This window comes from Serratia sarumanii (genome assembly GCF_029962605.1).
Taxonomy (GTDB): domain Bacteria; phylum Pseudomonadota; class Gammaproteobacteria; order Enterobacterales; family Enterobacteriaceae; genus Serratia; species Serratia sarumanii.
Map to the genome: position 1 here is coordinate 2,845,992 of NZ_CP124750.1, position 53,915 is coordinate 2,899,906.

General features: G+C 59.1%; 59 protein-coding genes and 1 riboswitch. Of the genes, 27 read left to right on the plus strand and 32 right to left on the minus strand.

Features of this window, described 5'->3' with window-relative positions:
• Nucleotides 1-65 precede the first annotated feature (65 nt).
• A complete protein-coding gene (gene znuC / locus SSARUM_RS13505) occupies nt 66-824 on the plus strand; it encodes a zinc ABC transporter ATP-binding protein ZnuC (RefSeq protein WP_060430185.1) in 759 nt (252 codons plus the stop codon).
• The gene (znuB, locus tag SSARUM_RS13510; RefSeq protein ID WP_033634849.1) at nt 821-1,606 is read left to right on the plus strand and encodes a zinc ABC transporter permease subunit ZnuB; all 786 of its coding nucleotides are present in this window, start codon (nt 821-823) and stop codon (nt 1,604-1,606) included. The genes znuC and znuB overlap by 4 nt, the downstream gene beginning before the upstream one ends.
• A 66-nt stretch (nt 1,607-1,672) precedes the next feature.
• On the opposite strand, the gene ruvB is transcribed toward znuB, so the two are convergent.
• The 7 genes from ruvB to SSARUM_RS13545 all read right to left on the minus strand — a co-directional run bounded on the left by ruvB (nt 1,673) and on the right by SSARUM_RS13545 (nt 7,301).
• Nucleotides 1,673-2,677 carry a Holliday junction branch migration DNA helicase RuvB gene (ruvB, locus tag SSARUM_RS13515; protein ID WP_060430188.1) on the minus strand — a complete coding sequence of 335 codons (1,005 nt, stop codon included), beginning with the start codon at nt 2,675-2,677 and terminating at the stop codon, nt 1,673-1,675.
• Nucleotides 2,678-2,696: 19 nt separating this feature from the next.
• Complete coding sequence (gene ruvA / locus SSARUM_RS13520) at nt 2,697-3,311, minus strand: Holliday junction branch migration protein RuvA (RefSeq protein WP_033634852.1); 615 nt, start codon at nt 3,309-3,311, stop codon at nt 2,697-2,699.
• Between the two features lie 112 nt (nt 3,312-3,423).
• Nucleotides 3,424-3,945, minus strand: coding sequence for a crossover junction endodeoxyribonuclease RuvC (gene ruvC, locus SSARUM_RS13525; RefSeq protein ID WP_004932367.1), 522 nt, complete (start codon nt 3,943-3,945; stop codon nt 3,424-3,426).
• Between the two features lie 57 nt (nt 3,946-4,002).
• Nucleotides 4,003-4,746 (minus strand): YebC/PmpR family DNA-binding transcriptional regulator, encoded by a 744-nt coding sequence (locus SSARUM_RS13530; RefSeq protein ID WP_004932370.1) that lies wholly within the window; start codon nt 4,744-4,746, stop codon nt 4,003-4,005.
• A 19-nt stretch (nt 4,747-4,765) separates the two neighbouring features.
• Nucleotides 4,766-5,212 carry a dihydroneopterin triphosphate diphosphatase gene (gene nudB / locus SSARUM_RS13535; protein ID WP_004932373.1) on the minus strand — a complete coding sequence of 149 codons (447 nt, stop codon included), beginning with the start codon at nt 5,210-5,212 and terminating at the stop codon, nt 4,766-4,768.
• A complete protein-coding gene (gene aspS / locus SSARUM_RS13540) occupies nt 5,212-6,996 on the minus strand; it encodes an aspartate--tRNA ligase (protein WP_033647641.1) in 1,785 nt (594 codons plus the stop codon). The genes nudB and aspS overlap by 1 nt, the downstream gene beginning before the upstream one ends.
• A gap of 74 nt (nt 6,997-7,070) precedes the next feature.
• A complete protein-coding gene (locus SSARUM_RS13545) occupies nt 7,071-7,301 on the minus strand; it encodes an FmdB family zinc ribbon protein (RefSeq protein WP_320204121.1) in 231 nt (76 codons plus the stop codon).
• A 215-nt stretch (nt 7,302-7,516) separates the two neighbouring features.
• Here SSARUM_RS13545 and SSARUM_RS13550 point away from each other — a divergent pair, with 215 nt between their 5' ends.
• The 5 genes from SSARUM_RS13550 to cmoB all read left to right on the plus strand — a co-directional run bounded on the left by SSARUM_RS13550 (nt 7,517) and on the right by cmoB (nt 11,276).
• The gene (locus SSARUM_RS13550) at nt 7,517-8,095 is read left to right on the plus strand and encodes a hydrolase (protein ID WP_033648128.1); all 579 of its coding nucleotides are present in this window, start codon (nt 7,517-7,519) and stop codon (nt 8,093-8,095) included.
• 53 nt (nt 8,096-8,148) lie between these two features.
• Nucleotides 8,149-8,964, plus strand: coding sequence for a DUF72 domain-containing protein (locus SSARUM_RS13555; RefSeq protein ID WP_089185445.1), 816 nt, complete (start codon nt 8,149-8,151; stop codon nt 8,962-8,964).
• 102 nt (nt 8,965-9,066) lie between these two features.
• Nucleotides 9,067-9,462, plus strand: coding sequence for an MAPEG family protein (locus tag SSARUM_RS13560; protein ID WP_004932387.1), 396 nt, complete (start codon nt 9,067-9,069; stop codon nt 9,460-9,462).
• A gap of 102 nt (nt 9,463-9,564) precedes the next feature.
• Entirely contained in the window at nt 9,565-10,308 is a 744-nt protein-coding gene (cmoA, locus tag SSARUM_RS13565) for a carboxy-S-adenosyl-L-methionine synthase CmoA (RefSeq protein WP_033634856.1), read from the plus strand.
• Nucleotides 10,305-11,276: a tRNA 5-methoxyuridine(34)/uridine 5-oxyacetic acid(34) synthase CmoB gene (cmoB, locus tag SSARUM_RS13570; RefSeq protein ID WP_033647645.1), complete on the plus strand. Its 972-nt coding sequence runs from the start codon at nt 10,305-10,307 to the stop codon at nt 11,274-11,276. Before cmoA ends, cmoB begins: the two co-directional genes overlap by 4 nt.
• Nucleotides 11,277-11,312: 36 nt before the next feature.
• Here cmoB and SSARUM_RS13575 read toward each other — a convergent pair whose 3' ends face one another.
• From SSARUM_RS13575 to cutC, 3 genes are all read right to left on the minus strand, one after another.
• Entirely contained in the window at nt 11,313-13,016 is a 1,704-nt protein-coding gene (locus SSARUM_RS13575) for an FKBP-type peptidyl-prolyl cis-trans isomerase N-terminal domain-containing protein (protein WP_060387870.1), read from the minus strand.
• On the minus strand, nt 13,013-13,417 hold the full coding sequence (locus tag SSARUM_RS13580) for a hypothetical protein (RefSeq protein WP_033634859.1): 405 nt from the start codon (nt 13,415-13,417) through the stop codon (nt 13,013-13,015). The genes SSARUM_RS13575 and SSARUM_RS13580 overlap by 4 nt, the downstream gene beginning before the upstream one ends.
• Nucleotides 13,418-13,845: 428 nt before the next feature.
• On the minus strand, nt 13,846-14,604 hold the full coding sequence (gene cutC / locus SSARUM_RS13585) for a copper homeostasis protein CutC (RefSeq protein ID WP_033634860.1): 759 nt from the start codon (nt 14,602-14,604) through the stop codon (nt 13,846-13,848).
• A 101-nt stretch (nt 14,605-14,705) separates the two neighbouring features.
• Here cutC and SSARUM_RS13590 point away from each other — a divergent pair, with 101 nt between their 5' ends.
• A complete protein-coding gene (locus SSARUM_RS13590) occupies nt 14,706-15,854 on the plus strand; it encodes a MalY/PatB family protein (RefSeq protein ID WP_033647650.1) in 1,149 nt (382 codons plus the stop codon).
• Here the strand turns inward: SSARUM_RS13590 and SSARUM_RS13595 are convergent.
• Complete coding sequence (locus SSARUM_RS13595) at nt 15,851-16,417, minus strand: VOC family protein (RefSeq protein ID WP_033647652.1); 567 nt, start codon at nt 16,415-16,417, stop codon at nt 15,851-15,853. The genes SSARUM_RS13590 and SSARUM_RS13595 overlap by 4 nt on opposite strands.
• A gap of 828 nt (nt 16,418-17,245) precedes the next feature.
• On the opposite strand from SSARUM_RS13595, the gene argS reads away from it, so the two are divergent.
• On the plus strand, nt 17,246-18,976 hold the full coding sequence (argS, locus tag SSARUM_RS13600; protein WP_060426079.1) for an arginine--tRNA ligase: 1,731 nt from the start codon (nt 17,246-17,248) through the stop codon (nt 18,974-18,976).
• A 62-nt stretch (nt 18,977-19,038) separates the two neighbouring features.
• Here the strand turns inward: argS and murJ are convergent, their stop codons facing one another.
• From murJ to rimJ, 4 genes are all read right to left on the minus strand, one after another.
• On the minus strand, nt 19,039-20,574 hold the full coding sequence (gene murJ / locus SSARUM_RS13605; RefSeq protein ID WP_033654412.1) for a murein biosynthesis integral membrane protein MurJ: 1,536 nt from the start codon (nt 20,572-20,574) through the stop codon (nt 19,039-19,041).
• Nucleotides 20,575-20,680: 106 nt separating this feature from the next.
• Nucleotides 20,681-21,601: a Gfo/Idh/MocA family protein gene (locus SSARUM_RS13610; protein ID WP_033647658.1), complete on the minus strand. Its 921-nt coding sequence runs from the start codon at nt 21,599-21,601 to the stop codon at nt 20,681-20,683.
• Nucleotides 21,594-22,241: a YceH family protein gene (locus SSARUM_RS13615; RefSeq protein WP_033647660.1), complete on the minus strand. Its 648-nt coding sequence runs from the start codon at nt 22,239-22,241 to the stop codon at nt 21,594-21,596. The genes SSARUM_RS13610 and SSARUM_RS13615 overlap by 8 nt, the downstream gene beginning before the upstream one ends.
• Nucleotides 22,242-22,250: 9 nt before the next feature.
• Entirely contained in the window at nt 22,251-22,835 is a 585-nt protein-coding gene (gene rimJ / locus SSARUM_RS13620) for a ribosomal protein S5-alanine N-acetyltransferase (RefSeq protein WP_033648129.1), read from the minus strand.
• A gap of 345 nt (nt 22,836-23,180) precedes the next feature.
• On the opposite strand from rimJ, the gene mdtH reads away from it, so the two are divergent.
• From mdtH to SSARUM_RS13645, 5 genes are all read left to right on the plus strand, one after another.
• Nucleotides 23,181-24,386, plus strand: coding sequence for a multidrug efflux MFS transporter MdtH (gene mdtH, locus SSARUM_RS13625; RefSeq protein ID WP_033647663.1), 1,206 nt, complete (start codon nt 23,181-23,183; stop codon nt 24,384-24,386).
• A 73-nt stretch (nt 24,387-24,459) separates the two neighbouring features.
• A complete protein-coding gene (locus tag SSARUM_RS13630) occupies nt 24,460-24,708 on the plus strand; it encodes a hypothetical protein (RefSeq protein ID WP_033647664.1) in 249 nt (82 codons plus the stop codon).
• A gap of 127 nt (nt 24,709-24,835) precedes the next feature.
• Nucleotides 24,836-25,483: a glutaredoxin 2 gene (gene grxB / locus SSARUM_RS13635; RefSeq protein ID WP_033647667.1), complete on the plus strand. Its 648-nt coding sequence runs from the start codon at nt 24,836-24,838 to the stop codon at nt 25,481-25,483.
• A gap of 35 nt (nt 25,484-25,518) precedes the next feature.
• Entirely contained in the window at nt 25,519-27,159 is a 1,641-nt protein-coding gene (locus tag SSARUM_RS13640) for an ABC1 kinase family protein (protein WP_033647669.1), read from the plus strand.
• A 152-nt stretch (nt 27,160-27,311) separates the two neighbouring features.
• The gene (locus tag SSARUM_RS13645) at nt 27,312-27,875 is read left to right on the plus strand and encodes a lipoprotein (protein ID WP_060418906.1); all 564 of its coding nucleotides are present in this window, start codon (nt 27,312-27,314) and stop codon (nt 27,873-27,875) included.
• Between the two features lie 56 nt (nt 27,876-27,931).
• Here SSARUM_RS13645 and yebF read toward each other — a convergent pair whose 3' ends face one another.
• The 5 genes from yebF to cspE (SSARUM_RS13670) all read right to left on the minus strand — a co-directional run bounded on the left by yebF (nt 27,932) and on the right by cspE (SSARUM_RS13670) (nt 30,861).
• The gene (gene yebF, locus SSARUM_RS13650; RefSeq protein ID WP_033634875.1) at nt 27,932-28,291 is read right to left on the minus strand and encodes a protein YebF; all 360 of its coding nucleotides are present in this window, start codon (nt 28,289-28,291) and stop codon (nt 27,932-27,934) included.
• A 70-nt stretch (nt 28,292-28,361) separates the two neighbouring features.
• Nucleotides 28,362-28,670: a N(4)-acetylcytidine aminohydrolase gene (gene yqfB, locus SSARUM_RS13655; protein ID WP_060430192.1), complete on the minus strand. Its 309-nt coding sequence runs from the start codon at nt 28,668-28,670 to the stop codon at nt 28,362-28,364.
• A gap of 39 nt (nt 28,671-28,709) precedes the next feature.
• Complete coding sequence (locus tag SSARUM_RS13660; protein ID WP_033654419.1) at nt 28,710-29,033, minus strand: YebG family protein; 324 nt, start codon at nt 29,031-29,033, stop codon at nt 28,710-28,712.
• An 88-nt stretch (nt 29,034-29,121) separates the two neighbouring features.
• Nucleotides 29,122-30,504 carry an ATP-dependent RNA helicase DbpA gene (dbpA, locus tag SSARUM_RS13665; RefSeq protein ID WP_049211964.1) on the minus strand — a complete coding sequence of 461 codons (1,383 nt, stop codon included), beginning with the start codon at nt 30,502-30,504 and terminating at the stop codon, nt 29,122-29,124.
• Between the two features lie 147 nt (nt 30,505-30,651).
• The gene (gene cspE / locus SSARUM_RS13670; protein ID WP_004927572.1) at nt 30,652-30,861 is read right to left on the minus strand and encodes a transcription antiterminator/RNA stability regulator CspE; all 210 of its coding nucleotides are present in this window, start codon (nt 30,859-30,861) and stop codon (nt 30,652-30,654) included.
• Nucleotides 30,862-31,107: 246 nt separating this feature from the next.
• Between cspE (SSARUM_RS13670) and purT the strand changes: the two genes are divergently transcribed.
• On the plus strand, nt 31,108-32,286 hold the full coding sequence (purT, locus tag SSARUM_RS13675) for a formate-dependent phosphoribosylglycinamide formyltransferase (protein ID WP_041035497.1): 1,179 nt from the start codon (nt 31,108-31,110) through the stop codon (nt 32,284-32,286).
• A gap of 34 nt (nt 32,287-32,320) precedes the next feature.
• Here purT and SSARUM_RS13680 read toward each other — a convergent pair whose 3' ends face one another.
• On the minus strand, nt 32,321-32,566 hold the full coding sequence (locus SSARUM_RS13680) for a YoaH family protein (RefSeq protein ID WP_049211962.1): 246 nt from the start codon (nt 32,564-32,566) through the stop codon (nt 32,321-32,323).
• A gap of 70 nt (nt 32,567-32,636) precedes the next feature.
• Nucleotides 32,637-33,638: a glycosyltransferase gene (locus SSARUM_RS13685; RefSeq protein WP_049211961.1), complete on the minus strand. Its 1,002-nt coding sequence runs from the start codon at nt 33,636-33,638 to the stop codon at nt 32,637-32,639.
• 524 nt (nt 33,639-34,162) lie between these two features.
• On the opposite strand from SSARUM_RS13685, the gene pabB reads away from it, so the two are divergent.
• The 4 genes from pabB (at nt 34,163) to SSARUM_RS13705 (ending at nt 39,777) form a co-directional block, all read left to right on the plus strand.
• Nucleotides 34,163-35,536 carry an aminodeoxychorismate synthase component 1 gene (gene pabB / locus SSARUM_RS13690; RefSeq protein WP_060428225.1) on the plus strand — a complete coding sequence of 458 codons (1,374 nt, stop codon included), beginning with the start codon at nt 34,163-34,165 and terminating at the stop codon, nt 35,534-35,536.
• Nucleotides 35,533-36,111: a CoA pyrophosphatase gene (locus SSARUM_RS13695; protein WP_033654422.1), complete on the plus strand. Its 579-nt coding sequence runs from the start codon at nt 35,533-35,535 to the stop codon at nt 36,109-36,111. Before pabB ends, SSARUM_RS13695 begins: the two co-directional genes overlap by 4 nt.
• A gap of 446 nt (nt 36,112-36,557) precedes the next feature.
• Entirely contained in the window at nt 36,558-37,922 is a 1,365-nt protein-coding gene (sdaA, locus tag SSARUM_RS13700) for an L-serine ammonia-lyase (protein WP_060430193.1), read from the plus strand.
• 268 nt (nt 37,923-38,190) lie between these two features.
• Nucleotides 38,191-39,777 (plus strand): EAL domain-containing protein, encoded by a 1,587-nt coding sequence (locus SSARUM_RS13705; RefSeq protein WP_039565702.1) that lies wholly within the window; start codon nt 38,191-38,193, stop codon nt 39,775-39,777.
• 16 nt (nt 39,778-39,793) lie between these two features.
• Here SSARUM_RS13705 and SSARUM_RS13710 read toward each other — a convergent pair whose 3' ends face one another.
• The gene (locus tag SSARUM_RS13710; RefSeq protein ID WP_033634886.1) at nt 39,794-41,338 is read right to left on the minus strand and encodes a TerC family protein; all 1,545 of its coding nucleotides are present in this window, start codon (nt 41,336-41,338) and stop codon (nt 39,794-39,796) included.
• 563 nt (nt 41,339-41,901) lie between these two features.
• Between SSARUM_RS13710 and manX the strand changes: the two genes are divergently transcribed.
• The 5 genes from manX to mntP all read left to right on the plus strand — a co-directional run bounded on the left by manX (nt 41,902) and on the right by mntP (nt 46,072).
• Complete coding sequence (gene manX, locus SSARUM_RS13715; RefSeq protein ID WP_033654424.1) at nt 41,902-42,861, plus strand: PTS mannose transporter subunit IIAB; 960 nt, start codon at nt 41,902-41,904, stop codon at nt 42,859-42,861.
• A gap of 56 nt (nt 42,862-42,917) precedes the next feature.
• The gene (locus tag SSARUM_RS13720) at nt 42,918-43,718 is read left to right on the plus strand and encodes a PTS mannose/fructose/sorbose transporter subunit IIC (protein ID WP_033634888.1); all 801 of its coding nucleotides are present in this window, start codon (nt 42,918-42,920) and stop codon (nt 43,716-43,718) included.
• 15 nt (nt 43,719-43,733) lie between these two features.
• Nucleotides 43,734-44,576, plus strand: coding sequence for a PTS mannose transporter subunit IID (locus tag SSARUM_RS13725; protein WP_033634889.1), 843 nt, complete (start codon nt 43,734-43,736; stop codon nt 44,574-44,576).
• Nucleotides 44,577-44,630: 54 nt separating this feature from the next.
• Nucleotides 44,631-45,089, plus strand: coding sequence for a DUF986 family protein (locus tag SSARUM_RS13730; RefSeq protein ID WP_033647681.1), 459 nt, complete (start codon nt 44,631-44,633; stop codon nt 45,087-45,089).
• Between the two features lie 218 nt (nt 45,090-45,307).
• Nucleotides 45,308-45,491: riboswitch (yybP-ykoY riboswitch) on the plus strand.
• Between the two features lie 11 nt (nt 45,492-45,502).
• Entirely contained in the window at nt 45,503-46,072 is a 570-nt protein-coding gene (mntP, locus tag SSARUM_RS13735; RefSeq protein WP_033647683.1) for a manganese efflux pump MntP, read from the plus strand.
• A 64-nt stretch (nt 46,073-46,136) separates the two neighbouring features.
• Here mntP and rlmA read toward each other — a convergent pair whose 3' ends face one another.
• Nucleotides 46,137-46,955, minus strand: a complete 819-nt coding sequence (rlmA, locus tag SSARUM_RS13740) for a 23S rRNA (guanine(745)-N(1))-methyltransferase (RefSeq protein ID WP_060430194.1) — start codon at nt 46,953-46,955, stop codon at nt 46,137-46,139.
• A gap of 161 nt (nt 46,956-47,116) precedes the next feature.
• Here rlmA and pgeF point away from each other — a divergent pair, with 161 nt between their 5' ends.
• Nucleotides 47,117-47,833 (plus strand): peptidoglycan editing factor PgeF, encoded by a 717-nt coding sequence (pgeF, locus tag SSARUM_RS13745; RefSeq protein ID WP_033634893.1) that lies wholly within the window; start codon nt 47,117-47,119, stop codon nt 47,831-47,833.
• 52 nt (nt 47,834-47,885) lie between these two features.
• Here pgeF and cspE (SSARUM_RS13750) read toward each other — a convergent pair whose 3' ends face one another.
• From cspE (SSARUM_RS13750) to SSARUM_RS13760, 3 genes are all read right to left on the minus strand, one after another.
• Complete coding sequence (cspE, locus tag SSARUM_RS13750; RefSeq protein ID WP_002221949.1) at nt 47,886-48,095, minus strand: transcription antiterminator/RNA stability regulator CspE; 210 nt, start codon at nt 48,093-48,095, stop codon at nt 47,886-47,888.
• Between the two features lie 41 nt (nt 48,096-48,136).
• A complete protein-coding gene (locus tag SSARUM_RS13755) occupies nt 48,137-48,253 on the minus strand; it encodes a DUF2627 domain-containing protein (protein ID WP_002211058.1) in 117 nt (38 codons plus the stop codon).
• A gap of 682 nt (nt 48,254-48,935) precedes the next feature.
• Entirely contained in the window at nt 48,936-49,970 is a 1,035-nt protein-coding gene (locus tag SSARUM_RS13760; RefSeq protein WP_033634894.1) for an MBL fold metallo-hydrolase, read from the minus strand.
• Between the two features lie 220 nt (nt 49,971-50,190).
• Between SSARUM_RS13760 and SSARUM_RS13765 the strand changes: the two genes are divergently transcribed.
• Complete coding sequence (locus SSARUM_RS13765) at nt 50,191-50,481, plus strand: hypothetical protein (RefSeq protein WP_033647690.1); 291 nt, start codon at nt 50,191-50,193, stop codon at nt 50,479-50,481.
• Between the two features lie 46 nt (nt 50,482-50,527).
• On the opposite strand, the gene SSARUM_RS13770 is transcribed toward SSARUM_RS13765, so the two are convergent.
• From SSARUM_RS13770 to SSARUM_RS13780, 3 genes are all read right to left on the minus strand, one after another.
• The gene (locus SSARUM_RS13770; protein ID WP_033634896.1) at nt 50,528-51,889 is read right to left on the minus strand and encodes an amino acid permease; all 1,362 of its coding nucleotides are present in this window, start codon (nt 51,887-51,889) and stop codon (nt 50,528-50,530) included.
• Between the two features lie 175 nt (nt 51,890-52,064).
• Nucleotides 52,065-52,301, minus strand: coding sequence for a DUF4060 family protein (locus SSARUM_RS13775; protein WP_004927680.1), 237 nt, complete (start codon nt 52,299-52,301; stop codon nt 52,065-52,067).
• A gap of 74 nt (nt 52,302-52,375) precedes the next feature.
• Nucleotides 52,376-52,678: a phage protein NinX family protein gene (locus SSARUM_RS13780; protein ID WP_004927682.1), complete on the minus strand. Its 303-nt coding sequence runs from the start codon at nt 52,676-52,678 to the stop codon at nt 52,376-52,378.
• A 170-nt stretch (nt 52,679-52,848) separates the two neighbouring features.
• On the opposite strand from SSARUM_RS13780, the gene fos reads away from it, so the two are divergent.
• On the plus strand, nt 52,849-53,256 hold the full coding sequence (gene fos / locus SSARUM_RS13785; RefSeq protein ID WP_060425860.1) for a fosfomycin resistance glutathione transferase: 408 nt from the start codon (nt 52,849-52,851) through the stop codon (nt 53,254-53,256).
• A gap of 36 nt (nt 53,257-53,292) precedes the next feature.
• On the opposite strand, the gene SSARUM_RS13790 is transcribed toward fos, so the two are convergent.
• Both SSARUM_RS13790 and mgrB read right to left on the minus strand, forming a co-directional pair.
• A complete protein-coding gene (locus SSARUM_RS13790; RefSeq protein ID WP_043147586.1) occupies nt 53,293-53,568 on the minus strand; it encodes a YebO family protein in 276 nt (91 codons plus the stop codon).
• 81 nt (nt 53,569-53,649) lie between these two features.
• Complete coding sequence (gene mgrB, locus SSARUM_RS13795; protein WP_019452853.1) at nt 53,650-53,766, minus strand: PhoP/PhoQ regulatory lipoprotein MgrB; 117 nt, start codon at nt 53,764-53,766, stop codon at nt 53,650-53,652.
• Nucleotides 53,767-53,915 lie beyond the last annotated feature (149 nt).

A 53,915-nucleotide genomic window follows, 5' to 3' on the forward strand; every position in this document is an offset into this window, starting at 1 on the left:
ATCGTTTTCATCAACAAGGCGTGATATTATAACATTCGCTTCGTTCTGCAACCTGTAATCTCGAGATGTCTACACTGATAACGCTAAAAAATATCTCCGTCGCCTTCGGCAGCCGCAAGGTGCTGTCGAACATTTCCCTTAGCCTGCAGCCCGGCCGTATTCTCACGCTGCTGGGCCCGAACGGCGCGGGCAAGTCTACGCTGGTGCGCGTGGTGCTGGGATTGGTCAAACCGACCGCCGGCACGCTGGAGCGTGAGCCCGATCTGCGCATCGGCTACGTGCCGCAAAAGTTGCACCTCGACGCCACCCTGCCGCTGACTGTCAGCCGCTTTATGCGCCTCAAGCCCGGCGTCAAGAAAACCGACATTCTGCCTGCGCTCAAGCGCGTGCACGCCGCCCACCTGCTCGACCAGCCGATGCAAAAGCTCTCCGGCGGTGAAAACCAACGCGTGCTGCTGGCGCGAGCGCTGTTGAACAAACCGCAGCTGCTGGTGCTGGACGAACCCACGCAGGGAGTTGACGTCAACGGCCAGCTGGCGCTGTACGATCTGATCGATCAACTGCGTAAAGAGCTGGGCTGCGCCGTGCTGATGGTGTCGCACGATCTGCATCTGGTGATGGCGAAAACCGACGAGGTCTTGTGCCTCAATCAGCATATCTGCTGCTCCGGGGCGCCGGAGGTGGTGTCGATGCATCCCGAATTCATCGCCATGTTCGGCAACCGCGGCGCAGAGCAGCTGGCGGTATATCGCCACCATCACAATCACCGCCACGACCTGCAGGGAAGAATTGTCTTGAAGAAAACCGGGAGCCGCGAAGCATGATTGAACTGTTACTTCCCGGCTGGCTGGCCGGCGTGTTGTTGGCCGGCGCCGCCGGGCCGCTGGGTTCTTTCGTGGTCTGGCGCCGCATGTCCTACTTTGGCGACACCCTGGCGCACGCCTCGTTGCTCGGCGTCGCCTTTGGCCTGCTGCTGGACATCAATCCCTTCTATGCGGTGATCGCCATTACGCTGCTGCTGGCTCTGGCCCTGGTGTGGCTGGAACGCCGCCCGCAGCTTTCGGTGGATACCCTGCTCGGCATTCTGGCCCACAGCGCCCTGTCGCTGGGCCTGGTAGTGGTGGCGCTGATGTCCAACGTGCGGGTCGATCTGATGGCCTATCTGTTCGGCGATCTGCTGTCGGTTACGCTGAGCGATATCCTGATGATCGCCGGCGGCGTCGCCGTGGTGCTGTTGGTGCTGTGGTGGCAGTGGCGCGATCTGCTGTCGATGACCATCAGCCCGGAGCTGGCGCACGTCGACGGCGTCAATCTGGCGCGGGCGCGCACCGTGCTGATGCTGGTGACCGCGTTGACCATCGGCCTGGCGATGAAATTCGTCGGCGCGCTGATCATCACTTCGCTGCTGATCATTCCCGCAGCTACCGCTCGCCGCTTCGCGCGCACGCCGGAACAGATGGCCGGCGTCGCGGTGCTGCTCGGCATGGTGGCCGTCACCGGCGGCCTGACTTTCTCGGCGTGTTACGATACGCCGGCCGGCCCTTCGGTAGTGCTCTGCGCCGCCGTGCTGTTCACGCTGAGCCTGTTCAAAAAACAGCAGGCTTGATTGAAGCCAGAACCAGCATATGACGAGGGCCGCAGATGCGGCCCTTTTGTATGGAGGATGGCAAACTTATGCTTCGCGTTCCAGCCCGAAATGCCGGTAGGCATGCTGCGTCGCCAGACGGCCGCGCGGCGTGCGCTGGATAAAGCCCTGCTGGATCAGGAACGGTTCGATCACGTCCTCGATAGTTTCGCGCTCTTCGCCGATCGCCGCCGCCAGGTTGTCCAGCCCGACCGGGCCGCCGGTAAACTTGTCGATAATCGCCAACAGCAGCTTGCGATCCATATAGTCGAAACCTTCGGCATCGACGTTGAGCATATCGAGCGCCTGCGCCGCCACCCCGCCGCTGATCACGCCGTTGGCGCGCACCTCGGCAAAGTCGCGCACCCGGCGCAACAGGCGGTTGGCGATACGCGGCGTACCGCGCGCACGGCGGGCCACTTCATGGGCGCCCTCGTCGGACAGCTCAAGCCCCAGGCAGCCGGCGCTGCGCGAGACGATGTGCTGCAGATCCGCTACCTGATAAAACTCCAACCGCTGGACAATGCCGAAGCGATCGCGCAGCGGCGAGGTCAGCGAGCCGGCGCGGGTGGTGGCGCCCACCAAGGTAAACGGCGGCAGATCGAGCTTAATCGAACGCGCCGCCGGCCCTTCGCCGATCATGATATCCAGCTGGTAGTCTTCCATCGCCGGATACAGCACTTCTTCCACCACCGGAGACAAACGGTGGATTTCGTCGATGAACAACACGTCGTGCGGTTCGAGGTTAGTCAGCATCGCCGCCAAATCGCCCGCCTTCTCCAGCACCGGGCCGGAGGTGGTGCGCAGATTCACGCCCATTTCGTTGGCCACGATGTTGGCCAGGGTGGTCTTCCCTAAGCCCGGCGGGCCGAAGATCAGCAGATGGTCGAGCGCGTCGCCGCGCTGCTTGGCCGCCTGGATGAAGATCTCCATCTGCTCGCGCACGTGCGGCTGGCCAACGTATTCGGTCAACAGCTTGGGACGAATGGCGCGATCGAGGACTTCTTCCTCGTTGATCGGTTCGGCGGAGATCAGGCGATCGGCTTCAATCATTATCTACCTCTTAGCGGCCTTACAAAGCCGCGCGCAGCGCGTCGCGGATCAGGGTCTCGCAGTCGGCGCCCGGTTTGGCAATTTTGCTGATCATGCGGCTGGCTTCCTGCGGCTTATAGCCTAGTGCCACCAACGCCGAGACAGCTTCGGCTTCCGCGTCCGCTTCCGGCGCGTTGGCGGCGGCGGACGGCAGGCTGATCTCGCTGCTGCTGTTGAACAGATCGCCGTTCAGCCCTTTGAAGCGGTCTTTCATCTCTACCACCAGGCGCTCGGCGGTTTTCTTGCCTACGCCCGGCAGCTTGACCAGCGCGGTGATCTCTTCGCGCTCCACCGCGCTGACGAACTGCTGCGCGGACATGCCTGACAGGATCGCCAACGCCAGTTTCGGCCCGACGCCGTTGACCTTGATCAGCTCGCGGAACAGCGCACGCTCCTGCTTGTCGTTGAAACCGTACAGCAGCTGCGCGTCTTCACGCACCACGAAGTGGGTAAACACGATGGCCTCTTGCCCCAGTTCCGGCAGCTCGTAAAAGCAGGTCATCGGCATGTGTACCTCATAGCCCACGCCGTTCGCCTCCAGTAACACCAGCGGCGGCTGCTTTTCCAGAATATTTCCTCTGAGACGACCTATCATTTACCCTCCTGCAGAATGACCGGGCATGGCGCCCTGCCATGCCGTTGCTGGTAAAGCTTATAACATAAAAAAGGCTGGATGAATATCCAGCCTGAGCAATCATCGCTTTGCGTCAGCGCAAACGCCCGCGCGCCAGGTTCAACCGCCCTTCGCTCATCCGCAGCACATTCTGGCTGAGGTGGCAGTGGGTAATGGCGATGGCAAGGGCATCGGCGGCGTCCGCCTGCGGGTTGGCCGAGAGTTTGAGCAGCGAGCGCACCATGTGCTGTACCTGCGCCTTTTCGGCCGCGCCGGTGCCGACCACGGTCTGTTTGACCTGCCGCGCCGCATACTCGAACACTTCCAGATTCTGATTCACCGCCGCCACGATCGCGACGCCGCGCGCCTGGCCGAGCTTGAGCGCCGAGTCCGGGTTCTTGGCCATAAACACCTGTTCGATGGCGAAGAAGTCGGGCTGAAACTGGGTGATGATCTCGCTGACGCCGGCGTAAATCAGCTTCAGCCGCGTCGGCATGTCGTCCACCACCGTGCGGATGCAGCCGCTGGCGATATAGCTCAACTGACGCCCCTGCTGGCGGATAAGGCCATAGCCGGTGACGCGTGAGCCGGGATCGATACCGAGTATGATCGCCATATCTACATCCACCTTGCATGCACGGCGCCGCCGAACGGCGGCGCCCGTTTTACCGGATTACAGCGTCGCCGCCACTTCGTCGGAGATTTCACCGTTATGGTAAACTTCCTGCACGTCGTCGCAGTCTTCCAGCATATCGATCAGGCGCAACAGCTTAGGCGCGGTTTCCGCGTCCATGTCGGCCTTGGTCGATGGGATCATCGACACTTCCGCCGCTTCGGCTTCGAATCCCGCCGCGGTCAGCGCGTCTTTCACTGCGCCCAGGCTTTCCCAGGCGGTGAACACGTCGATGGCACCGTCGTCATAGGTCACGATGTCTTCCGCACCGGCTTCCAGCGCCGCTTCCATCACGCTGTCTTCATCCAGGCCCGGTGCGTAGGTGATCACGCCCTTCTTGGTGAACAGGTAAGCCACGGAACCGTCGGTGCCGAGGTTGCCGCCGCATTTGGTGAAGGCGTGGCGCACTTCCGCCACGGTGCGGTTGCGGTTGTCGCTCAGGCATTCGATCATCACGGCGGTGCCGCCAGGGCCGTAACCTTCATAGATGATGGTTTCCATATTGGTATCATCATCGCCGCCCACGCCGCGCGCGATCGCACGGTTCATGGTGTCGCGCGTCATGTTATTCGACAGCGCCTTGTCCATCGCCGCGCGCAGACGCGGGTTGGAATCCGGATCGCCGCCGCCCAGCTTGGCGGCCGTGACCAGCTCACGAATAATCTTGGTGAAAATTTTACCGCGCTTGGCGTCCTGCGCCGCTTTACGGTGCTTTGTGTTGGCCCACTTACTATGACCTGCCATAAAAAATCTCCGAAAAAAACTACTGGACTGAATTGATCACGAACTCTTCAATCGCCTGCTGATTGCTCCACGACTTGGTCAACTTCACGGCCTCGGCCGCCTCAAGCCATTGGTAAGCGTGATGCTCGGTAATCACCGGATCGCGCTCCTCGGGCAACGCCAGACAGAACCAGTGCTCTTTATTGCGCGTGGTTCCCGGCGCATAGCGATGCCGCAAATGGACAAAGAGTTCAAACTCCACGCAGCGCTGGCAATCGAACAACGGCAGATGCTCTGCTTCGATATCGATGCCGACCTCTTCCATGACTTCACGCCGCGCGGCATGCGGCGGCGACTCATCCTGTTCCAGGCTGCCGGTGACCGACTGCCAGAACTCGGTATCGTCGCGCCGCTGTAACATCAGCACCCGACCACTGGATTTCGCGTAAATCACTACCAGGATAGATTCAGGGCGCTTGTAACTCATCACTCGCTCTCTTGTTCCGCACCGGCTTTCTTTACCACGCTGATCGCCAGCTCCTGCAGCGCAGCCGGGTTGGCGAAGCTCGGCGCGTCGGTCATCAGACAGGCCGCCGCGGTGGTTTTCGGGAAGGCGATGACGTCGCGGATGTTGTCGGTGCCGGTCAACAGCATCACCAGACGATCCAGGCCGAAGGCCAGGCCGGCGTGCGGCGGCGTACCGTACTTCAGCGCGTCCAGCAGGAAGCCGAACTTCTCGCGCTGTTCGTGTTCGTTAATGCCCAGAATGCTGAACACCGTCTGCTGCATTTCGCTACGGTGGATACGCACCGAACCGCCGCCCACTTCGTAACCGTTGATCACCATGTCATAGGCGTTGGCGATGGCGTTGACCGGCGCTGCCGCCAGCTCTTCCGGGCTCATGTCGCGTGGCGAGGTGAACGGGTGGTGCATGGCCGCCAGGCCGCCCTCGTCGTCTTCTTCGAACATCGGGAAGTCAACCACCCACAGCGGTGCCCAGCTGTCGAGTTGGGTCAGCGCCAGATCGCGCCCCAGCTTCAGGCGCAGCGCGCCCATCGCATCGGTGACAATCTTGACGCTGTCGGCGCCGAAGAACAGGATATCGCCGGTCTGCGCATCGGTGCGCGCCAGGATGCCTTCCAGCACGTCTGCACTGAGGAATTTGGCGATCGGGCTCTGCACGCCTTCCATGCCGGCGGCGCGGTCGTTGACCTTCAGCCACGCCAGGCCTTTGGCGCCGTAGATGTTGACGAAAGCGCCGTACTCGTCGATCTGCTTGCGGGTCAGCTGCGCGCCGCCCGGTACGCGGATCGCCGCCACGCGGCCTTTGGCGTCGTTGGCCGGGCCGGAGAAAACTTTAAACTCGACGTCTTTGACCAGGTCGGCCACGTCCACCAGCTCCAGCGGGTTACGCAGGTCCGGCTTGTCGGAGCCAAAGCGACGCATCGCTTCGGCGAAGGTCATGACCGGGAAATCGCCCAGATCCACGCCCTTCACGTCCAGCCACAGTTCGCGCGCCAACTTCTCCATCACTTCACGCACCTGATCGGCGGTCATGAAAGAGGTTTCGACGTCGATCTGGGTGAATTCAGGCTGACGGTCCGCACGCAGGTCTTCGTCACGGAAGCATTTGACGATCTGGTAGTAACGATCGAAGCCGGACATCATCAGCAGCTGTTTGAACAGCTGCGGGGACTGCGGCAGCGCGTAGAATTTGCCCTTGTGTACGCGGCTCGGCACCAGGTAATCGCGGGCGCCTTCCGGCGTCGCCTTGGTCAGCATCGGCGTTTCGATATCGAGGAAGCCGTGGCTGTCCATGAAGCGGCGCACGAAGCTGGTGATTTTGGCGCGGGTCTTCAGACGCTCGGCCATTTCCGGGCGGCGCAGATCCAGGTAGCGGTATTTCAGGCGCGCTTCTTCGCTGTTGACCTGATTGGAGTCCAGCGGCAGCGGCTCGGAGCGGTTGATGATCTCCAGCGCGTGGGCGAACACTTCCACTTCGCCGGTAGCCATATCTTTATTGATCTGGCTGTCCGGACGCGCACGCACGGTGCCGACGATCTGGATGCAGAACTCATTGCGCAGGTCGTAGGCCTTGTCGAACGCCACTTTCTGGTCCGGATCGAAGAACACCTGCACGATGCCTTCGCGGTCGCGCATATCAATAAAGATCAGGCCGCCGAGATCGCGACGACGATTGACCCAACCACACAGAGTGACTTCCTGGCCCACGTGGGACAGATTCAACTGCCCGCAATATTCAGTACGCATACGCTATCCTTTTACACAGCCGATGCCGCGCCGGGCTACTGCGCCCCTGTCGCGCGGCTGTTATCTGATAAATTCTACTTGTTACCCGGTTTAAAATCCGTCGCATACCAGCCGGTGCCCTTAAGCTGGAAACCGGAGGATGAAATCAACTTGGTCAACGCGGGCTGCCCACACGCCGGGCAGTCTGCCAGTGGCGCATCGGAAAATTTTTGCAATTTCTCTAACCGATGGTTGCAAGCACCACATGCATATTCATAAATCGGCATAGGTCGTTGGATTAAAGAGTGTTGAAAAAAGGGAGTCATTATAAAGGAAATTCATCCGCCCGATAAGTGCGAACACAGCATTGTTACTGCACTAAATGGCGCGTTTTTGCTCGAATCAACACATCGGTTAACAAATTTCCCATTAACCTGCGACAGTTTTTTCACGTAGCCTGAATCTCCCCCGGTTTTGCGCCGAACGCAGCTCGCCCGGCGCACCGAACAGTTTTTATCCACTTCGCAACGAGATGAAATCCATGCTGAAACTTGACGCCCAAACCACCGCTCTGGTGCTGATCGATTTGCAAAACGGCATTCTGCCCTACGCCGGCGGCCCGCACAGCGCCGACCAGGTGGTGGCGAACGCCGCCCTGCTGGCCGCCCGTTTTCGTCTGCTGGGCGCGCCGGTGCTGCTGGTGCGCGTCGGCTGGTCAGACTCCTTCGCCGAAGCGCTGAAACAGCCGGTGGACAAACCGGCTCCCGCGCCCGCCGGCGGCTTGCCGGCCAGTTGGTGGGAATTCCCCGCGCCGCTGGCGGTCTGCGACAGCGATATTCTGGTCACCAAGCGCCAATGGGGCGCCTTCTACGGCACCGATCTGGATTTGCAGCTGCGCCGCCGCGGCATCAAATCCGTGGTATTGGGTGGCATATCCACCAATATCGGCGTGGAATCCACCGCCCGCGCCGCCTGGGAGCATGGCTATGAGCTGGTGATCGCCGAAGATGTCTGCAGCGCGCAGAACGCGGAAATGCACCGTTTCGCGTTCGAACATATCTTCCCGCGTTTGGCGCGGGTGCGCGACACCGGCGAAATTCTTGCCGCGCTCGAGCGGTAACGTTAAGTTGTAGCCTGATAAGCCAAGGACAAGTAAAGGAAGACGACGCCGTGATCTACATCGGACTGCCGCAATGGCAACATGCAGCCTGGAATCGCATCGGGCTGCGTGATTTGGCGGATTACAGCCGCTATTTCAACTGCGTGGAAGGCAATACCACCTTCTACGCGCTGCCGAAGCTGGAAATCGTGCAGCGCTGGCGCGACATGACCGGTGACGATTTTCGCTTCTGCTTCAAATTCCCGTCGGACATCAGCCACAAGGCCGCCCTGCGCAACTGCGCCGCCGAGCTGCAGGCGTTTTACCACTGCCTGAGCCCGGTGCATCAACGCATCGGCCAACTGTGGCTGCAGTTGCCCGCCGCCTTCGGCCCCGATGAGCTGCCGTGCATGTGGCAGTTCTTCGCAAGCCTGTCGAAGGAATTCACCTACGGCGTAGAAGTGCGTCATCCGGCGTTTTTCGCCAAGGGCGAGGAAGAGCGTGCGCTGAATCAGGGATTGCACCAGCGCGGCATCAATCGGGTGATCCTCGACAGCCGCCCGGTGCATCACGCCGCCCCCAACACCGCCGCCGTGCGCGATGCCCAGCAGAAAAAGCCGAAGCTGCCGGTGCACGCTCTGGTCACCGCCGACCAACCGCTGGTGCGCTTTATCGGCGGTGACCAATTGGCCGACAACCTGCGCTGGTTCGAGGCCTGGCAGCAAAAACTGCCGCTGTGGCAGCAACAGCATCAGCCCTATCTGTTTATTCATACGCCGGACAACGGCGATTCGCCCCAGCAGGCGCAAAAAATTTGGCAGCAGCTACGGCTGGCGATCCCCGATTTGCCTGCGCCGCCGGACTGGCCAGAACAAGATGCACTGTTTTGACCTATTAATCTGACCAATAACATCAAATATTTCCCCGCGACAGTGAATACAATGACGGCTATGATGCTGGCTGCCAGTTTTGGTTAGGGAACGGAGTTAAAAATGGTAAGCGCGCTTTATGTGGTGCTCGGCGCATTGTTGTTGATCAAACTCTCTTATGACGTAGTCAGATTAAGGATGCAGTACCGCGTAGCCTATGGCGACGGCGGTTTCTACGAATTGCAGACCGCCATCCGCGTGCATGGCAACGCCGTTGAATACATTCCGATTGCTGCCGTCTTGCTGGTGATTATGGAAATGAACGGCGCGGAAATCTGGATGATTCACCTTTGCGGCCTGATGCTGATGGCCGGGCGACTGGTGCATTACTACGGTTTACGCAACCGCGAGGTTCGCTGGCGCCGTTCGGGCATGGCCGCGACCTATATCTCTTTGTTGTTGATGGTTCTGGCAAATATCTTCTATCTGCCCTGGGATCTGATTTTCAGCCTGCACTGATCTCGTTTTATCATCAGGCGGCCGCGCCGCCTGCTTCCGCTCCGCTTTTTTGCGCTTTTCTGTTAGACTACGCAGCTTCGAATTCTGAACTGATTTGCCGCTATGCCAAACCGCGATACCCTTTTTTCCGCCCCCATCGCCAAACTGGGCGACTGGACCTTTGACGAACGCGTCGCCGAAGTGTTCCCCGACATGATCCAACGCTCCGTTCCCGGCTATTCCAACATCATCTCGATGATCGGCATGCTGGCCGAGCGCTTTGTGCAACCCGACAGCCGGGTGTATGACCTGGGCTGCTCGCTGGGTGCGGCGACGCTGTCGATGCGGCGGAATATCAAGGTGCCCGGCTGCAATATCGTCGCCGTCGACAATTCGCCGGCGATGGTGGAACGTTGCCGCCGCCATATCGACGCCTTCCGCGCCGACACGCCGGTCGATGTCATCGAAGCCGACATTCGCGACATCGAGATCGAGAACGCCTCGATGGTGGTACTGAACTTTACGCTGCAGTTCCTCGAACCGGCCGATCGCCTGCGTCTGCTGGAGAAAATCTATCGTGGCCTGCGCCCGGGCGGCGCACTGGTGCTGTCGGAGAAGTTCAGCTTTGAGGACGCTGAAGTCGGCGAGCTGCTGTTCAACATGCACCACGATTTCAAACGCGCCAACGGGTACAGCGAGCTGGAGATCAGCCAAAAACGCAGCATGCTGGAAAACGTGATGCTCACCGACTCGGTGGAAGCGCACAAGGCGCGCCTGCAACAGGCCGGGTTCGAGCATGCCGAAGTGTGGTTCCAATGCTTCAACTTCGGTTCGCTGATCGCCCTGAAAGCGGGGGATGCGCAATGATCGAGTTCGGTGATTTCTATCAACGCATCGCCAAAAGCCCCCTCAGCCATTGGCTGGACACGCTGCCTGCGCAGCTGAGCGCCTGGCAACGCGAATCGCTGCACGGCAAATTCAAACAGTGGTTCAACTCGGTCGAGCATTTGCCGACGCTGACCCCAACCCGCCTCGATCTGCTGCACGGCGTGCGCGCCGAGATGGAGCCGGGCCTGTCGCCGGGCCAGCTTGAAGGCATCGAGAAAATGCTGCGCACCCTGATGCCATGGCGTAAAGGGCCCTTCTCGCTGTATGGCATCGATATCGATACCGAATGGCATTCCGACTGGAAGTGGGATCGCGTGCTGCCGCACATTTCTCCGCTGGCCGGCCGCACCATTCTCGACGTCGGCTGCGGCAGCGGTTATCACCTGTGGCGCATGATTGGCGCCGGCGCACACCTCGCCGTCGGCATCGATCCGATGCAGCTGTTCCTGTGTCAGTTCGAAGCGGTGCGCAAGCTATTAGGCGGCGATCAGCGCGCCCACCTGCTGCCGCTCGGCATCGAGCAGTTGCCGGAATTGGCGGCATTCGACACCGTGTTCTCGATGGGGGTGCTGTATCACCGCCGCTCGCCGCTCGATCATCTGTATCAGCTGAAAAACCAGCTGGTGGCTGAAGGTGAACTGGTGCTGGAAACGCTGGTGGTGGAAGGCGATCGCCACCAGGTGCTGGTGCCGGGCGATCGTTATGCGCAGATGCGCAATGTGTATTTCATCCCTTCCGCCGAGGCGCTGAAATGTTGGTTGGAGAAGTGCGGCTTCGTCGACGTGAAGATCGCCGATATGTGCGTCACCAGCCTCGAAGAGCAGCGCCGCACCGGCTGGATGACCAGCGAATCACTGGCCGAATTCCTCGATCCGAGCGATCGCAGCAAAACGATCGAAGGCTATCCGGCGCCCCTGCGCGCCGTGCTGACCGCCAAAAAGCCCTAGCGCTCGCTAATCGGGCCGGCCTGGGCCGGCCCGACGTTACCCGTTGTTGACATCGACAATCCGCAGCTCATACACCATGGTCGCGTTCGGCGGGATCTGCGGCGCATAGCCCGTTTCACCGTACGCCAACGCCGGCGGCACCACCATCGTCAGCGAACCATGATTTTTCAGATGGCCGATCGCCTCGCGGAACAACGGCGGATAGGCAGAGAGCGGCTGTGACATCACCTTCCCACTGCGATCCATATCCTGAATCACGCTGCCGTCGGTTAAACTTTCCTTCACCACGATGTCCACCCGCGCGTTTTCCTTAATGGCTTCATCACCCGCATAATCGATGCGATACCAGAAACCGGAAGGCGACTTCTGCGTGCCCTTTTTCTTTTTAAACTCGGTGACGAACGCCTCGCCCTTGCTGGTTTGCACCTTCGCTGCCTGGTTCCGGGCGTCGTTCACCGCTTTTTCCGACTCCGCCAGCGCACGGGTCAACTGCGCATCGCTTAGCTGGTAATGGCCGTTGAAGGTATCGATCACGCCCGCCAGCAGCACGGTTTTATCGGGATTGATGCCCCAATTTTTACGCTCCGCCAGCATCGTTTGAATATCGCGCCCCAAAGCGACACCGGCAGCATAGCTCTGTTGCGCCGGCTTTTTCTCGAGCGCCTGTGCATCCGGCAACCATTTGGCGCGAGAGCGCAGCCCATCCAGCTCCTCACGCAATGCCTGCTGCGTTTGGTTGGCGTCCGCTAGCGCCAATGCGTTTTTTTTCGCCTGCTCCGTCGTTTTCGCCAGTTGCAGCGTTGATTTTTCGCTTTCCGCCACCGCCGTTGCCAGCCGCTGCGCCAATGCCTTCGCCTGCTCGGTTTGCGTCTTGTTTTTTTCCTGTAGCTGCGCCAGCTGTTGCTGAAGTTCGCCCGTCGCCTTGGCGGCTTCGGCCTTTTGCTGTTCCAGCGCCGTTTTCAGGCTTTTCTCTTGCCGCTCGGCCTGTTGGCGTTGTTCATCCAGCTCTTTCTGCCGCAGTGCCAGCTGCTGCTGAAGTTCTCCCGTCGCCTTGGCGGCTTCCGCCTTCTGTTGCGCCAGCTCAGCGGCGGCCGCTTGTTTGTCCTGCTCATAACGCTGGCGCGCTTTATCGTTGGCGGTCTGCGCCGCCGTCAGTTTCTCCTGCCAGGCGTTATCCGCCTGTTCAGGCAACGCCGCCAGCCGTTGTTCCAGCAAGGCGATACGCCGATCGCGCTCCTCGGTTTGTTGTTTTTCCTGCGCTAACGCTGCCTGCGCCTCGGCGATCTGCGCCTGAGCCTTGCGCTCCTGCGGCGTCAGGTTCAGCGCCCGTCGCACGCCGCTGGCGAAGTCGCTCAACGCGCTCAGATCGGGAGCAGCTGTCGGTTTATCGGCAGCCGTCAGGGACGACGCAACCCGCAACGCGGTCAGCTCCTGCTGCAGTGATTGAATAGCGGTTTGCTGTTGCTCCAATCGAGCCTCTTTCTCGCGCAGCGTCTTTTGCAACTGCGCCAGTTGCTTTCGCTGCGAGCTCGTTTCACGCGGTTGAACCGGCCGGGGCGCCGGCTTTTGGGTTTCCCGGGAGGGAGTAACCGCGGCGTCAGCTGCCGGGGCGTCCTGCCGCTGGTAGCGCTCGGCGAACTGCAGTAATGCCGGCACATCGTCATCCGCTGCGGCCATCGCTGGCGCAAACGCCAGCGGTATCATCAGGCTCAGCAACGCCTTTCTCGCACGAGGGGTCATTGGGCGCGCTCTCCGCGCTCAGCCAGGCCGGTCATCATGGCAGAACTGATGTCCGCGCACAGACGGCTGGTGCGATAACGATACAGGGCGTCGACGGTTTCCTGCGTGCCCGTGTTGACCCGCTGGCGCACCCCGGCATACTGCGCGGCGCCGCCCATCAAGGTATCGAATTCGCGTTTGAATTTTTGGTATTTTTCGTTATCCATGCCGCGCATGGCATCCAACTCGCGCTGGCACTGCTGTATACGCTCGGCTTCACGCTGCCGCTTGTCTTGTTCCGCAATGTCTTCTGCACTGGGCGGCTTACTTAATGCAGAAACAGGCCGCTTGGCGGTCTGACAGCCGCTCAGGGTCAAGGTCAGCAAAAGCGCAGCGGTCAAACAGTGTGCCGTTCGGGTCATTATCGTTATCTCCTTGTTAAGTCCGCCGCCAACGCGCTCCGCGGCTGCATCGACGGCTCTCCTCATTAATGCTGTGATGTTCCGACCATAGGCCGGAGATGAACGGGTATGAAAATGCAGACGTGGCGATGAGCGGCAGAGCGCAAATCATTCACCACGAAAATGCATACCAAAAAATCATTTAATATTATGATATTTAAAGGATTTTAACTCACAAACTTATCAGCAGGGCATGATGAGCGCAAGAAGAGATGGGGGGCAGTGCGACAGAGAAACAGCGTGAAACGGGCACTGCGTCTTCGCAAGACATAAAAAAAGCCCCGGCAAAACGCCGGGGCCTGGTACTTGCGTGATCGCCGAGGGCTCAGTGACACGCAAAGGGGTCTTACGGCCCGGAAACCGGTTGTCAAACGCGGTTAGCTGCGTGTTTATGCGCTTTGCGCCAGGGGATCAACCAAGGCCAGCGCGTTTTTCATCGCCTCCACCATTTCGCCATCCACGCAATAATGGCTAAATTCGTCAAACTCGTTATCGGAGCACATGGTGACGCCCGCCTTGCGGTAACGCATGGTCGACGGCACCAGATGACCGGAAGAACTGTGCAGTTCATGCAGACCAATATCGACAAACTTGTGCAGATTGCTGAGGCGCACGCCGGCACCCGCCATGATTACCGGGCCCTGACTGGCCTGGCGCAAATCGCGCAGCAACGGCAGGCCCAGTTCGGCGCTCTGCTGCTGGCCGGAGGTCAGAATGCGCGCCACGCCCAGCTCGCTCAGTTGCTCCAACGCCACCATCGGGTTCTGGCACATATCGAACGCGCGATGGAACGTCACCGCCATGCCCTCGCACAGCCTCATCACTTCGCGCATGCGCGGCAGATCGATGTGCCCTTCTTCGTCCAGCATGCCAACCACTACGCCGGGGAACCCCATCTCGCGGATCTGGCGGAGATCCTGTTTGATCACCTCGAAATCCACCGCGCCGTAGCAGAAATCGCCACCGCGAGGGCGAACGATCGGATGCACCGGGATCGAAACCCGCTCGCGCGCCAGACGCAGCGTGCCATAGCTCGGCGTCAATCCCCCCTCGCTCTGGCTGGCGCACAACTCAATGCGATCGGCGCCCGCCCGTTCGGCCGTCAGCGCGCAGTCGACGCTAAAGCAACAAACTTCCAGTTTTATCATTGTCACCCCCAGATAACGGCCAACATACGGCGGCAATTGTTCATTTCTTCATTTCTCACGTAGGCTCATGCATAGGCATAAACCGGCTCAGGGTTGTAACTATGGCATTCAATTTTGATCAATGGGTAGACCGCAGTCACAGTGACAGCGTTAAGTGGGATAAATATCGCGGCAGCGACATCATCCCGCTTTGGGTCGCCGACAGCGATTTCACCTCACCGCCGGCGGTGATCGAAGCCTTGCAGCGGCGCGTGGCGCACGGCGTATTCGGCTACACTCACCCATCCCCTGATCTTATTGAGGTTTTTACCCGCCGCATGGTAGAGCGCTACGGCTGGCACATCAAGCCTGAATGGATCATTTTCCTGCCTGGGCTGGTGTGCGGCCTGAATTTGTGCGTGCGCGCCTGCACCGAAGAACACCAGAGCACGCTGGCCCCCTCTCCCATTTATCCGCCGTTTCGCAAAGCGGCCAAATTCGCCGGGCGCGAGCACCTCGCGGTGCCGCTGAAGGCGACCGGTCAACGCTGGGTGCTGGATTTTTCCTCGCTGCATGATCGGCTGAGTGGCAACGAGAAACTCCTGTTGCTGTGCAACCCGCAGAACCCCGGTGGCACCGTTTATCGCCGGGATGAGCTGTTGCAGCACCATCAGTTCGCTCGCGAACACGATTTAATCGTCTGTTCCGATGAGATCCACTGCGAACTGCTGCTTGAGCCCGGCGTGCGGCATATCCCTTTCGCCACCCTGAATGACGACGCGGCCCAACGCAGCGTGACGCTGATGTCGCCGTCAAAAACGTTTAATCTCGCCGGACTGGGCGCTTCACTGGCGATCGTTCCCAACGAAGCGTTGCGACAAAAGCTGAAACGCGCGCGCAGCGGTATTGTCCCGGAGGTCAATCTGTTGGCGCTGGTGGCGGCGCAGGCGGCTTATCAATACGGGCAACCCTGGCTGGATGAGCAGTTGATTTATCTGCGCGCCAATCGCGATCGGCTGATAAAGCGTATCAACGCCATGCCGGGTTTGACGTTGCTGCCTGTCGAGGCCACTTACCTGGCCTGGATAGACTGCAGCGCGTTGCCGGTGGATAACCCGCATCAGTTCTTCGAACGTGCGGGCGTTGGGCTAAGCGCCGGTTTGGATTTCGGCGATCGGCGCTTTGTGCGGCTTAACTTTGGTTGCCGATGGGCCCTGCTCGATGAAGCGCTCGATCGCATGGCGCGAGCCTGTGCGGCACTGCCTGGCTAACCTTGTTCGCTGGCGACGATGTCTCGAATGGAATAAGGATGAAACTTGATCGTGACCGTTCCATCGGTGATGGCCAGCGTCGGGTTCGGCAGCCGTTCGCCCTCGCCTTTTGGCGAGCTTTGCTTCAGCTTGATCCCCGGCGCCAGCAACGCTTCATCGGCCAGGTGGCTCAACGCCCGGGCGTACAGCGTCTGCGGATCGCCACTGAGCACTAATTCGACGTGTTCCCAGCCTTCGTGCGGATAGCGTTTCTCCCCCGGATACGGCAGTTCGATGCAGTCTATCCGCCATGGCCCAACGGCCAGCGGCTGAGACAAGTCGAACAGACAGATAGGCCGCCCGTTGATCATCGATTCGGACAGCAGTGTCCCGCACTGCATCAGCCCCTGGCGCCAGCGCTCGGCGGTGGCGTTCTGGTGACAGCGAAGGGAGATGTGATCGGCGGTAAACGCGGACAGATCAAGCCGCAATTTGGCGGCAAATTGGTGCAACGCCTGTTCGAAACGCGGCAGGTCGAGCTTCAGATCGTCAAGCTCGGCAATGGCCTGCAAGGGAGTGGTCATAGGAACCTCAAAACAACGGGGCGCAAAGTTAAACGCCGTAATTTACACGCTGGCGACAGCGCTCGCCAGCGTTGCGAGGTTTTTCGGCGGCAGTTCAACATGATTTTTGGTTGCGGGCGCGGAGAATAAAAGCCGGATTTTTATTAAGGTGACAGCTTATTAAATCAACGGAAAAATAAAAAATAAGATTTTTCGCAAGACATTATACCTTTTCTTTATGACGCTATGATTTAAGTTATTTTGCACAAAAACCTCTGCAGGCCATTGGTCAAGCCGATTGAATCGCTGGGTTTAATCAAAACGACTCACTTATCAATGTCGCACAAATCCGCAATCACAACCCATTGTAAAAAAAGAAAATAAAACGCATTAATTGATTAAAAACTAAGGATTATCTTAATTTAACCCCAGACAATTGATTCACCAAGACAACTCGGCTACTTTGGAGGAAATTTAAATTCGAGATGATCATTATGTTATTGCTGACGATATCCTTGGTGTTGATAATTATCGCCGTATACGCCATCTACCGTCATTTCAAATCACGCAGCGTCAACACGCTGGATGCCGGTCGCCGCAATAAAAAGCGCTAGCTTCGCAACTCTCCCCTCCGTACATTCTGTTCAGCTCATTCCGCTTTTCACCTTCCGGCAATCAACGCGCCGCACCCGACAACTGTTTCATCGCAGCGGCCGCGCCAACTGCTGACGGACTCCGTCAGATCGGTTACAATTGCAGGCTGTTTTGTGGCGGTCGCCCATCGCGCCCGCCACCGTTGAATCCCACAGGGGCTGGCTTCAGCCCCTCGTTCGTCATTAAGGTAACCCGTTGAATATTCAGGTTCTTCTTTCAGATAAAGTCAGCCAGGCGCTGATCGCCGCTGGCGCGCCAGCCGATTGCGAAGCGCAGGTCCGCCCTTCCGCCAAGGCGCAGTTTGGTGATTACCAGGCCAACGGCGTGATGTCCGTCGCCAAAAAGCTGGGCATGCCGCCCCGGCAGCTGGCGGAAAAAGTGGTGCAACTGCTGGATCTCGGCGACGTCGCCGGTAAAGTGGAAATCGCCGGTCCCGGCTTTATCAACATTTTCCTGAACAGCGACTGGGTCGCCCGCCAGGCCGACCAGATGCTGAACGCACCGAAACTGGGCATTGCGCCGGTTGAGCCGCAAACCATCGTTATCGACTACTCCGCGCCGAACGTGGCGAAAGAGATGCACGTCGGCCATCTGCGCTCCACCATCATCGGCGACGCCGCGGCGCGTACCCAGGAGTTTCTGGGCCATAAAGTGATCCGTGCCAACCACGTCGGCGACTGGGGCACCCAGTTCGGCATGCTGATTGCCTACCTGGAAAAAATGCAGAACGAAAACGCCAGCGACATGGGCCTGTCCGATTTGGAACAGTTCTATCGCGAAGCCAAGAAGCATTACGACGAAGACGCCGAGTTCGCCGAGCGCGCGCGCGCTTACGTCGTCAAGCTGCAGGGCGGCGATCAGTACTGCCTGAAAATGTGGCGCAAGCTGGTCGACATCACCATGGCGCAAAACCAGCTGACCTATAACCGCCTGAACGTCACGCTGACCGAAGACGACGTGATGGGCGAAAGCCTGTATAACGCGATGCTGCCGGGCATCGTCGCCGATCTGAAAGCCAAAGGGCTGGCGGTGGAAAGCGAAGGCGCCACCGTGGTGTTCCTCGACGAATACCAGAACAAGGACGGCGATCCGATGGGCGTCATCATCCAGAAAAAGGATGGCGGCTATCTCTACACCACCACCGATATCGCCTGCGCCAAGTACCGCTACGAAACCCTGGGCGCCAATCGCGTGCTGTATTACATCGACTCCCGTCAGCATCAGCACCTGATGCAGGCCTGGACCATCGTGCGCAAGGCCGGTTACGTGCCGGAGTCCGTCTCGCTGGAACACCACATGTTCGGCATGATGCTGGGCAAAGACGGCAAGCCGTTCAAAACCCGCTCGGGCGGTACGGTGAAGCTCTCCGATCTGCTGGATGAGGCCATCGAACGCGCCGAACAGCTGATCGCCGGCAAAAACCCGGACATGCCGCAAGACGAAATGAAGACCGTGGCCCGCGTGGTCGGCATCGGCGCGGTGAAATACGCCGATCTGTCGAAAAGCCGCACCACCGACTATGTCTTCGACTGGGATAACATGCTGGCCTTCGAAGGCAATACCGCGCCTTATATGCAATACGCCTATACCCGCGTGGCATCGGTATTCAAGCGCGCCGGGATCGACGAAAGCAGCCTGACGCTGCCGCTGACGCTGACCGAAGAGCGTGAAATTGCGCTGGCTACCCGCCTGCTGCAGTTCGAAGAGGTGCTCACCACCGTCGCGCGTGAAGGCACGCCTCACGTCATGTGCAGCTACCTGTACGATCTGGCCGGCTTGTTCTCCGGTTTCTACGAGCACTGCCAGATCCTGAACGCCGACAGCGAAGAAGCGCGTCAGAGCCGCCTGAAGCTGGCGCTGCTGACCTCGAAAACGCTGAAAACCGGTCTGGATACGCTGGGCATCGAAACCGTCGAACGCATGTAAACCGCACCGCGCGGAAAGCAAAAAGGTCGCCTGGGCGACCTTTTTTTGTTCTTGCTTTCGGCTCAGGCGGCGCGGCGCGCAAAGTCGCGCGGGCGGAAGCCCAACCCTACCAGCACGCCAAAGTAGGCCACCACACCGGCCACCACCACCGCAGCCAAACGCAGCAAACGTTCCAGCATATTGCCCTGATCCCAGGCCGGCATCAGCCACATCACGCCAATCAGCACCGCCGACATCACCAGCACGGCGATCACCAGCTTGGTGAGGAACAGCGCCCACCCCGGCTGCGGCTGAAAGATCTTCTGTTTGCGCAGTTGCCAATACAGCAACGAGGCGTTCAGACAGGCCGCCAAACCGATCGACAGCGCCAGGCCGGCATGCTTCAACGGGCCAATAAATGCCAGGTTCATCACCTGCGTCATGATCAGCGTGATGATGGCGATCTTGACCGGCGTTTTGATGTCCTGCCGCGAATAGAAGCCCGGCGCCAGCACTTTAACCACGATCAACCCCATCAGCCCAACCGAGTAAGCCACCAGCGCGCGTTGCGTCATCGCCGCGTCAAAGGCGCTGAACTTGCCGTACTGGAACAGCGAAACGGTCAATGGCTTGGCCAAAATGCCGAGCGCGATGGCGCTCGGCAACGCCAGCAGGAAGCACAGACGCAGCCCCCAATCCATCAGGCGCGAATACTCGTCGTGGTTGCCGCTCGAGAAGCTTTTGGCCAGCGACGGCAGCAGGATGGTGCCCAGCGCCACGCCCAGCACGCCGGAGGGAAACTCCATCAGGCGGTCGGCGTAGTACATCCAGGACACCGAGCCGGACACCAGGAACGAAGCGAAAATGGTGTTGATGATCAGCGAGATTTGGCTCACCGACACCCCGAGGATCGCCGGCCCCATCTGGCGCATCACTCGCCAGACCCCGGCATCGCCCAGCTTGAGGCGCGGCAGCACCAGCATGCCTATCTTGCGCAGATGCGGCAGCTGATAACCCAGCTGCAGCACGCCGCCCACCACCACCGCCCAGGCCAGCGCCAGCACCGGCGGGTTGAAATACGGGGCGGCGAACAGCGCGAAACCGATCATGCTGACGTTAAGCAGCGTTGGCGCAAAAGCCGGGATCGAGAAGCGGTTCCAGGTATTGAGGATCGCCCCCACCAGCGACGCCAGTGAGATCAACAAAATATAGGGGAAGGTGATGCGCAGCAGCGCCGACGTCAGGGCAAACTTGTCGGGCGTATCGGTAAAGCCCGGCGCAGTAATGTAAATAACCCAGGGCGCGGCCAGCATCCCCAGCACCGTCACCACCGCCAGCACCAGCGTCAGCAGCCCGGAGACATAGGCAATAAAAGTGCGCGTCGCCTCTTCACCCTGCTGGCTCTTGTATTCGGCCAGGATCGGCACGAAGGCCTGCGAAAACGCCCCTTCGGCAAAGATACGGCGTAACAGATTCGGGAGTTTGAACGCCACGAAAAAGGCGTCCGTTGCCATGCCGGCCCCGAACACGCGCGCGACGATCGCATCGCGGGCAAAGCCCAACACCCGCGAAAACATCGTCATCGAGCTGACGGCAGCCAAGGATTTGAGTAGGTTCATGTGGTTGTCTGATAGGTACCGTAAATATCAACGCCTGCAACAGCAGGCGTCAGTGAAACAATCGGCTCAGTTTACGCATCCGGAAAAGAATAGCTACCGCCATATGTTACATAGAGTTATCCCGCAGCAAACGCTCGACCACCCGCTGGGCGGCCAGCGCCTGTTCGCCGCCGGTTTCCGGCGCGCTCTGATTGGCGACGGCATCAAGGAAATGCCGCACCGCCCCGTCGAAGCCGCGTTGCACCAGCGTGCTTTGCCAGCCCGGCACCGGCTGCTCCAACTCGCCCTGCGCATCTTCACGCAGCCAGTGGCGCATATCGGTCAACTGATACAGCGCGCCGTCGGTCACCGCCTGCACGCTTTCGCGCTGGCTGCCGCCGCGGCGATGCATACTGGTCGTCACCTGCGTGTCGCCGCAGGCGAAGTGATGCTCGGCGTACAGCATTTCACCGGCGGCGTTGGCGCGCAGGCTGCCGCTCAGCAGTTGCTCCCGCCCGCCCGCCAGCCACAGCGCAGTGTCCACCACGTGCAGGTAATCATCCAACAGGGTAAAACGCAGATCGTGCGGGCCGACGCTGTCCGCCCGATGTTTATCCATGCGAATGGAGGCCGGCTGATTCATTCGCTGTTTGAGCTGCCGGTAAAGCGGCGCGAAACGGCGGTTGAACCCCACCATCAGCGTTTTGCCTCGCCGCTCGGCCTGCTCAAGCAGTTGCTCGCCCTGCTCCAGCGTCTCCGCCAGCGGTTTATCGACGTAAACGTGCACGCCGCGGTTCAGCAGCTCGCCTATCACCGAAAAATGGCTGGCGGTGCTGCTGTGAACAAAGACCGCGTCGCACTGTTCGGCCAGGCTGTCCAGACGGGAGAAACAGGCCATGCGGTAGCTGTCGCACAGCGGCTGCGCTTTTTGCTGATTGGGCGAAAAACCGCCCACCAGCGTCCAATCCGCCGCCTGGCCGAGGATTGGCAGATACGCCTTCTGCGCGATACTGCCCAACCCCACCACGCCTACACGCAATTTAGTCATTCGCATCCCTCGCCAACAGCTGTTGCAACTGCCGTTTCAGCTCCGCCACTTCGCTTTCCAATGCGCTGACTCTGGCGCTCAGTTCGCCGTCGTCCTCAGCGTCGAACGCCGCCGGCGGCGCTTCATCAATCTGGCCGCTGAACAGATGCATGAACCGGCTTTCGCGCTTGCCCGGCTCACGCGCCAGGCGCACCACGAACGGGCCATCTTCGCGCGTGGCCAGTTGCTGCAGCACCTGTTCGACCTCGCTGACATCGCTGAACTCGTGCATCCGATTGGTGCGGGTGCGCAACTCGCCCGGCGTTTGCGCGCCGCGCAACAGCAAGGTGGCGATCACCGCCAGTTCGGCAGGCGAGAGTTTCAGCTGGCCGAACTCGGAGTTGCAAAACCGCTGTTCGTACTTCACCACCCGATTGCCGAACCCGCTGAGGGTGCGCAGGAAATGTTTGCGCAGCAACAGATCGAGCAGTTGCTGCACTTCGCTTTCGCTCAGGTCCATCACCGGTTCGCGGTTGGTTTTTTGGTTGCATGCCAGCGTAATGGCATTCAGCGAAAGCGGGTATTGATCCGGTGTCGTGACCTGTTTTTCCAACAGGCAGCCGATAACCCGAGCCTCTCTGGCGTTCAATTCATATTTCATCGTTTGGCCTCAACGTGGGGGGAGCCACTCTTTATTGGTGTATGCCGTCAAAACGTGGTCTTGCCACTGGCCGTCGATCAGCAGGTAATCCTTGGCGTAACCTTCGCGTTCGAATCCCAGACGCGTCAGCAATGCGCCGCTGCGCTGGTTGTGTGGCATATAGTTGGCCATGATGCGGTGCATGCGCTGTTGGCGCAGCATATAGCGGATGGCGGACTGCAAGGCTTCGAACATCAGCCCTTGCCCCTGCCACTTTTCCCCCAGCGAATAGCCGAGGAAACAGGCATGAAACGAACCGCGCAGCACGTTGCTGAAGTTCGCCACGCCGCGCACTTCCTGCTCTTCTGGATCGAGCAGGATAAAATAGTAGGCGTTGCCCTGCTTTTGCATTTCGGTGATCATGCCCAGACGCGCCTGCCAGCCGGAAGGATAACAGTGGCTTTCGTCGCGCACCGGCTCCCAGGGTTTGAGAAAGGCTCGGTTCTCGGCATAATAATCCGCCAGGCGATAGGCATCCCGTTCATGCACTAAACGGACCACCATCCGGTCGGTAGTAAGACGTACTTTTGGCGATGCAGAGCGATAGCCGAACATCATTTCCCCCGCAGTCAAAACGGTTCGATAAGAAGTATTTATTAGGAAGCCGAGCGGATCATTATCCTGTGCCGATCTTTTGCCATGGTTTTATTTTGCCAATAGCACCGCAGAACTGCACTTCCCTGCATTCAATATAACCGTAGCCCGCCCCCGAGGTAAAATACCGGCCGCTCAGTAAATCGCCGAATACGCGTTTTACGGCGTTTTTCCGCCAATTTTGCTGCTCAGGTAACACCTTGACGATAAAAAAATATTATCTATGCCTCCCCTGTCGCCGTACGGGAATTGGGTAGAGAATGGAACGGCTGTCTCTCCTTCTTTCTTGATTGCTCATGGTGAAGCATGTCTCTGGTGTCGCAAGCGCGCAGCTTGGGTAAATATTTTCTGTTGCTCGATAATCTACTGGTGGTTTTAGGCTTCTTTGTCGTTTTTCCGCTTATTTCGATCCGCTTTGTCGATCAATTAGGATGGGCGGCGCTGATCGTCGGCATCGCACTGGGTTTGCGCCAGCTGTTGCAACAAGGGCTCGGCATCTTTGGCGGCGCCATCGCCGATCGCTTCGGCGCCAAGCCGATGATCGTCACCGGCATGTTGCTGCGCGCCGCCGGTTTCGCCACCATGGCGATGGCCGATGAACCCTGGATCCTGTGGTTCTCTTGTGCCCTGTCCGCCCTCGGCGGCACGTTATTCGATCCGCCGCGCACCGCTTTGGTGATCAAACTGACCCGTCCGCACGAGCGCGGCCGTTTTTTCTCGCTGCTGATGATGCAGGATAGCGCCGGAGCGGTGGTCGGCGCGCTGATCGGCAGTTGGCTGCTGCAGTACGATTTCCACTTTGTCTGCTGGGTCGGGGCGGCGATCTTCGTGCTGGCCGCCGGCTGGAACGCCTGGCTACTGCCGGCTTACCGCATCTCTACCGTGCGTATACCGATGAAGGAAGGCATGCTGCGGGTCCTGCGCGATCGCCGTTTCCTCACCTATGTCCTGACGCTGACCGGTTATTACATGTTAGCGGTACAGGTGATGCTGATGATGCCGATCGTGGTCAACGAAATCGCCGGTTCACCGGCGGCGGTGAAATGGATGTATGCGATTGAAGCAGCGCTGTCGCTATCGCTGCTCTATCCGCTGGCGCGTTGGGGAGAAAAACACTTCCGGCTTGAGCAGCGCCTGATGGCGGGTCTGTTGCTGATGACGCTCAGCCTGCTGCCGATCGGTCTCGCCACCAGTTTGCAGGGCGTGTTCACGCTGATCTGTTGCTTCTATCTGGGATCGATCATCGCCGAACCGGCGCGCGAAACGCTGAGCGCTTCGCTGGCCGATCCGCGTGCGCGCGGCAGCTATATGGGCTTTAGCCGCCTGGGCCTGGCGCTGGGCGGCGCGTTGGGTTATACCGGCGGCGGTTGGATGTACGATACCGGGCGGACGATGAACATGCCGGAGCTACCCTGGTTGCTGCTGGGGGCAGTGGGCTTCGCTACGCTGCTGGCGCTGTACTGGCAGTTCAGCCCGCGGCGCAGCGCGTCGATGATGCTGCACCGCGGTTGACGCCATAGAAATCCGGCCGAATCGGCAACAGCTGCTATCCTGTTAGTAAAAACACCCACAGGAGCCCGTCGGCATGAGCGAAGAAGCAAAATTACCGCAACTACTCGAACATATGATACTGAACTTGCGCATGATTTATGCGCGTTCCACCTTGGTGGAAAAGGCACTGGCCCATATCCTCGCCAGCGACGCCGGCCTGAAAAACGATATTATCAAACAGCTGCAGGTCGTCACCGCCACCAACGAACGTGACAGAATCGACCTCGAAGAAGCTCGCAATCACCTGATCGATGTGCTCAACTCAGTACCGGCCAAGAAATAACGCCTCCTAGCCCGCGCTGGCGCGCGGGCAATATCGCAATAACGCACCATCCAACACACGCACGTCAAGACAGCCTCGATAAGCTGTGGTAACTATTGCTGTTAAAACCTGACAACCCGGAGCAAGCATGAAACTGTTCATTTACGATCATTGCCCATTCTGCGTGAAAGCCCGCATGATTTTTGGCCTGAAACGTCTGCCGATTCGCTTGGTCACATTGCTCAACGACGATGAGACGACCCCGTTCAACCTGATCGGCCAAAAAATGGTGCCTATCCTGGTCAAAGACAACGGCGATGCGATGCCGGAAAGCCTGGATATCGTGCGCTATGTCGACAACCTTGACGACAAACCGGTGCTGACCGGCCGCACCAACCCGGCCATTGCCGAGTGGCTGCAGCGGGTCGGCGGTTACAGCGCAAAATTGCTGTTGCCGCGAATTGCGCATGCCGATTTCGAAGAGTTTGCCACCGACAGCGCCCGCCGTTACTTTATCGATAAAAAGCAGGCGTCTATCGGCGATTTTGCCGAGCATCTCGCCAACAGTGCCGATCTGATCGCCGAACTGGAAGCCGACCTGCAAACGCTGTCGCCGCTGATCGCCTCCGCCGACGCGGTGAACGGCGAACTGTCCGAGGACGATATCCACCTGTTCCCGCTGCTGCGCTCATTGTCGATCGTCGCCGGCGTTGCGCTGCCGGATAACGTGGAAGCCTACCGCAACCGCATGGCGCAGCGCAGCGAGGTGCCGTTGCTGCTGGATATGGAACAATAACGTTCAAGAATGACAAATAAGGATATGGCGTACTGATGTTGAAAATGGTGCTCGCCACCGCTCGCGATCGGGCGCGGCTGAAGGAAATTACCTCCGTTCTGATTCGTTATGGCCTGCAAGACGTTCTGCGTCTGCTGGGCCTGGGGGCTTTGCTGCGCGGCGCCCGCGCTGAATCCGCCCAACAGGACGCACAAACCCTGCCTGAGCGGCTGCGCGAAGCGCTCGAGGCACTGGGCCCTACCTTCGTCAAATTCGGTCAGATCCTGGCCACGCGTTCCGACCTGCTGGATCCGGCCTGGACCGACGAACTGGATCGTCTGCACAGCCAGGCAGCGGTGTTGCCATGGGAAACGCTGGCGCCGCAGATCGTTGCCGACCTGGGCGGCGAACCCGAGCGGCTGTTCGCCGAATTCGATCGTACGCCGCTGGCGGCGGCGTCGATGGCGCAAATCTACCGCGCACGCCTGCACAGCGGCGAACAGGTCGTGGTCAAAGTGCTGCGGCCCGGCCTGGCGAAAACCATCCACGCCGATCTGCGGCTGCTGGCCTCGCTGGCGGAAACCGTGGAGCAGCAGAGCCCCGCGCTGGCGCGCTATCGGCCGCGGCAGATGGTCAGAGCGCTGGCGACGGCGCTCAATCATGAACTGGATTTGACCCACGAAGGGCATAACTGCGACCGCGTCGCCGGGATGTTTGCGCGTCAACCTGACGTCGTCGTGCCGAAAATCTATTGGCAATGGTCTTCCCCGCGCCTGTTAGTGCAGGAATACTTGCCCGGCACCGCGCCGGAAAACCCTCAGCAGCTGGCGGCAGCGGGCTTTGACGGCCCACTGCTGGCGCAACGCGGCGCCCGCGCCTTTATGAGCATGGTACTGGAGCATCGGCTGTATCACGCCGATCCCCACCCCGGCAACGTCATGGCGCTGAGCGGTGACCGCGTCGGCTTTATCGACTTCGGCATGGTGGGCCAGCTGTCCGAGCGGCGACGCAATCAGTTGCTCCTGCTGCTGCAGGCCATCGCCGATCGTCAGTCCGAAGGCATCGTCAACACGCTGATCGCCTGGTCGGACAGCGAACCGCTGGATCTGATGGATCTGGAGCTGGCGGCGCAAAACTTCCTCGACAAACAGGCCGCCGCCACCCTGACCTTGGGCAAGGCCCTGACCGATCTGCTGGTGATGGCGCGTGAACACCAGCTGGCGCTGCCGCCCGATCTGGTGCTGCTGTTCAAGGCGTTAATCACCGCCGACGGCGTGCTGCACCGATTGGATCCGGCCTTTGACATCGTGGCCACGCTCAAACCGATGCTGCAACAAACCGTGCTGCAACGCTATGCACCCGCTGCCGTGCGCCAGCGGTTGTTGGCCCTGGGCGGGGAAGCGCTCGACGCCGGAGAGGAGCTGCCGCAAACCCTGCGGCTATTGGTTCGCCGCCTAAAACGCGGGCGGCTCAATGCCGATATCAACGTCAGTAATCTTGGCCAGTTGAGCAAAGCGCTGGAACGCGCCGCCGTTACCCTGGCTATCGCCATCGTCACCGCCGCTTTTGCCCTGGGGCTGGCGCCTTATCTGATGCATTCGTCGCTGCGGCTGTGGGGCATTCCGCTGTTCCCGCTGTTGGGGGGCGCAGCCTGCCTGGCCGGCGTGGTGCTCTTGGCGCTGCGATTGCGGCGCTGACGCTTTCGGCGTTATCCGATAGGTGTCGCCCGCTTTTGCGCGCACTATCCTCTGCACATCGCCTTCTGCCGTTTTCACGCGCAGGTGGAACGTTTATAATGATTAATCAATTATCTGCAGCACTTTTCGCCAGCAGTCGCAATGAGGCATTAATGAAGAAGATCCTGATGGGCGCAGCCGCCCTGCTGTTCGCCGGCGTATTGGCCGGTTGCAATCAACTGACCCAGTACACTCTGAGCGAGCAGGAAGTGAATGATTACCTGCAGAAACACAACGACTATCAGAAGCAGATCGGCGTGCCCGGCCTGGTGGACGCCAACATCGTACTGACGCAGTTGCAAAGCCAGATTGGCCGCAGCGAGCCGGGCAAGGTCACCCTTTCCGGCGATGCCAAGGTCAATATCACGTCGATTCTCGGCCCGCAGGCGGCGGATCTGAGGCTGACGCTGAAAGCGCAGCCGGTTTACGACCGTGCACAGGGCGCCATTTACCTGAAAGACATGGAACTGACCGATTACAGCGTGCAGCCGGAAAAAATGCAGACGGTGATGAAAGCGCTGACGCCATATCTGAATCAGTCGCTGAAGTCTTACTTCGACCAAAAGCCGGCTTATGTGCTGAATCCTGACAACAGCAAAACCGAAGCGCTGGCGAAAAAACTGGCGAAGGGATTGGAAGTGAAACCGGGTGAGTTGGTGATCCCGTTTAGCGACTGACAGCCTCTTGATGCATCAAGCCCGCCGCCAGGCGGGCTTTTTATTGCGGAAAACGATTACTGCGGCGCGCTGTAGGCGATCTCGCCGGTGTTGCAGTTGAGCGTCACGTTGTAGGTTTTATCCGCTTTGGTGCCACGCACCGTCAGCGGCACCTGCCACACCTGATCCTTGCCGGTGATGGCATCCGGGCTGACCCAGGCGATCGGGGTAGCGGTGCCCAGCAGTTTTTTGTCCGCCTCCCAGCGCGTGATGCGGTTCTGCAAGAAGTCGCGCTTGACCTGGGCGGCGATATCCGCCGGCTGCAGCCCCGCACACTGCCCCACCTTGGCGCTGCGTTGCTCTTGAACCTGCGCCCACACCGCAGTCGATGCTCCCATCATGGCCAACAAGGCGATAGCCAAAGCCGTTTTTTTCATGTGTCCTCCCGTTGTGATTAGCGCTATCCGGGCGCCCATCCCTGGCTCACAACAGGGTTTCGGCAAAGGGTTACCGTTTGACGAACTCGATGACAAACAGCGCATCCAGACCCGGATAGATTTCCTTGATCACCTGCTTCAGTTCGCCGAGCGACATGTTCTCCTGCTGTGCATGGCGTTCGGTCAGCGCATTCAGGCGCACCGGCGTTACCGACAGCACTTCGATAAAGCAGAAAAATACGCCGTCTTCATTGCGGCTTACGCGCAATACCTCGCCCGGTTCGAAGTGCGACTCACTGGCATCCCGAATGGTGATGGTTTTGCGCCCCGCCAGAATGTCTTGCTCAAAGCGGCTGAAGAAAGTTATTTCACGGCTCATTTTAGATCCTTTTTCATCACAACACCGCAACATAAGCCATTATGCCGCTTGCTTTTCTGACGCAGATCCCTCTTTTGAGTTAGAGACCGTTTTTTTCGCTTTCGCTTCCGTCGGTTTTTTGCCGGTTTCCGCCGGTGATGCGCCGCGCAGGATCAGCCCCAGCGCATCCTTATTCTCCGCCAGGAAGAAGCTCAGCCCTTCGCGCTGTTCGTCGTCCAGCTTCAGCGGCGCCTGTTGCAACCACTCTCCGAGGTTATCCGCCAAATCCAGCATTTTGTCGTAGGCGTCGGCTTCTTTCTTGCTCGCGAAAGTCATTTTTTCCTCACCGTTTCTCACCACCACATATTTAACTTCAACCGCCATGCGTGCGTCCTCAAATGCTCAAACAACTGTAAATACATACAGCATAAATGAATGGCGGCGGGAAGGCAAACCGCCGCCCGCCTTCGGCTTATTTCAGCAGCCGCACCTTGCAGCTCTTGCCTTTGATTTTGCCCTGTTGCAGCTGTTGCAGCGCCTTGCGCGCGCTGGCTTTACGGATCGCGACGTAGGCATGCACCGGGAACATGTCGATCTTGCCCACTTCCGCCGCCGTCAGCCCGGCATCGCCGGTCAGCGCGCCGAGGATATCGCCGGGGCGGATCTTCGCCTTGCGGCCGCCGTCGATGCACAGCGTCACCATCTCCGCCTCCAGCGAGCCGTTGGCGGCCCCGCTCAGCTCGGACACCGGCGCCCAATCGACGGTCATCTGCAGGTAGTCTTCAATCGCATGCGCCCGCGCCATTTCCTGCGGCGTGCACAGGCTGATCGCCAGCCCGCTCATGCCGGCACGGCCGGTACGGCCAATACGGTGCACGTGCACTTCGGGATCGAACGCCAGTTCGTAGTTAACCACCAGCTCCAGCTCTTTGATGTCCAGCCCGCGAGCGGCGACGTCGGTCGCCACCAGCACCCGGCAACTGCGGTTGGCGAAGCGCACCAACACCTGGTCGCGATCGCGCTGCTCCAGATCGCCATGCAGCGCCAATGCGCTGATGCCGCGGGCCTCCAGGGCCTCAAACACCGTCTGACAATCGCGTTTGGTATTGCAGAACACCACGCAGGACGCAGGTTGATGATAACGAATGGCCGACACCAGCAGCGCCGGGCGCTGATCGCGCGTGGTCTCATAGAAGCGTTGTTCGATGGCGGTCTGCGCTTCGTCATCGCCCACTTCGACGCTCAGCGGCTGGCGCTGAACGCGTTCGCTGATGCATTCGATACCCGCCGGATAGGTGGCGGAAAACAGCAGCGTCTGACGCTGCGGCGGCGTGTAGCTGATCACATCGTCGATATCGTCGGCGAAGCCCATGTCCAGCATGCGGTCGGCCTCATCCAGCACCAGCACCTTCAGTTCGTCCAGCAGCAGCGTTTTCTTGCGCAGATGCTCCTGAATGCGCCCCGGCGTCCCCACCACGATGTGCGGCGCGTGCACCAGCGAATCGAGCTGCGGCCCCATCGGTTGGCCACCGCACAGCGTCAGGATTTTGATGTTTTGCGTGAAACGCGCCAGGCGACGCAACTCTTTGCTCACCTGATCGGCCAATTCGCGGGTGGGGCAGAGCACCAGCGCCTGCGTGGCGACCTGAGCGACGACGATATTATTCAGCAGACCAATGCCGAACGCCGCCGTTTTGCCGCTGCCGGTTTTCGCCTTGGCGCGCACGTCCCGCCCTTGCAGAATGGCGGGCAACGCGGCGGCCTGCACCGGCGTCATTTTGGCGTACCCCAGTTCGTTGAGGTTGGCCAACTGTTCGGCTGGCAGCGGCAGGGAAGAAAAAGAAACTGTGCTCACGGCGATAACTCTTATATGACGAATGGAATGGCGGCGCGCCCGCAGGTTGGCGCCGAATCAGCGGCAAATGATAACAGAGATGGGCGGCGTTACGGGCAGCGGGCATAAAAAAACCCGCCGGCGGCGGGTTTCTTGGCGGCTCCGTCGTTAAATGGCGACGACGTTGGCTGCGGCAGGGCCACGTTGGCTGTCCTGGATGGAGAACTCAACCTGCTGGCCTTCAGCCAGGGTCTTGAAACCATCGCTAACGATAGCGGAAAAATGAACGAAAACGTCTTTAGAACCGTCGGCAGGCGTGATGAAGCCGAAACCTTTGCTTTCGTTGAACCATTTAACGTGACCAGTGATCTTGCTCATTTGTGTTTCCTTTACTTGATAAACCTGCCTTGACGGCACGAGACGCGAAAACCATGCTATATGTAGGTCTTCTTTCGTCGTCGGTTATTAACGCATAATCGCCCATGCAGGGCAAATATTTCTGCTTGTTATAAAAACAGCAAGTTAGCAACAAACTTAGCGCAGCGGCTGCGCACGCAATCGTTTTCGTATATACTGCCCGCCGATCATCAATCCGCTTACTTTCACCGATCCAGGTACGAAACTATGTTAACGATTGGAACCGCCCTGCGCCCTTCCGCCACCCGCGTTATGTTGCTCGGCTCCGGGGAGCTGGGCAAAGAAGTCGCCATTGAATGCCAGCGCCTCGGCCTGGAAGTGATCGCCGTCGATCGCTATCCCGACGCCCCCGCCATGCACGTGGCGCACCGCAGCCACGTCATCAATATGCTGGACGGTGACGCGCTGAAAGCCGTTATCGAACAAGAGCGGCCGGACTATATCGTTCCCGAAATCGAAGCGATCGCCACCGCCATGCTGGTCGAGCTTGAACGCCAGGGCCACCGCGTGGTGCCCTGCGCCGAAGCCACGCGCCTGACCATGAACCGTGAAGGCATCCGCCGCCTGGCGGCGGAAGAGCTTGGCCTGCCCACCTCCAGCTACCGCTTTGCCGACAGCGAGGCGACTTTCCGGCAGGCGGTCGAGCACATCGGCTACCCGTGCATCGTCAAACCGGTGATGAGTTCTTCCGGCAAAGGACAAAGCCTGATCCGCACGCCTGAGCAACTGCAAAGCGCCTGGGATTACGCCCAACAGGGCGGCCGCGCCGGCGGCGGCCGGGTGATCGTCGAAGGGCTGGTAAGATTTGATTTTGAAATTACCTTGTTGACCATCAGCGCCGTGGACGGCGTACATTTCTGCGCGCCGATCGGCCATCGTCAGGAGGATGGGGACTATCGCGAATCCTGGCAGCCGCAGCGCATGTCAGCCGCGGCGTTAAGCCGCGCTCAGGCTATCGCGGAGAAGGTGGTGAAGGCCCTGGGCGGTTTCGGCCTGTTCGGCGTGGAGCTGTTCGTCTGTGGTGACGACGTGATCTTCAGCGAGGTGTCTCCGCGGCCGCACGATACCGGCATGGTCACGTTGATCTCACAGGATCTGTCCGAGTTCGCCCTGCACGTTCGCGCATTTCTCGGGTTGCCGATTGGCGCCATCCGCCAGTTCGGCCCTTCCGCTTCGGCGGTGATCCTGCCCCAGCTGACCAGCAGCGATGTGCGCTTCAGCGGCCTGGAAAACGCGCTGCGCGGGCACAGCCAGCTGCGCCTGTTCGGCAAACCGGAGATCGCCGGGCAGCGTCGCCTGGGCGTGGCGCTGGCGACGGCGGACACGACGGAACAGGCGGTGGAGCAAGCGAAACAAGCCGCTGCCGCCGTGGCGGTCAACGGCTGATACTCACGGGGCCGCTTGCGCGGCCCCGATAACGTCAATAGTCTTCGTCTTCTTCAACATCGTCATTCCGCGACGCCTCCGGGGCGGCCTCATGCTGCTCGTCTTCATCATCGTCATCGAACAGTACCGCAACCTGAGCGCCCTGATGCTTCTCGCGAATTTCCTGCGCAACGCGAGCAATGGCTTCACCGCTGCTCATGCCCTGCTCCATCAGTTGATGGATGCGATCCGCCGCTTCCTGCTGCTCCGCGTGACTCAGTAATGGCATACCTGCATGCATGTGTCGTTTTCTCCGGCAAAAGGGAGAAGGAGTATACGCGCTAACGCGGCGGATCCCAACGTCTTGTGGCTCAGGCCGGTTGCGAGCAGCCGTTATCGCTGCGCCACTGCTTCAGCCGATGCAGCCACAGCATGACATGCCACCCCTGTTTCAGACCGCGCGCATTGGCGAACATCGCTCTGTCGATGCCGCGCTGATAGAACTCTTCGGTGATCTGACTCTGGGCAGCCGGATCCGGCTCACGACGAATGCTGTGGCAAATGCCCAGCGCTTCGCGGGTGATTTGCCAATGGAAAGCCGGGCGAATGGCGACAGTGCCGGCATAGCGCCGGTTGAGCCGCTCCAGCATCTCGACGATTTTCATATAGTGGCGTTGATAATCCACGTTCGCCTGACCGGTGCGACGGCGGTTGCTGATCGATTTGTCGTGCACCCGTTGACGGTACAGCGGCGTGCTTAAATATTTGACCCGTTTGGCATTAAACATGACTTCCGTTGTCCAGGGAATATCCTGGTGATGCAATCCCGGCTCGAAATAAAGGCGATGCTGGCGAATAAAGTCGAGGCGATATATTGCCAGCCATACAACGTGAATAAACTTTCGCGATTTCAACGCACGTTCAAACCACTGTACGCCGGTGATAACGTCGGTGGTGCGCAAACGCGCCTCGGGAAAAATCGGCTGCAATTCATCCTGGCTGGTGAAATAGCGTTCGCCATTGCATTGCATCACGTCTAATTGGTGTTGTTCCGCCTGTTCCAGCAGCGTGGAATACATGTCCGGCGCCAGCACATCGTCGGCATCGGGAAACGCCACATATTTGCCTCGGGCAACGGCGAGCCCGGCATTGCGCGCGTTAGAAACACCGGCATTGGCTTGATCGATCACACGAATATGCGGATGCGCCGCCGCGTAACGGTGTGCGATCTCCCCCGAACCGTCGGTGGAACCATCGTTGACGATGATCACCTCCAACCGCTGCTCACGCTGGGCCAGCAGCGAGGCCAGGAAAGGCTCCAATAATTCCCCCGCATTGTGCATCGGGACGATCACGCTCAGCATTAACGACATAGGCAGCTCTTTAATGATAATGTAACAAAATAATAATTTTACTTTTCTAAAAGACGCATAGGGTTCAGCGCACGCTGAAATAGCGTGACGCCTGCAAATTCCCGCAGCGGCTAATGGAACCGAACCTGTTTTTCTTTATTCAAACCAGCGCCAGAAAGCGCTGAGTAATTAACCCATTAATTCCAAAGGGCGGCGACGCTGGCTAAAATCAGGCAAAAACACGCCGCTCCGCATCTAATAACAAGCAGAAATAATAAATTTATGAAATTAACGAATCTTTTTTTATATTTTTCGAGCCTTGCGCCCGCGGCAAATAGGCTTCCAGTGCATTTGACGTTAAATTTTTAACATATCGAAGTATAATCAATGGCGCAAAAAATGCCTTATTTCAGGTTTATTGAACTGCCGTTTATGTGAACTGTGCTGCATGCCGCGCATGGCAAAACATGCATGACGTGACCGTCTATGGCACACTAGCCGCCAGATATCTATCGCCGTCCTCACAGCCAGGTTTATTGACGTTCATGAGCGTAACCGCCCCAAACATAAAATCGTTGCCCTACAGCCGCAGTGCCCTGATGACGCTTTTCGCCCCGCTTTCAGCACAGCCCTGGGCGATGTTGCTGCATTCGGGCTTTGCCGATCACTCGCATAACCGCTTCGATATCCTGGTCGCACAGCCGCGCGTTACGCTCACCACCCAGGGCGCCGGCACGACAATCGAAAGTGACGGCGTCACCATTGAGTCTCAGGAGGATCCGTTCTCCCTGCTGCACCAGCAGCTGGCGGCGCAAGGCTGGCAGCCGGCGTTTAACCCGGAGCTGCCGTTTCAGGGCGGCGCCCTGGGGCTGTTCGGCTACGATCTCGGGCGCCGAGTGGAAACCTTGCCGCAGTTGGCTGAAGCCGACCTCGCTCTGCCGGACATGGCGGTGGGCATTTATGACTGGGCATTGATCGCCGACCACCAATTGCAAACCCTGACGCTGCTCAGCTATGGCGATGTGGAGCAGCGCTGGCGCTGGCTTATTAGCCAAACCGCGCCGACGGAGCGCCCCTTCACGCTGCTGAGCGGCTGGCGTGCCAATATGAGCCGCCGGCAATACGGCGAGAAGTTCCAACGTATTCAACACTACCTGCGCAGCGGCGACTGTTACCAGATTAATCTGGCGCAGCGGTTCTCCGCCGACTATCAGGGGGATGAATGGCAGGCGTTTTGCCGACTGAGCGCCTGCAACCGCGCGCCGTTTTCCGCTTTCCTGCGGCTGCCGCACAACAGCGTGCTGAGCGTCTCTCCCGAGCGCTTCCTGTGGCTGGCGCAGCAGCGCATCCAAACCCGCCCGATCAAGGGTACGCTGCCGCGGCTGGCGGACGCGGAACAGGACGCCGCACAGGCGCGCCGCTTAGCCGATTCGCCCAAGGATCGCGCTGAAAATCTGATGATCGTCGATCTGCTGCGCAACGATATCGGCCGCGTCGCCCAGCCCGGCAGCGTACGGGTGCCGGAACTGTTCGTCGTGGAGCCGTTCCCCGCCGTGCACCACCTGGTGAGCACCATTACCGCCACCCTGCCGGAGCAGGCCTCGGCCACCGAGCTGCTGCGCGCCTGCTTCCCCGGCGGTTCGATCACCGGCGCGCCCAAGGTGCGCGCGATGGAAATCATCGAAGAGCTGGAGCCGCAGCGGCGCAACGCCTATTGCGGCAGCATCGGTTACCTGAGCGCCTGCGGCACCATGGACACCAACATCACCATCCGCACGCTCGTCACCGAAAACGGCCGCATCCACTGCTCCGCCGGCGGCGGCATCGTGGCGGACAGCCAGGAGCAGGCGGAATACCAGGAGACCTTCGACAAGGTTGGCCGTATTCTGCCGCAGCTTGGGGAGTATGCCCCGTCGTGATCCCATCGAACTCACCGGCCTCGCTGCACGCCTTTATCAGCCGTTTTCAACTGCAGCTGCCGCAGGCGGCGCAGATCTCGCACAATGTGCGCCCGGCGGCGGTGCTTATCCCGATCGTCTGCCGCGCCGAGCCGACGCTGCTGTTGACCCGCCGCGCTGACTCGCTGCGCAAACATGCCGGCCAGGTGGCCTTCCCCGGCGGCAAGACCGACGCCGAAGACGGATCGGCGATCGTCACGGCGCTGCGGGAAGCGCAGGAAGAAGTGGCGATACCGCCGCACGCGGTGACCGTCCTCGGCCAAATGGCGCCGCTCGACAGCAGCACCGGATTTCAGGTCACGCCTATCGTCGGCCTGATCCCGCCGGACGTGCAGTTCCGCGCCAACGAGGGCGAAGTGGCGGACGTGTTCGAGATGCCCCTGCGGGAAGCATTGACCCTGTCGCGTTACTACCCGCTGGATATTCACCGCGCCGGCCGCACGCACCGCATTTATCTCTCCTGGTATCACAGCCAGTTTATCTGGGGGCTGACCGCCGCCATCATTCGCCGCCTGGCGCAACAGGTCAGTATTTAGCCCGCATTGCGTGATCTGACTCGCAATCTGGCATGGCCGTCGGTGTCAGCTGCAGGTAAAGCGATCGAAATCACTTCATTTGATCGCTTTTTCAACTACCGTTCCGGTTGAATGGTTTTAAAAAAACTGTAAACCCTCTCTTAAACCTTACGAAATACCTGTAAAATACCACCGTCCGAGATAAACCACTGTAGAAACAGGGATTAAGCCGGCGGAGTTCAGCACGGAAGGCTGGCGCGATTACCGCTAATGGAGCTTGGGCGAAAGCGGATACCCCGCTTAAGGGTTCGCCCCGGGTAATCAGGAAAAAAAGCGACACCACGGATTATTTAATTTCATGCGAAAAAGGCAGCCGAACCCGCACGGCCCTTTTACAATATCGCTGTTCCCTGCGCGGTTTTTAACCGCCGCAGCCATAACAATACGTCTCTTTAAGGAGTTTTAGCGTGATTAGCGTTTTCGACATGTTTAAGATCGGCATCGGCCCGTCCAGCTCTCATACGGTTGGACCGATGAAAGCCGGCAAACAGTTTGTCGACGATCTGGTAAATAAAGGCCTGATGCCTTCTATCACGCGTGTTGCCGTAGACGTTTACGGCTCACTCTCATTGACCGGAAAAGGTCACCATACCGATATCGCCATCATTCTCGGCCTGGCCGGCAACATGCCGGACAACGTCGATATCGATAGCATTCCGGGTTTTATTCGCGATGTAGAACAACGTCAACGCCTGATGCTGGCCAACGGCCTGCATGAAGTCGATTTCCCGCGCGACGGCGGCATGGTCTTCCGCAGCGACAACCTGCCGCTGCATGAAAACGGCATGCAGATCCACGCCTTCGCCGGCGATAAAGAAGTGTACAGCAAGACCTATTACTCTATCGGCGGCGGTTTCATCGTCGACGAGGAGAACTTCGGTAAGGACGCCGAGCAAGAGCTGCAAATGCCCTATCCGTTCAACTCCGCGCGCGAAATGCTCGATCACTGCCGCGAGACCGGGCTGTCGCTGTCCGGCATGGTGATGCAGAACGAACTGGCGCTGCACAGCAAGCAAGAGATCGAGACCTACTTCGGCAACGTCTGGCAGACCATGCGCGCCTGTATCGATCGCGGTCTGAACACCGAAGGCGTGCTGCCGGGGCCGCTGCGCGTGCCGCGCCGTGCCTCCGCGCTGCGCCGCATGCTGGTGGCGTCGGACAAACTGTCCAGCGATCCGATGAACGTGATCGACTGGGTCAACATGTTCGCGCTGGCGGTTAACGAAGAAAACGCCGCCGGCGGCCGCGTGGTTACCGCGCCGACCAACGGCGCCTGCGGCATCGTGCCTGCGGTACTGGCTTACTACGATCACTTCATCGAGTCCGTCAGCCCGGACATCTACATCCGCTACTTTATGGCGGCGGGCGCCATCGGCGCGTTGTACAAGATGAACGCCTCCATTTCCGGCGCCGAAGTCGGCTGCCAGGGTGAAGTCGGCGTAGCCTGCTCCATGGCGGCGGCCGGCCTGGCCGAACTGCTGGGCGGCAGCCCTGAACAGGTGTGCGTGGCGGCGGAGATCGGCATGGAACACAACCTGGGTCTGACCTGTGACCCGGTCGCCGGCCAGGTGCAGGTGCCGTGCATCGAGCGCAACGCCATCGCCTCGGTCAAGGCGATCAACGCCGCCCGCATGGCCCTGCGCCGCACCAGCGAGCCGCGCGTTTCGCTGGATAAGGTGATCGAGACCATGTACGAAACCGGCAAAGACATGAACGCCAAGTACCGCGAAACGTCACGCGGCGGCCTGGCAATCAAGGTGCAATGCGACTGACAGATAACCCCGCCGCCCGGCGGGTTTTCTTTATGGGTAATCAATTCATTGAACGTTTTAGTGACAATGTCACCAGAAAAAATCCTGCATTTTTCTCATCGATCCGGCGGTTAGCCTGCAAATTGGCCTTCTGTTTTACCAAACTGAAATAATTTACTGAGTTACCATCAATCTTGTATAACCTCAGGCTAGAATTAGCCGAGCGCAACTTAAGGATCAATCGCCTGACTGTGACTCGGAGCTGGATTACCGAACAAGGATTTACCGGATGTTGATGACCCACCTCGCCGCGTCCCGATATCGTTACTACCGTTGGCTGCTGGCCGGAGCGGTGGGCGCGGCTATTCTGTTGGTATCGCTGTATACCCGTTACTATCAAGAGGTCAAAAGCATCGAGTTGAGCCAACACACGTTGGCCACCCGCACCGTCGGCAAGCTCAACCAGTTGCTGACGCCGGCGCAGCTGCAGGCGGAACGCAGCATGGACATGCTGAACCAGTCCTGCGAGAACGTGTCATCTACCCTGCGCTTTCGCGCCGCGCAAAATCAGGCGCTGCGCGCCATGTTGCTGGTGAAGAACGGCATTATTTACTGCTCCAGCCTGTTTGGCGCCCGTCATTATCAGCTGGCCGCGGTGATGCCCTCCTTCGTCAACAGCGACGCCAGGCTGGCGCTGCGCCCCTCGCTGGCGGTGAGCAAAGGTCTGCCCACGCTGGTGCTGTGGACGCCATCGCCCCGCGATAAAACCAGCGGCGTGCTGCACGTATTCAATATCGAGCTGCTGTCCAACTTTTTACTCGAGCCGCAGGAGCCTTACGTTCAGCGCGTGGTGCTGAACGTGGCCGACAGCAGCCTGGAATACGGCCGCCGCGAAATCCTGAGCCGCGATACCCTGACCAACGATCTGCGCTACACCGCCGGCTCCGCGCTGTATCCGTTCTCGATTTCGCTGTTCGGCCCGCAGATCGGCATGCTGGCGCTTTCCGCCCTGCCGCGCCATATTCCGCTGGCGCTGCTGATCAGCCTGTTGGCCGCCTATGTGGTCTATCTGCTCACCGCCAACCGCATGAGCCTGTCTTATCACATCGGCCATGCCATCACCCATCGCGAGTTCCGCGTCTACTGCCAGCCGATCATCCACAGCGATACCGGGCGCTGCGCCGGCGTCGAGATGCTGCTGCGTTGGAAAAAGAAACGGCAAGGGTGGATCTCGCCCGACGTGTTTATTCCGCTGGCCGAGCAGCATGAGCTGATCATTCCGCTCACCCGCTATCTGATGAGCACCGTGACGGAAAATCTGCAGCTGTTCCCGCCCCGGCCGTCGTTCTACATCAGCATCAACGTCGCCGCCGAGCATTTTAAAACGCTCAATATCATCGACGATATCCGCCAGATCTGGCTGCCGGCGCACCCGATGCCCTCGCTGATGCTGGAGCTGACCGAACGCACCGCGCTGTCGGCAATTCAGTATGACCAGATTCGCACGCTGAAAGACATGGGGATCATGCTGGCCATCGACGATTTCGGCACCGGCCACAGCTCGCTGAGCTACCTGAAGAACCTCAGCCCGGACGTCTTGAAGATCGATCGCGGGTTTACCGCCGCCATCGGCACCGACGCGGTCAACGCCACGGTGACCGACACCATCATTACGCTGGCGCAGCGCCTGAAGCTGAAACTGGTGGCAGAGGGGGTGGAAACGGAGGAACAGGCCGACTATCTGCGCTCACGCGAGGTCAATGCCCTGCAGGGATATTATTTCGCCAAGCCGATGCCGATCCACGTTTTCCCGCTGTGGTTGCAGCAGTACGAATCGCGCGTCAGGAAAGCGGAAGAGGATCCGCCGGAGGCCTGAGCCCCCGGCGGGAGGGTTACGCGTGCGCCGTCTCGTCCAGGACGACGCGGGTAACGCGCACCAGTTCGATACGGTATTCGGACACCTCAACGATATCGAACCGCAGGTGGTTCAGCTCAATGCTATCTCCCGCCACCGGCATCTGCCCGTAGTGGGCCAACAGCAGCCCCGCCAGGGTGGCATAGTCGGCGGTGGGGCTGACCAGGTCATCGCAGGCCAGCGCCTGTTCCAGCGAGTGCAGATCGGTTCCGCCCTTCACCAGCCAGCCGTCGCCTTCCGCCACGATGTCCGGCGTTTCGTCCTCGTCCGGGAATTCACCGGCAATCGCTTCCAGCACGTCCAGCGGCGTCACCAGCCCCTGCACCACGCCGAACTCGTTGGTGACCACCACCAGCCGCCCTTTGGCGCGGCGCAGCACCGCCAGCAGCTTGATGACGTCCATGGTTTCCGGCACCACGATCGGCGGCGTGCGGGCGGCGAACTCGGCGATATCTTCCCCTTGCTCCAGCGCCACCAGCAGATCCTTGGCGCGTACCACGCCCACGATCTCATCCACCGAATCGCGGCACACCGGGAACAGGCTGTGCGGCGTATCCAGCAGCTGTGCGCGCACCTCCTCGCGGGAGCGCTCGCAGTCGACCCAGGAAATGTCGGTGCGCGGCGTCATCACGCTGCGCAATGAACGCGAGGCCAGCGTCAACACGCCGCTGATCATATAGCGCTCTTCCGCCGCAAAGGTTTCATCCCTCGGCAAGGCGACCGCATCGTCCGTCTGCTGCGCACGCTGCTGCCCCATCAGGCGCATGATCGCTTCCGCGGTGCGCTCGCGCATCGGACGGCGCGCTTGATGCTTGATAAAGTTGCGGCGCGCGATCTGGTTGAACAATTCAATCAGGATCGAGAAGCCGATAGCGGCATACAGGTAGCCTTTAGGAATGTGCAAACCGAAGCCTTCGGCGATCAGGCTCAGGCCGATCATCAACAGGAAGCTCAGGCACAGCACCACGATGGTCGGGTGCGCGTTGACGAAGTTGGTCAACGGCTTCGACGCCAACAGCATCACCGCCATCGCGATCACCACCGCCGCCATCATCACCGGCAGATCGTTCACCATGCCCACGGCGGTAATCACCGCGTCGAGCGAAAATACCGCGTCGAGGATCACGATTTGCACCACCACCGCCCAGAACTTGGCGTAACCGCGGTTAGCGCCGTCTTGATGCGTCTGCCCTTCCAGCCGTTCATGCAGCTCCATGGTGGCCTTGAACAGCAGGAACACCCCGCCGAACAGCAGGATCAAATCGCGGCCGGAGAAGCTGAAATCGCCGACGCTGAACAGCGGCGTGGTCAGGGTTACCATCCAGGAGATCACCGACAGCAGGCCCAAACGCATCAGCAATGCCAGCGACAGGCCGATAATGCGCGCCTTATCGCGCTGCTTCGGCGGCAGCTTGTCGGCCAAAATGGCGATGAACACCAGGTTGTCGATGCCCAGCACGATTTCCAGCACCACCAGCGTCAGCAACCCCGCCCAAATAGAGGGGTCCATTAAAAATTCCATATCAGACTCCAGAGAAAAGTGGGAATGAGCGCATGCCGCTCAGACGTGACGATGCCGCCGCTGCATGGGTGCAGTCGACAATAGCAAGGTGACGGGATGGGATTGCCGGGAGATGGCCGAAGGGCCGAACAGCATATGCAACGCCAGCGGGTGGCGGGTGAAACCTGGAAAAACAGTAACTTCGGTGACAGTCCATAGGGAGGGCTGAGGCCCTTCACTCCTTAGTGATGAAAGAAGGAATTACTGTATCAGGATTTTTCTGGGGGACAAAGCGGCTTTTTCAACGGCGGTTTAGGGTGACGTCCCCGCCATGTCATCTGCGACAGCTAAGATTTCTCCGAGCATTCAATAGCGGAGCAGCGTCACAAAAAATATTTTTTCACTCACTAAAATAAATGTCGCGTTCGTGAAGTATTGCGCACAGGCATTTGAAACTGCGTGAGAAATGTTAGGCGTGCGTTTCTTTTTTTCTACCATAATGTATCTGAACCGCGGAAGTGACTGCCAAGACGGCGCGGAGAAACGACACAAACCGCGCCTGGAGTTCAACGAGGAGGTAGCGAGTGGCAATAGCTATTATCATCGGCACACACGGGGCTGCAGCGGAACAACTGCTGAAAACGGCGGAGATGCTATTGGGCGAGCAGGACAACGTCGCCTTTATAGACTTCGTTCCCGGTGAGAATGCCGAGACGTTAATCGTCAAGTACAACGAAAAAATCAGTGGGTTGGATACCAGTGGCGGCGTGCTGTTCCTGGTGGATACCTGGGGCGGCAGCCCGTTCAACGCCGCCAGCCGCATTGCGGTCGACAAGGAAAACTATGAGGTCGTCACCGGGGTCAACATTCCGATGCTGGTGGAAACCTTCATGGCGCGGGACGACAACCCCGCCTTCGATGAACTGGTGGCGCTGGCGTTGGAAACCGGCCGCGAAGGCGTGAAAGCGCTGAAAAAACCGCAGGAAGAACCCGCAAAACCCGCAGCACCCGTCGCCAAAGCCGCTGCCCCTCAGGCGCCGCTGGGGCCGAATGACCACATGAAAATCGGCCTGGCGCGCATCGATGACCGCTTGATTCACGGCCAGGTCGCTACCCGCTGGACCAAAGAGACCAACGTCAGCCGCATTATCGTCGTCAGCGATGAAGTCGCCGCCGACCATGTGCGCAAAACCCTGCTGACCCAGGTCGCCCCGCCGGGCGTCACCGCCCACGTGGTGGACGTGGCGAAGGCCATCCGCGTCTGGAACAACCCGAAATACGCCAACGACCGCGTGATGCTGTTGTTTACCAACCCGACCGACGTCTTGCGTCTGGTGGAGGGCGGCGTGGATATTCAATCCGTCAATATCGGCGGCATGGCGTTCCGTCAGGGGAAAACCCAGGTGAACAACGCCGTTTCCGTCGATGAAAAAGATATCGAAGCGTTTAAGAAACTGAACGATCGCGGTATCGAGCTGGAGGTACGCAAGGTCTCGTCCGACAGCCGGCTAAAAATGATGGACCTGATTAACAAACTCAATTAGTGGCGCCAGCCGCTGATTATTTTACTCAGAGCTTTTTTGGTCATAGGAGAAGTGCAATGGAGATCACCACTCTTCAGATTGTGCTGATATTTATCGTTGCCTGTATCGCCGGGATGGGTTCCGTCCTCGACGAGTTTCAGTTCCACCGTCCGCTGGTCGCCTGTACCCTGATCGGCTTCATTCTCGGCGATATGAAAACCGGCATCATTATCGGCGGTACGCTGGAAATGATCGCCCTGGGCTGGATGAACATCGGTGCGGCAGTCGCGCCGGATGCCGCCCTGGCGTCCATCATCTCGACCATTCTGGTCATCGCCGGCGGGCAAAGCGTCGGCGCCGGTATCGCCCTGGCCATTCCGCTGGCGGCGGCCGGCCAGGTGTTGACCATCATCGTGCGCACCCTCACCGTGGCCTTCCAGCACGCGGCGGACAGCGCGGCGGAGCGCGGCAGCCTGCGGGCCATCACCTGGATCCACATCGGCGCCCTGCTGCTGCAGGCGATGCGTATCGCCATCCCGGCGGTCATCGTCGCCATCTCGGTCGGTACCGCCGGGGTACACGCCCTGCTCAACTCGATCCCGGAAGTGGTCACCAGCGGCCTGAACATCGCCGGCGGCATGATCGTGGTGGTCGGTTACGCGATGGTGATTAACATGATGCGCGCCGGCTACCTGATGCCGTTCTTCTACCTGGGTTTCGTGACCGCCGCCTTCACCAACTTCAACCTGGTGGCGCTCGGCGTCATCGGCGTGGTGATGGCCGTGCTGTATATCCAGCTCAGCCCGAAATACAACAAGTCTCAGGTTGTCCAGGCCGGCCCGGCTAACGCGAACGATCTCGATAACGAACTCGACTAGGAATAGGTGAGAGAAATGGTTGATACAACTGCTCAAAAGAAACTCACGCCGGCCGATATTCGCGGCGTATTCCTGCGCTCGAACCTGTTCCAGGGTTCGTGGAACTTCGAACGCATGCAGGCGCTGGGTTTTTGCTTCTCGATGGTACCGGTGATCCGTCGCCTGTATCCGGAAAACAATGACGATCGCAAACAGGCGATCAAGCGCCACCTCGAGTTCTTCAACACCCACCCTTACGTGGCGGCGCCGGTGCTCGGCGTAACCATGGCGATGGAAGAGCAACGCGCGAACGGCGCGCCGATCGACGACGGCGCGATCAACGGCATCAAGGTCGGCCTGATGGGGCCGTTGGCCGGTGTCGGTGACCCGATTTTCTGGGGCACCGTGCGGCCGGTATTCGCCGCGCTCGGCGCGGGCATCGCCATGAGCGGCAGCCTGCTCGGGCCAATCCTGTTCTTCGTGCTGTTCAACCTGGTGCGCCTGCTGACCCGCTACTACGGCGTGGCCTACGGTTACCGTAAAGGGGTGGATATCGTCAACGACATGGGCGGCGGCTTCTTGCAGAAACTGACGGAAGGGGCGTCCATTCTCGGCCTGTTTGTCATGGGGGCGCTGGTCAACAAGTGGACGCACGTGAATATCCCGCTGGTGGTGTCCAAGATCACCGACCAGACCGGGCATACCAACGTGACCACGGTGCAGACCATCCTCGACCAATTGATGCCGGGCCTGGTGCCGTTGCTGCTGACCTTCGCCTGTATGTGGCTGCTGCGCAAGAAAGTCAACGCGCTGTGGATAATCATCGGCTTCTTCGTCATCGGTATCTTTGGCTATTGGATTGGCCTGCTGGGCCTGTAATCGTTCGAAACGGCCGGGGGGCAACCCCCGGCTTTTTTATGTGTGGAGCAAGAGATGTCACTGACCGACGCCGTACTGATGCTGTTTATCACCCTGCTGTTGCTGTACTCGCTGTATGACGAATTCGGCATGGATCTGCTGAAAGGCAAAACGCGCCTCAAGGTGCTGCTCAAACGCCGCCACCGCCTCGACAGCCTGATTTTCGTCGGCCTGATCGCCATTCTGATTTACCGCAATGTCACCGACAATGGTGCGGTATTAACCACCTACCTGCTTATTTCCTTGGCGCTGCTCGCTATCTATGTTTCTTATATTCGCGCTCCAAAGATGGTGTTTAAAGCGCAGGGTTTTTTCTTCGCCAATGTGTTTGTTGAATATAACCGCATTAAAGCCATGAATTTATCGGAGGACGGTATTCTGGCCATCGACCTGGAACAGCGCCGGCTGTTGGTTCAGGTGACACACCTGGACGACCTGGAGAAAATTTATCAATTTTTCGTTGATAATCAATAGATAAATAAATAACCGCTTTGTTACCGCTCAAACCTTGCGCGGCCTGTGGGTAATTAATGGGCTGCGTCACTTTCACTCTGACTATTATTTCCGCAACATTGTTACCCACGTCTACATTATATTCCCGCATGAAATTAGATTAATGAAAACGAGTCTCAATTAAGTGCGAACATCACGCCAGAATAAAGTTGTCGGTGGCGGAAATAATATGGTATGGTTGCGCCGTCATTGGGGAGTAGCCGGTTTCTGGAGAATAAAACGCCAGAAACGCCCGTATCAACATACTCGTTTCGCCGTATGAAACGTGGTGCGGGCAGCCAGGTAAGGTTGGCGAGACCATAGACACGTAACTCCGTCGTTTGGTTGGGGGTGGGTTACGTGTATATGGAGCCACCCGGCCGAGGCTATTTCACATGAACCTTTCAGCAACACTCATTCTCGCTTTCGGCATGTCCATGGATGCTTTCGCCGCTTCGATCGGCAAAGGCGCCAGCCTGCATCAACCCCGTTTCCGCGAAGCGATCCGCACCGGCCTGATCTTCGGCGTGGTCGAAGCGATCACCCCGCTCATCGGTTGGGCCATCGGCCTGTTCGCCAGCCAATACATCATGGAATGGGACCACTGGGTCGCCTTCTCGCTGCTGTTCATTCTCGGCATGCGCATGATTGTCGAAGGGGTGCGCAACAAGCCCGATGAAGAAGAGAAGGTCAAACGCCACGGCTTCTGGATCTTGGTGGCCACCGCTATCGCCACCAGCCTCGACGCCATGGCTATCGGCGTCGGCCTGGCCTTCCTGCAGGTCAATATCGTGCACACCGCCATGGCCATCGGTTGCGCCACCATGATCATGGCGACGCTGGGCATGATGATCGGCCGCTTTATCGGCCCGCTGCTGGGAAAACGCGCCGAGATCCTCGGCGGCGTGGTGCTGATCGGTATCGGCGTCAACATTCTGCTGGAGCATCTCGGCTACCTGGCCTGAGGCGCTCGCGCTACAAAAAAACCTGCCGCGGCAGGTTTTTTTGTTTCTGGGCTCACTGCGCCTGTTAAGCACGGCGCCGGTACAACGCCAGCACGAAATCCGTTTCGCACTCAAACTCGCCGCCGTGCGCCAGCCTCTGCTGCACCTCCGGCGTAGCGCGCCAGGCGAACGGCGTCATCTGCAGCAGGTTAGCAGCCTGTGCGCCCGGCAGGGCCATCGTATAGGCCAATGCCTCTTTACGCTCACACTCGAATCCATCGAACTGTTCGTCCTGTTCGGCATGCAGCTGCGCCTGCTGGTACACCTGCTCTTTCAGCTGGTACAGATGACGCGGGCCCGGCGAAACCGTCACCACCACGCCGCCCGGCTTCACCACTCGCGCCAGCTCCGCCGCCTTGCAGGGCGCATAGATGCGCAACACCGCATCCAGCGCCGCGTCGGCGAACGGCAGGCGATGGCTGGAGGCGACGCAGAACGAGACCGCGGGATAACGCTTGGCAGCGTAGCGGATCGCTACCTTGGCGACGTCCAGCCCATAGACCGCCATATTGCGCGCCTGCGCCAGCCGTGCGGCCACGGCGGCGGTGTAATACCCTTCCCCACAGCCTATATCCAATAACGCGCCTGCATCGGCCGCCAGCGCCAAATCCAGCCACTCTGCCACCTGCTGCTGCAGCGGCTGATAAAAACCGCCGTCGAGAAACGCGCGCCGCGCCTGCATCATTTCCGCGCTGTCTCCCGGCTGCTTCGATCGCTTGTGCTGTACCGGCAGCAGATTGACGTAGCCTTCTTTGGCTTGATCGAACTGATGATTGCCGTCGCAACGCCAGCGTTGCGATGAGAAATGCAGCGGTTGATGACACAGAGGGCATTGATAGGACATGAATGGGCTTCCAGAAAGACAGGGCGAGGCTAGTCTAAAGAAGGCGTCGGCTCGATGCAAGGCGCATCCCCGCTCGCTTTCGCCGCCAACAACACCTGGTCAAGCGGGGAAAAAGCTGGCTACACTGTGAGTCTGTTTTCTCACGCAGGTGAAAATAACTTATGAGCGATCGTTCCGCGCTGCTCGATGCGGTGCCCCACATTCAGCACGGCTTCGGCAGCAAACTCGCGCTGCTGCCGGGGCATCTGCTGCCCTACAGCGCCACGCTGCCGGAAAAGAAGCAGGTGCACGGCACCCGTATCGTCGAGGTGCTGCAACCGGCGCAGGCGTGCGGTGAAGCCGACGGCTTCTACACCCGCCAGCCCGGCATTCTGCTCGGCGTGCTGACGGCGGACTGTCTGCCGGTGCTGTTCAGCCGCCGCGACGGCGGCGCCATCGCCGCGGTTCATGCCGGCTGGCGCGGGTTGCTGGACGGCATTCTGGAACAGATGGCAGCGCGCATTCGCCAGGACGGCGACACCGCCGACTGGGTGGTCTCTATCGGCCCCGCCGCCGGCGCATGCTGCTACGAAGTCGACGAAGCGCTGGTGGAGAATTTTAAACAGCGCCTGCCGCTGCCCGCCACGCTGATCAGCCCGCATTACCGGCATCTGGATTTGGCCGCGATTGCCGAACACAAGCTGGCGGCGCTGGGCTTCGCCGCCGTTGACCGCGCCGGCAGTTGCACCATCTGCACGCCGGACGTCGACCCGCAGCGGCCGCAGCGCTTCAAGTACACCAGCTATCGCCGCAACAGCCATCGGCGCGCGCAGGATCCGACGCATCCGGGGATCAAAGGCCGCAACCAGTATGCCGGCATCATCATCGCCGCCGGATGACGAAAACGAAAAAGCCCGCGCGGAGGCGGGCTTTTTGTACAGCTGACGCTGATTAGATAGCAGTAACGTTTACTGCAGATGGGCCTTTCTGGCCATCTTGGATTTCGAACTCAACGTTCTGGCCTTCAGCCAGGGTTTTGAAGCCGTTACCCTGGATTGCAGAGAAGTGTACGAACACGTCTTTGCTGCCGTCAGCCGGGGTGATGAAACCGAAACCTTTAGACTCGTTGAACCACTTAACTTGACCTTTGATCTTTGCCATCTTGAGTATTTCCTTTGGATTGTTTAAACCGCCCGTGGGCGTTACATAGACAAACTAGAGTCGTTACTGCTTGAGGCACTAAGATAAGGATCGGCAGAGAAGCGGTATTCAACGCTAACGTCTTTACTCAGAACTTCTTTACTGAAAATGCCACACATATACAGAACTGTACCTCGTTTTACCCAGATGCGTTATCACATACTCTGTATGCGATGGCAAGCCATTTTTAATCACTGAACGACATGTCGCACATATTTGAAACGGTCGAGCGCCGCATTTGCTTAAATAGCCCAAAAGATGTTGAAGCATCGGCTATTTTCTGCTTGCCAAAATCACTGCGCCAGACCCCGCATTCTGATAGCGTTTTAACAAAACTTTCATCGTTTTGACGCCTCTCCTTCTCGGCACTTTCGCTTTTTTGCCGCTTATAGCGTTAAAAAATTTGAATCTTTATGGAATGTCATATGCAACATTTGAATATCGATGAACGGGGGCCAATTTATTCAATGCTCCTCCGACCCTTTAGCGCCGGAAAGCGCATTCATCGTCGGTCTTCAACCCTGCCGCCACAGGGTGAGAACCCCATCGCGTCGGAAGGCGCAAGTGAAGCGGGTACCGCGGGCAACGGTTGCATAAGCATGCAACCTCCAGACGCCTCTCCCGCTGGCCGGTTGTTTCATCCTAAATAATCCGAAAGCCACGAGTCTGAATAACCGGAATAATCTTATGAATAGCGAAAGTGTGGCATGGAATTAAATCTTGAAGATCGGGTGGTTATTTGAATCACCACCCGTGCTTATCGATTCTGCTAATTACCGCCACGCTTTCAAACCGTTGATCTTATTCTTTCCCCGGTACCGCAGGGCGAAGAGAGAACGCTTGCTGCGAGTCCTGCAACGCGATGCGCTCGCCAATCTTCAACGGGTGGAATTGATGCTGATCCAGCCCCGCCTCGCTCAGCGCCAGGTTCAACTGCTGCGGCGGCTCGTCGAGCGATTCGTCCGCCAATTCGAATACCCCCCAATGGATGGGAATGGCGCGCGGCTGATTCAGCTCGCGATACAACGTCACCGACTGCTGCGGATCCATATGCTGCTCCTGCATGAACCAGCGCGGCGCATAGGCGCCAATCGGCAGCGCCGCCACGTCGAACGGCCCCAGCCGTTGACCGATCTCCGCCAGCCGTTCCGAATAGCCGCTGTCGCCGGAAAAATAAAACCGCAGCGCCGGATGGTGGATCACCCAGCCGCACCACAACGAGCGATTGCGATCCCACAGCGTGCGCATGCTCCAATGCCGCGCCGGCGTGGCGTAGACCGTCAGTTCGCCCAGCGACAGGCTCTGCCACCAGTCCAGTTCATGCACCTTCAGCCGATAGCGGCGAAACCAGCGCTTCAATCCGAGCGGCACGATAAACTCGGCCTGTGGAAAGCGCCGCGCCAGCTGCCGCACCGTGCGCCTGTCGAGATGATCATAATGATTATGGGAGATCAGCACCGCATCCACCGCCGGCAGTTGCCCCACCGTCAGCGGCGTCGGCGTTCTGCGCTTCGGGCCGTAGAAGCTCAGCGGCGATGCGCGTTCAGACAACACCGGGTCGATCAGGATATAGCGCCCGCCCAGCCGCAGCAGCATTGACGCATGTCCAAGCCACCAAATGCTGTCATCGCCGCCGCTGAGATCGGCGGGTTGCCACCAACGCTCGGTAAATTGCGCGTAGCCCTGCTGCGGCGGCCTGGGCAGCCCCTGCCGCTTGCGTTCATCCTGCCAACGCTGCAGGTCGCCCTCCTGGCGCTGCGAGGGTTCCGGGTTGCGAAATCCCTCCGGCGTGTGATGCGCCTTGGCCGCGTCGTAATAACGGTTGATTCTCTTCATCCTGCCTTTTCTCCCGACCACTGCGCCCTGCACGGGCATGACTTTCAGTGTAACAAACCCGATGAAGCTCGCACTTTGTCAGCCGTGCGCTGCATCTCGGGACCTTTTGCCGTATGCTGTTGTCTCACTCCGGTGAGACAGCCAGGGCCGCCAAGAGCCCGTTAAGACTCTCTTAAGATCTTTGTGATTGACTTGTAGGGCATACAGAAAAGGAGAAGTTATGAGTCGTTCTACATCCCGCAAATCAGGCATCGGCCTGGGGCGCCGTATTCGCAGCGCGCTGCTGGCGCAGAAGCAATACTGGAAAATGTATTTCGCCATGAAGCTGCGCCGTCTGCGCGTACCTGCCCCGCTGGTGGTGCTGGGCGGTTCGCTGCTCGGATTCTTCATGCTGACCCTGCTGATGCTCAGCGTGGTCGCCATCGACGTGATCAGCACCCTGCTGCTGCTGTGTCGGAAACTGCTGGGGCGGGGGCATAGTGAGGGGCGAGCCTTTATGCCGCGCGGCTAACGAGAAGAGAAGCGGAGGCGCGCAATACGCCTCCGCAGCATACCGATTAACGCTTGGCGCCTTTACGGCGCGTCAGCATAAACCCGCACCACAGCACCGCAATCCACACCGGCATCAGCAACACCGAAATGCGGATCCCTTCGCTGAAATACATAATCACCAGAATCAGGCTGAGGAACGCCAGGCACAGGTAGTTGCCGAACGGGTACCACAGCGCCTTAAAGCTGGGAATGACGCCCTGGCGGTTCTTGGCGGCGCGGAATTTCAGGTGCGCCAGGCAGATCATCACCCAGTTGATCACCAACGTTGAAACCACCAGCGCCATCAGCAGCTCAAACGCCTTGCCGGGCATCAGGTAGTTAATCAGCACGCCGATCGAGGTAATCAACGCCGATAGCGCAATGGACAGCACCGGCACGCCGCGCTTGTTAACCCGCGTCAGCGCCTGCGGCGCATTGCCCTGGCTGGCCAGCCCGAACAACATGCGGCTGTTGGCATAAACGCCGCTGTTGTAGACCGACAGCGCGGCGGTCAGCACCACCACGTTGAGCACGGTCGCCACCAGATTGCTGTTCAGGGCATGGAAAATCAGCACGAACGGGCTGCCCCCCTCCACCACTTGCCCCCACGGATAGAGCGACAGCAGCACGGTCAGCGAGCCGATATAGAAGATCAGAATGCGGTACACCACCTGATTGGTGGCTTTGGGAATGCTGCGGCGCGGATCGGCGGCTTCCGCCGCGGTGATGCCGACCATTTCCAGGCCGCCGAACGAGAACATGATCACCGCCATCGCCATCACCAGCCCGGAGAAGCCGTGCGGCATAAAGCCGCCCTGCTGCCACAGGTTGGTGATGCTGGCCTGCGGCCCGCCGTTGCCGCTGACCAACAGCCAGGCGCCGAACACGATCATGCCGACAATCGCCACCACTTTGATGATGGCGAACCAAAACTCGGTTTCGCCGTACAGGCGCACGTTCACCAGGTTAATCAGGTTGATCAGCACGAAAAACAGCGCGGCGGAGGCCCAGGTGGGGATCTCCGGCCACCAGTACTGAATGTAGATGCCGACAGCGGTCAATTCCGCCATGCCGACCAGAATGAACATCGCCCAATAGTTCCAGCCGGAAAGAAAGCCGGCGAAGTCGCCCCAATATTTATAGGCAAAGTGGCTGAACGATCCGGCGACCGGCTCCTCCACCACCATTTCGCCCAGCTGGCGCATGATTAAAAACGCGATAAAACCACCGATGGCGTAACCCAACAGCACGGCGGGGCCGGCCATTTTAATGGTTTGCGCAATGCCGAGAAATAAACCGGTACCGATGGCGCCCCCGAGGGCAATAAGCTGTATATGTCTGTTTTTTAAGCCGCGTTTTAGCGGAGTATCCTGATGCTGACCGCCCATCTTATCCTCATATGGCGTACACCCTTGCCGCTATCGGCCAAGATTTCACCAATCAATAAATGTATCTGCGGGCGGCTTTTTAACACTTAACCCCGTGAGCATCAAGGAGAAGCGCCCCGAGACGGCGGGCCGGAGCGCGATTTTTTAACCGTGAGAAAGCATGCAACGGTGGCGTTCAGCCAGGCATACCGCACAGTTTGGTCAGGTTGCGCGCGCCGATCATCAGCGTGGCGACATAGGATTGGCTACGCGTGACCACTTCCACCGCCACGCGATCGTTTTGATATTTTATCAGGTAGGTCGAGGGCCAGCCCTGACGGCGCTGGCCGAAGCTTTCGGCATGACGATCGATCGCCGCATGGGCAATCACCAGATGAGACAAGTTTTTATCACCTTTGATAATGCGCTTCATAAACAGCCTCCGCCAACGACAGCTCTGTTATTAGAAAAAGGAGAAACTCTTACCAATCACCGGTATTGTTCGACTCAGTTAGCCTGTCGGCTCATCAGGAAGCAGATCATCGCCGCGCGCAGCGGGCTGGCGCTGTCCGCCTGCCATTCACCGCCCTGGGTGCTCATGCGCGCCTGCCATTGCGGGCTGTCGCTTTGGTTATCGGGGTTCAGACTGATTTTGTTGGCGCAAATGATCGGCCAGGCATCGGAGGGATTCTTGCAGTAATCTTTACCTTTCACACCACCGTAGGGATACCACTTGTCCGGGTTCTCTCCGGTCAGCAGCGCGATGCTGCGGTTCACTTCGGCATCGCTTTCTTCGTACCATTTAATCATCGGCTTCATCCATCTTTCGTAAGGTTCGCGCTACATTACGATGTCTGTACGACAGTTTTATGACAGCGCCGCCGGTTTTCACATTATCTCTACTAATGCTTTGCCCCCTTTATCTTTCCTGAGCGCCTGCGTACACTTTTCTCTCTGTTCTGCGCCCAGGAAACGCATGCATGTTGACCGGCCTCAACCATCTGACGCTTGCCGTCAGCGATCTCGATCGCAGCTTCGATTTTTATCGTCATCTATTGGGTTTTACCCCGCACGCCCGCTGGCAAGGCGGCGCCTATCTTTCATTGGGGTCATTGTGGCTATGCCTGTCGCTGGATGAAAGGCGCACGCAACAACACGAGCGCGATTACACCCATTACGCCTTCAGCGTAGCGCCGGAACACATTGAACAGGCCAGCCAGCAGTTGCGCCAGGCCGGCGTCGAAGAGTGGAAAAGCAATCGCAGCGAAGGCGAATCGCTCTATTTTCTCGATCCTGATGGGCATCAATTGGAGATCCATGCCGGCGATTTGGCCAGCCGCCTGGCGGCATGCCGGGAAAAACCTTATCAGGGCATGGTGTTTTACTGAGGCGCCCCGGCGGCAGCGCCAGCCGGAGCATCATGCTCAACGTTCGGGGATAAAACCTTTGAAATCCAGCGCGGGGCTGAGATCGTCGTCATCTGCAGCAGCGCCGTCAGTGCCAGCGCGGTGCGCCATGCGCTTCAACAGCGCCGTTTGCTGACGCTGTTGCTCGGCAATCTCTTGCAGCAGGCGAATCTGCTCGTTGGCGCGCACGCTGGCGCGGTTCACCAGGAACCAAGCCCACAGCCCGGCCAGCAACGCCACGGCGGCGAGGGCCAGCGACAACAGGCCGTTCTGGCCAAAACCTAAATCGTACATGAAAAACCCTATCTACTGCGACATTCAGGCCGCCATCTTAACACTCGCGGCGGCCGTGCGAACATCCCTGCCGAAAATTGCTTACCAGGGCACGAAGCGGGTCACCGAACAGATGCCCAACGCAAAATTTCCACCATCGTCGCAATAGCTGTCCAGCGCCAGCAGGTAGAAAAACAGGCAGGCAGCGACGGCCGTCATTATCACGAGGATTTTTTTTCGCAACAAATTTAGCAGCCTCATTGTTATCTGGGTAATCTATCGCGCATGTTATCACAGCGAAGTTAAACGAAGTTTAACTTTTCGTTTAGATTTCTGGCTATCGCCCGGTTTTCAGACTGTTACCCTTG

What these genes read in the sequence shown, in the direction of transcription:
- yqfB (WP_060430192.1), bottom strand. Translation starts at nt 28,670, where the DNA reads ATGAGCCGTGAAATAACTTTCTTCAGCCGCTTTGAGCAAGACATTCTG.
- SSARUM_RS13640 (WP_033647669.1), top strand. Translation starts at nt 25,519, where the DNA reads ATGTTGAAAATGGTGCTCGCCACCGCTCGCGATCGGGCGCGGCTGAAG.
- SSARUM_RS13595 (WP_033647652.1), bottom strand. Translation starts at nt 16,417, where the DNA reads ATGACCACTCCCTTGCAGGCCATTGCCGAGCTTGACGATCTGAAGCTC.
- SSARUM_RS13770 (WP_033634896.1), bottom strand. Translation starts at nt 51,889, where the DNA reads ATGGGCGGTCAGCATCAGGATACTCCGCTAAAACGCGGCTTAAAAAAC.
- SSARUM_RS13710 (WP_033634886.1), bottom strand. Translation starts at nt 41,338, where the DNA reads ATGGAATTTTTAATGGACCCCTCTATTTGGGCGGGGTTGCTGACGCTG.
- SSARUM_RS13705 (WP_039565702.1), top strand. Translation starts at nt 38,191, where the DNA reads ATGTTGATGACCCACCTCGCCGCGTCCCGATATCGTTACTACCGTTGG.
- ruvA (WP_033634852.1), bottom strand. Translation starts at nt 3,311, where the DNA reads ATGATAGGTCGTCTCAGAGGAAATATTCTGGAAAAGCAGCCGCCGCTG.
- cspE (WP_004927572.1), bottom strand. Translation starts at nt 30,861, where the DNA reads ATGAGCAAGATCACTGGTCACGTTAAATGGTTCAACGAAAGCAAAGGT.
- ruvB (WP_060430188.1), bottom strand. Translation starts at nt 2,677, where the DNA reads ATGATTGAAGCCGATCGCCTGATCTCCGCCGAACCGATCAACGAGGAA.
- rimJ (WP_033648129.1), bottom strand. Translation starts at nt 22,835, where the DNA reads ATGTTCGGCTATCGCTCTGCATCGCCAAAAGTACGTCTTACTACCGAC.
- SSARUM_RS13730 (WP_033647681.1), top strand. Translation starts at nt 44,631, where the DNA reads ATGTCACTGACCGACGCCGTACTGATGCTGTTTATCACCCTGCTGTTG.
- SSARUM_RS13765 (WP_033647690.1), top strand. Translation starts at nt 50,191, where the DNA reads ATGAGTCGTTCTACATCCCGCAAATCAGGCATCGGCCTGGGGCGCCGT.
- SSARUM_RS13545 (WP_320204121.1), bottom strand. Translation starts at nt 7,301, where the DNA reads ATGACTCCCTTTTTTCAACACTCTTTAATCCAACGACCTATGCCGATT.
- pabB (WP_060428225.1), top strand. Translation starts at nt 34,163, where the DNA reads ATGAGCGTAACCGCCCCAAACATAAAATCGTTGCCCTACAGCCGCAGT.
- SSARUM_RS13685 (WP_049211961.1), bottom strand. Translation starts at nt 33,638, where the DNA reads ATGTCGTTAATGCTGAGCGTGATCGTCCCGATGCACAATGCGGGGGAA.
- SSARUM_RS13780 (WP_004927682.1), bottom strand. Translation starts at nt 52,678, where the DNA reads ATGATTAAATGGTACGAAGAAAGCGATGCCGAAGTGAACCGCAGCATC.
- ruvC (WP_004932367.1), bottom strand. Translation starts at nt 3,945, where the DNA reads ATGGCGATCATACTCGGTATCGATCCCGGCTCACGCGTCACCGGCTAT.
- SSARUM_RS13660 (WP_033654419.1), bottom strand. Translation starts at nt 29,033, where the DNA reads ATGGCGGTTGAAGTTAAATATGTGGTGGTGAGAAACGGTGAGGAAAAA.
- SSARUM_RS13575 (WP_060387870.1), bottom strand. Translation starts at nt 13,016, where the DNA reads ATGACCCCTCGTGCGAGAAAGGCGTTGCTGAGCCTGATGATACCGCTG.
- znuC (WP_060430185.1), top strand. Translation starts at nt 66, where the DNA reads ATGTCTACACTGATAACGCTAAAAAATATCTCCGTCGCCTTCGGCAGC.
- SSARUM_RS13725 (WP_033634889.1), top strand. Translation starts at nt 43,734, where the DNA reads ATGGTTGATACAACTGCTCAAAAGAAACTCACGCCGGCCGATATTCGC.
- SSARUM_RS13560 (WP_004932387.1), top strand. Translation starts at nt 9,067, where the DNA reads ATGGTAAGCGCGCTTTATGTGGTGCTCGGCGCATTGTTGTTGATCAAA.
- SSARUM_RS13630 (WP_033647664.1), top strand. Translation starts at nt 24,460, where the DNA reads ATGAGCGAAGAAGCAAAATTACCGCAACTACTCGAACATATGATACTG.
- cmoB (WP_033647645.1), top strand. Translation starts at nt 10,305, where the DNA reads ATGATCGAGTTCGGTGATTTCTATCAACGCATCGCCAAAAGCCCCCTC.
- pgeF (WP_033634893.1), top strand. Translation starts at nt 47,117, where the DNA reads ATGAGCGATCGTTCCGCGCTGCTCGATGCGGTGCCCCACATTCAGCAC.
- mgrB (WP_019452853.1), bottom strand. Translation starts at nt 53,766, where the DNA reads ATGACGGCCGTCGCTGCCTGCCTGTTTTTCTACCTGCTGGCGCTGGAC.
- mntP (WP_033647683.1), top strand. Translation starts at nt 45,503, where the DNA reads ATGAACCTTTCAGCAACACTCATTCTCGCTTTCGGCATGTCCATGGAT.
- nudB (WP_004932373.1), bottom strand. Translation starts at nt 5,212, where the DNA reads ATGAGTTACAAGCGCCCTGAATCTATCCTGGTAGTGATTTACGCGAAA.
- fos (WP_060425860.1), top strand. Translation starts at nt 52,849, where the DNA reads ATGTTGACCGGCCTCAACCATCTGACGCTTGCCGTCAGCGATCTCGAT.
- SSARUM_RS13775 (WP_004927680.1), bottom strand. Translation starts at nt 52,301, where the DNA reads ATGAAGCGCATTATCAAAGGTGATAAAAACTTGTCTCATCTGGTGATT.
- cutC (WP_033634860.1), bottom strand. Translation starts at nt 14,604, where the DNA reads ATGATAAAACTGGAAGTTTGTTGCTTTAGCGTCGACTGCGCGCTGACG.
- SSARUM_RS13755 (WP_002211058.1), bottom strand. Translation starts at nt 48,253, where the DNA reads ATGTGTGGCATTTTCAGTAAAGAAGTTCTGAGTAAAGACGTTAGCGTT.
- SSARUM_RS13580 (WP_033634859.1), bottom strand. Translation starts at nt 13,417, where the DNA reads ATGACCCGAACGGCACACTGTTTGACCGCTGCGCTTTTGCTGACCTTG.
- rlmA (WP_060430194.1), bottom strand. Translation starts at nt 46,955, where the DNA reads ATGTCCTATCAATGCCCTCTGTGTCATCAACCGCTGCATTTCTCATCG.
- aspS (WP_033647641.1), bottom strand. Translation starts at nt 6,996, where the DNA reads ATGCGTACTGAATATTGCGGGCAGTTGAATCTGTCCCACGTGGGCCAG.
- SSARUM_RS13645 (WP_060418906.1), top strand. Translation starts at nt 27,312, where the DNA reads ATGAAGAAGATCCTGATGGGCGCAGCCGCCCTGCTGTTCGCCGGCGTA.
- SSARUM_RS13615 (WP_033647660.1), bottom strand. Translation starts at nt 22,241, where the DNA reads ATGAAATATGAATTGAACGCCAGAGAGGCTCGGGTTATCGGCTGCCTG.
- SSARUM_RS13790 (WP_043147586.1), bottom strand. Translation starts at nt 53,568, where the DNA reads ATGTACGATTTAGGTTTTGGCCAGAACGGCCTGTTGTCGCTGGCCCTC.
- cmoA (WP_033634856.1), top strand. Translation starts at nt 9,565, where the DNA reads ATGCCAAACCGCGATACCCTTTTTTCCGCCCCCATCGCCAAACTGGGC.
- SSARUM_RS13550 (WP_033648128.1), top strand. Translation starts at nt 7,517, where the DNA reads ATGCTGAAACTTGACGCCCAAACCACCGCTCTGGTGCTGATCGATTTG.
- SSARUM_RS13720 (WP_033634888.1), top strand. Translation starts at nt 42,918, where the DNA reads ATGGAGATCACCACTCTTCAGATTGTGCTGATATTTATCGTTGCCTGT.
- murJ (WP_033654412.1), bottom strand. Translation starts at nt 20,574, where the DNA reads ATGAACCTACTCAAATCCTTGGCTGCCGTCAGCTCGATGACGATGTTT.
- grxB (WP_033647667.1), top strand. Translation starts at nt 24,836, where the DNA reads ATGAAACTGTTCATTTACGATCATTGCCCATTCTGCGTGAAAGCCCGC.
- SSARUM_RS13590 (WP_033647650.1), top strand. Translation starts at nt 14,706, where the DNA reads ATGGCATTCAATTTTGATCAATGGGTAGACCGCAGTCACAGTGACAGC.
- znuB (WP_033634849.1), top strand. Translation starts at nt 821, where the DNA reads ATGATTGAACTGTTACTTCCCGGCTGGCTGGCCGGCGTGTTGTTGGCC.
- mdtH (WP_033647663.1), top strand. Translation starts at nt 23,181, where the DNA reads ATGTCTCTGGTGTCGCAAGCGCGCAGCTTGGGTAAATATTTTCTGTTG.
- yebF (WP_033634875.1), bottom strand. Translation starts at nt 28,291, where the DNA reads ATGAAAAAAACGGCTTTGGCTATCGCCTTGTTGGCCATGATGGGAGCA.
- SSARUM_RS13530 (WP_004932370.1), bottom strand. Translation starts at nt 4,746, where the DNA reads ATGGCAGGTCATAGTAAGTGGGCCAACACAAAGCACCGTAAAGCGGCG.
- SSARUM_RS13680 (WP_049211962.1), bottom strand. Translation starts at nt 32,566, where the DNA reads ATGCATGCAGGTATGCCATTACTGAGTCACGCGGAGCAGCAGGAAGCG.
- SSARUM_RS13760 (WP_033634894.1), bottom strand. Translation starts at nt 49,970, where the DNA reads ATGAAGAGAATCAACCGTTATTACGACGCGGCCAAGGCGCATCACACG.
- SSARUM_RS13610 (WP_033647658.1), bottom strand. Translation starts at nt 21,601, where the DNA reads ATGACTAAATTGCGTGTAGGCGTGGTGGGGTTGGGCAGTATCGCGCAG.
- cspE (WP_002221949.1), bottom strand. Translation starts at nt 48,095, where the DNA reads ATGGCAAAGATCAAAGGTCAAGTTAAGTGGTTCAACGAGTCTAAAGGT.
- purT (WP_041035497.1), top strand. Translation starts at nt 31,108, where the DNA reads ATGTTAACGATTGGAACCGCCCTGCGCCCTTCCGCCACCCGCGTTATG.